Origin of the sequence: Kribbella italica (genome assembly GCF_014205135.1) — a bacterium.
Taxonomy (GTDB): domain Bacteria; phylum Actinomycetota; class Actinomycetes; order Propionibacteriales; family Kribbellaceae; genus Kribbella; species Kribbella italica.
This window is the reverse complement of sequence record NZ_JACHMY010000001.1, coordinates 7,714,733-7,769,552: the sequence shown is the minus strand read 5'-3', so window position 1 is coordinate 7,769,552 and position 54,820 is coordinate 7,714,733. Positions and strand designations below refer to the sequence as shown.

General features: G+C 67.4%; 63 protein-coding genes (2 of these 63 cut by a window edge). 22 read left to right on the top strand and 41 right to left on the bottom strand.

Annotated features, from left to right (window positions below; genetic code table 11):
- From HDA39_RS36370 to HDA39_RS36345, 6 genes are all read right to left on the bottom strand, one after another.
- Positions 1-4, bottom strand: the beginning of a protein-coding gene (locus tag HDA39_RS36370; RefSeq protein ID WP_184803058.1) for a DUF5753 domain-containing protein. It extends 854 nt beyond the left edge of the window; only the first 4 of its 858 coding nucleotides appear in the window; the start codon lies at positions 2-4; the stop codon falls past the left edge of the window.
- Positions 5-35: 31 nt separating this feature from the next.
- A complete protein-coding gene (locus tag HDA39_RS36365) occupies positions 36-548 on the bottom strand; it encodes a DUF6879 family protein (RefSeq protein WP_184803056.1) in 513 nt (170 codons plus the stop codon).
- Positions 526-765 (bottom strand): hypothetical protein, encoded by a 240-nt coding sequence (locus tag HDA39_RS36360; protein ID WP_184803054.1) that lies wholly within the window; start codon positions 763-765, stop codon positions 526-528. Before HDA39_RS36360 ends, HDA39_RS36365 begins: the two co-directional genes overlap by 23 nt.
- Before the next feature lie 376 nt (positions 766-1,141).
- Positions 1,142-1,489 (bottom strand): hypothetical protein, encoded by a 348-nt coding sequence (locus tag HDA39_RS36355; protein WP_184803052.1) that lies wholly within the window; start codon positions 1,487-1,489, stop codon positions 1,142-1,144.
- 82 nt (positions 1,490-1,571) lie between these two features.
- Positions 1,572-1,772 carry a hypothetical protein gene (locus tag HDA39_RS36350; RefSeq protein ID WP_184803050.1) on the bottom strand — a complete coding sequence of 67 codons (201 nt, stop codon included), beginning with the start codon at positions 1,770-1,772 and terminating at the stop codon, positions 1,572-1,574.
- Positions 1,769-1,912: a hypothetical protein gene (locus HDA39_RS36345; protein ID WP_184803048.1), complete on the bottom strand. Its 144-nt coding sequence runs from the start codon at positions 1,910-1,912 to the stop codon at positions 1,769-1,771. Before HDA39_RS36345 ends, HDA39_RS36350 begins: the two co-directional genes overlap by 4 nt.
- A gap of 270 nt (positions 1,913-2,182) precedes the next feature.
- Here HDA39_RS36345 and HDA39_RS36340 point away from each other — a divergent pair, with 270 nt between their 5' ends.
- Both HDA39_RS36340 and HDA39_RS36335 read left to right on the top strand, forming a co-directional pair.
- The gene (locus HDA39_RS36340; RefSeq protein WP_337926044.1) at positions 2,183-3,487 is read left to right on the top strand and encodes an NsdA family TPR-like regulatory protein; all 1,305 of its coding nucleotides are present in this window, start codon (positions 2,183-2,185) and stop codon (positions 3,485-3,487) included.
- Positions 3,484-4,005 (top strand): GNAT family N-acetyltransferase, encoded by a 522-nt coding sequence (locus HDA39_RS36335; RefSeq protein ID WP_202893226.1) that lies wholly within the window; start codon positions 3,484-3,486, stop codon positions 4,003-4,005. Before HDA39_RS36340 ends, HDA39_RS36335 begins: the two co-directional genes overlap by 4 nt.
- A gap of 35 nt (positions 4,006-4,040) precedes the next feature.
- Here the strand turns inward: HDA39_RS36335 and HDA39_RS36330 are convergent, their stop codons facing one another.
- Both HDA39_RS36330 and HDA39_RS36325 read right to left on the bottom strand, forming a co-directional pair.
- Complete coding sequence (locus HDA39_RS36330; RefSeq protein WP_238356234.1) at positions 4,041-5,279, bottom strand: hypothetical protein; 1,239 nt, start codon at positions 5,277-5,279, stop codon at positions 4,041-4,043.
- A 115-nt stretch (positions 5,280-5,394) separates the two neighbouring features.
- On the bottom strand, positions 5,395-5,745 hold the full coding sequence (locus HDA39_RS36325) for a hypothetical protein (protein ID WP_184803043.1): 351 nt from the start codon (positions 5,743-5,745) through the stop codon (positions 5,395-5,397).
- 734 nt (positions 5,746-6,479) lie between these two features.
- On the opposite strand from HDA39_RS36325, the gene mobF reads away from it, so the two are divergent.
- Positions 6,480-10,088, top strand: a complete 3,609-nt coding sequence (gene mobF / locus HDA39_RS36320; protein WP_184803041.1) for a MobF family relaxase — start codon at positions 6,480-6,482, stop codon at positions 10,086-10,088.
- A 381-nt stretch (positions 10,089-10,469) separates the two neighbouring features.
- Positions 10,470-10,616, top strand: a complete 147-nt coding sequence (locus HDA39_RS36315; protein WP_184803039.1) for a hypothetical protein — start codon at positions 10,470-10,472, stop codon at positions 10,614-10,616.
- Positions 10,617-10,637: 21 nt separating this feature from the next.
- Here the strand turns inward: HDA39_RS36315 and HDA39_RS36310 are convergent, their stop codons facing one another.
- The 5 genes from HDA39_RS36310 to HDA39_RS36290 form a co-directional block, all read right to left on the bottom strand.
- Positions 10,638-11,330, bottom strand: coding sequence for a TSUP family transporter (locus tag HDA39_RS36310; RefSeq protein WP_184803037.1), 693 nt, complete (start codon positions 11,328-11,330; stop codon positions 10,638-10,640).
- A 28-nt stretch (positions 11,331-11,358) separates the two neighbouring features.
- Complete coding sequence (locus HDA39_RS36305; protein ID WP_202893225.1) at positions 11,359-12,732, bottom strand: MBL fold metallo-hydrolase; 1,374 nt, start codon at positions 12,730-12,732, stop codon at positions 11,359-11,361.
- 1 nt (position 12,733) lies between these two features.
- Positions 12,734-13,057: a rhodanese-like domain-containing protein gene (locus HDA39_RS36300; protein WP_184803035.1), complete on the bottom strand. Its 324-nt coding sequence runs from the start codon at positions 13,055-13,057 to the stop codon at positions 12,734-12,736.
- 96 nt (positions 13,058-13,153) lie between these two features.
- On the bottom strand, positions 13,154-13,417 hold the full coding sequence (locus HDA39_RS36295) for a metal-sensitive transcriptional regulator (protein ID WP_202894415.1): 264 nt from the start codon (positions 13,415-13,417) through the stop codon (positions 13,154-13,156).
- Positions 13,418-13,481: 64 nt separating this feature from the next.
- The gene (locus tag HDA39_RS36290; protein ID WP_184803031.1) at positions 13,482-13,646 is read right to left on the bottom strand and encodes a hypothetical protein; all 165 of its coding nucleotides are present in this window, start codon (positions 13,644-13,646) and stop codon (positions 13,482-13,484) included.
- Between the two features lie 373 nt (positions 13,647-14,019).
- On the opposite strand from HDA39_RS36290, the gene HDA39_RS36285 reads away from it, so the two are divergent.
- Positions 14,020-14,637 carry a class I SAM-dependent methyltransferase gene (locus tag HDA39_RS36285; protein WP_184803029.1) on the top strand — a complete coding sequence of 206 codons (618 nt, stop codon included), beginning with the start codon at positions 14,020-14,022 and terminating at the stop codon, positions 14,635-14,637.
- A gap of 143 nt (positions 14,638-14,780) precedes the next feature.
- Here HDA39_RS36285 and HDA39_RS36280 read toward each other — a convergent pair whose 3' ends face one another.
- Positions 14,781-14,930 (bottom strand): hypothetical protein, encoded by a 150-nt coding sequence (locus tag HDA39_RS36280; protein WP_184803027.1) that lies wholly within the window; start codon positions 14,928-14,930, stop codon positions 14,781-14,783.
- A 422-nt stretch (positions 14,931-15,352) separates the two neighbouring features.
- Positions 15,353-15,817 (bottom strand): MerR family transcriptional regulator, encoded by a 465-nt coding sequence (locus HDA39_RS36275; RefSeq protein ID WP_202893224.1) that lies wholly within the window; start codon positions 15,815-15,817, stop codon positions 15,353-15,355.
- 213 nt (positions 15,818-16,030) lie between these two features.
- On the opposite strand from HDA39_RS36275, the gene HDA39_RS36270 reads away from it, so the two are divergent.
- A complete protein-coding gene (locus HDA39_RS36270; protein ID WP_184803024.1) occupies positions 16,031-17,563 on the top strand; it encodes a SulP family inorganic anion transporter in 1,533 nt (510 codons plus the stop codon).
- Positions 17,564-17,596: 33 nt separating this feature from the next.
- Here the strand turns inward: HDA39_RS36270 and HDA39_RS36265 are convergent, their stop codons facing one another.
- On the bottom strand, positions 17,597-18,187 hold the full coding sequence (locus HDA39_RS36265; RefSeq protein ID WP_184803022.1) for a TetR/AcrR family transcriptional regulator: 591 nt from the start codon (positions 18,185-18,187) through the stop codon (positions 17,597-17,599).
- Positions 18,188-18,295: 108 nt separating this feature from the next.
- On the opposite strand from HDA39_RS36265, the gene HDA39_RS36260 reads away from it, so the two are divergent.
- The 3 genes from HDA39_RS36260 to crcB (HDA39_RS36250) all read left to right on the top strand — a co-directional run bounded on the left by HDA39_RS36260 (position 18,296) and on the right by crcB (HDA39_RS36250) (position 20,796).
- Positions 18,296-19,705 (top strand): MFS transporter, encoded by a 1,410-nt coding sequence (locus tag HDA39_RS36260; RefSeq protein ID WP_184803020.1) that lies wholly within the window; start codon positions 18,296-18,298, stop codon positions 19,703-19,705.
- A 327-nt stretch (positions 19,706-20,032) separates the two neighbouring features.
- Positions 20,033-20,422 (top strand): fluoride efflux transporter CrcB, encoded by a 390-nt coding sequence (gene crcB / locus HDA39_RS36255; protein WP_202893223.1) that lies wholly within the window; start codon positions 20,033-20,035, stop codon positions 20,420-20,422.
- Positions 20,419-20,796 carry a fluoride efflux transporter CrcB gene (gene crcB / locus HDA39_RS36250; protein WP_184803016.1) on the top strand — a complete coding sequence of 126 codons (378 nt, stop codon included), beginning with the start codon at positions 20,419-20,421 and terminating at the stop codon, positions 20,794-20,796. The genes crcB (HDA39_RS36255) and crcB (HDA39_RS36250) overlap by 4 nt, the downstream gene beginning before the upstream one ends.
- A gap of 10 nt (positions 20,797-20,806) precedes the next feature.
- Here the strand turns inward: crcB (HDA39_RS36250) and nhaA are convergent, their stop codons facing one another.
- The 15 genes from nhaA to HDA39_RS36175 form a co-directional block, all read right to left on the bottom strand.
- Positions 20,807-22,006: a Na+/H+ antiporter NhaA gene (gene nhaA, locus HDA39_RS36245; RefSeq protein WP_202893222.1), complete on the bottom strand. Its 1,200-nt coding sequence runs from the start codon at positions 22,004-22,006 to the stop codon at positions 20,807-20,809.
- 441 nt (positions 22,007-22,447) lie between these two features.
- On the bottom strand, positions 22,448-22,816 hold the full coding sequence (locus tag HDA39_RS36240) for a hypothetical protein (RefSeq protein ID WP_184803014.1): 369 nt from the start codon (positions 22,814-22,816) through the stop codon (positions 22,448-22,450).
- Complete coding sequence (locus HDA39_RS36235; protein ID WP_184803012.1) at positions 22,813-24,576, bottom strand: type IV secretory system conjugative DNA transfer family protein; 1,764 nt, start codon at positions 24,574-24,576, stop codon at positions 22,813-22,815. The genes HDA39_RS36240 and HDA39_RS36235 overlap by 4 nt, the downstream gene beginning before the upstream one ends.
- A 6-nt stretch (positions 24,577-24,582) precedes the next feature.
- Entirely contained in the window at positions 24,583-26,028 is a 1,446-nt protein-coding gene (locus tag HDA39_RS36230) for an ATP-binding protein (protein ID WP_238356233.1), read from the bottom strand.
- Positions 26,025-27,458 carry an SCO6880 family protein gene (locus HDA39_RS36225; protein ID WP_184803010.1) on the bottom strand — a complete coding sequence of 478 codons (1,434 nt, stop codon included), beginning with the start codon at positions 27,456-27,458 and terminating at the stop codon, positions 26,025-26,027. Before HDA39_RS36225 ends, HDA39_RS36230 begins: the two co-directional genes overlap by 4 nt.
- Positions 27,455-28,735: a TrbL/VirB6 family protein gene (locus HDA39_RS36220; RefSeq protein WP_184803008.1), complete on the bottom strand. Its 1,281-nt coding sequence runs from the start codon at positions 28,733-28,735 to the stop codon at positions 27,455-27,457. Before HDA39_RS36220 ends, HDA39_RS36225 begins: the two co-directional genes overlap by 4 nt.
- Before the next feature lie 10 nt (positions 28,736-28,745).
- Positions 28,746-29,093 (bottom strand): DUF6112 family protein, encoded by a 348-nt coding sequence (locus HDA39_RS36215; RefSeq protein WP_238356232.1) that lies wholly within the window; start codon positions 29,091-29,093, stop codon positions 28,746-28,748.
- A complete protein-coding gene (locus HDA39_RS43955; protein ID WP_184803006.1) occupies positions 29,090-30,034 on the bottom strand; it encodes a CHAP domain-containing protein in 945 nt (314 codons plus the stop codon). Before HDA39_RS43955 ends, HDA39_RS36215 begins: the two co-directional genes overlap by 4 nt.
- Positions 30,031-30,627 (bottom strand): hypothetical protein, encoded by a 597-nt coding sequence (locus tag HDA39_RS36205; RefSeq protein WP_184803004.1) that lies wholly within the window; start codon positions 30,625-30,627, stop codon positions 30,031-30,033. Before HDA39_RS36205 ends, HDA39_RS43955 begins: the two co-directional genes overlap by 4 nt.
- 1 nt (position 30,628) lies before the next feature.
- A complete protein-coding gene (locus HDA39_RS36200; RefSeq protein ID WP_184803002.1) occupies positions 30,629-30,790 on the bottom strand; it encodes a hypothetical protein in 162 nt (53 codons plus the stop codon).
- Between the two features lie 36 nt (positions 30,791-30,826).
- Positions 30,827-31,573, bottom strand: coding sequence for a hypothetical protein (locus tag HDA39_RS36195; RefSeq protein WP_184803000.1), 747 nt, complete (start codon positions 31,571-31,573; stop codon positions 30,827-30,829).
- Positions 31,574-31,678: 105 nt separating this feature from the next.
- Positions 31,679-32,716 (bottom strand): toprim domain-containing protein, encoded by a 1,038-nt coding sequence (locus tag HDA39_RS36190; RefSeq protein ID WP_184802998.1) that lies wholly within the window; start codon positions 32,714-32,716, stop codon positions 31,679-31,681.
- A gap of 218 nt (positions 32,717-32,934) precedes the next feature.
- The gene (locus HDA39_RS44160; RefSeq protein WP_184802996.1) at positions 32,935-33,180 is read right to left on the bottom strand and encodes a DUF2180 family protein; all 246 of its coding nucleotides are present in this window, start codon (positions 33,178-33,180) and stop codon (positions 32,935-32,937) included.
- Positions 33,180-34,280 carry an ACR3 family arsenite efflux transporter gene (gene arsB / locus HDA39_RS36180; RefSeq protein ID WP_184802994.1) on the bottom strand — a complete coding sequence of 367 codons (1,101 nt, stop codon included), beginning with the start codon at positions 34,278-34,280 and terminating at the stop codon, positions 33,180-33,182. Before arsB ends, HDA39_RS44160 begins: the two co-directional genes overlap by 1 nt.
- Positions 34,280-34,591, bottom strand: coding sequence for an ArsR/SmtB family transcription factor (locus HDA39_RS36175; protein ID WP_184802992.1), 312 nt, complete (start codon positions 34,589-34,591; stop codon positions 34,280-34,282). Before HDA39_RS36175 ends, arsB begins: the two co-directional genes overlap by 1 nt.
- A 60-nt stretch (positions 34,592-34,651) precedes the next feature.
- Here HDA39_RS36175 and HDA39_RS36170 point away from each other — a divergent pair, with 60 nt between their 5' ends.
- Genes HDA39_RS36170 through HDA39_RS36150 form a run of 5 tightly spaced genes read left to right on the top strand, consistent with a single transcriptional unit; the run spans position 34,652 to position 38,242 of the window.
- The gene (locus tag HDA39_RS36170; RefSeq protein ID WP_238356231.1) at positions 34,652-35,392 is read left to right on the top strand and encodes an arsenate reductase/protein-tyrosine-phosphatase family protein; all 741 of its coding nucleotides are present in this window, start codon (positions 34,652-34,654) and stop codon (positions 35,390-35,392) included.
- The gene (locus HDA39_RS36165; RefSeq protein ID WP_184802990.1) at positions 35,389-36,060 is read left to right on the top strand and encodes an arsenate reductase ArsC; all 672 of its coding nucleotides are present in this window, start codon (positions 35,389-35,391) and stop codon (positions 36,058-36,060) included. Before HDA39_RS36170 ends, HDA39_RS36165 begins: the two co-directional genes overlap by 4 nt.
- On the top strand, positions 36,057-36,806 hold the full coding sequence (locus tag HDA39_RS36160) for an aquaporin (RefSeq protein WP_184802988.1): 750 nt from the start codon (positions 36,057-36,059) through the stop codon (positions 36,804-36,806). Before HDA39_RS36165 ends, HDA39_RS36160 begins: the two co-directional genes overlap by 4 nt.
- Positions 36,803-37,204, top strand: a complete 402-nt coding sequence (locus HDA39_RS36155) for an arsenate reductase ArsC (RefSeq protein WP_184802986.1) — start codon at positions 36,803-36,805, stop codon at positions 37,202-37,204. The genes HDA39_RS36160 and HDA39_RS36155 overlap by 4 nt, the downstream gene beginning before the upstream one ends.
- A 54-nt stretch (positions 37,205-37,258) precedes the next feature.
- The gene (locus HDA39_RS36150; protein WP_184802984.1) at positions 37,259-38,242 is read left to right on the top strand and encodes an arsenate reductase/protein-tyrosine-phosphatase family protein; all 984 of its coding nucleotides are present in this window, start codon (positions 37,259-37,261) and stop codon (positions 38,240-38,242) included.
- Here HDA39_RS36150 and HDA39_RS36145 read toward each other — a convergent pair whose 3' ends face one another.
- Both HDA39_RS36145 and HDA39_RS36140 read right to left on the bottom strand, forming a co-directional pair.
- Positions 38,243-39,301 (bottom strand): ArsO family NAD(P)H-dependent flavin-containing monooxygenase, encoded by a 1,059-nt coding sequence (locus HDA39_RS36145; RefSeq protein WP_184802983.1) that lies wholly within the window; start codon positions 39,299-39,301, stop codon positions 38,243-38,245.
- Positions 39,302-39,320: 19 nt separating this feature from the next.
- On the bottom strand, positions 39,321-39,680 hold the full coding sequence (locus HDA39_RS36140; RefSeq protein ID WP_184802981.1) for an ArsR/SmtB family transcription factor: 360 nt from the start codon (positions 39,678-39,680) through the stop codon (positions 39,321-39,323).
- Positions 39,681-39,772: 92 nt separating this feature from the next.
- Here HDA39_RS36140 and HDA39_RS36135 point away from each other — a divergent pair, with 92 nt between their 5' ends.
- Complete coding sequence (locus HDA39_RS36135; protein ID WP_184802979.1) at positions 39,773-41,179, top strand: FAD-dependent oxidoreductase; 1,407 nt, start codon at positions 39,773-39,775, stop codon at positions 41,177-41,179.
- 56 nt (positions 41,180-41,235) lie between these two features.
- On the top strand, positions 41,236-42,408 hold the full coding sequence (locus HDA39_RS36130; protein WP_238356230.1) for an MFS transporter: 1,173 nt from the start codon (positions 41,236-41,238) through the stop codon (positions 42,406-42,408).
- Here HDA39_RS36130 and phoU read toward each other — a convergent pair.
- From phoU to HDA39_RS36095, 7 genes are all read right to left on the bottom strand, one after another.
- Positions 42,380-43,030 (bottom strand): phosphate signaling complex protein PhoU, encoded by a 651-nt coding sequence (gene phoU / locus HDA39_RS36125; RefSeq protein ID WP_184802975.1) that lies wholly within the window; start codon positions 43,028-43,030, stop codon positions 42,380-42,382. The two genes, HDA39_RS36130 and phoU, sit on opposite strands and share 29 nt — an antisense overlap.
- Positions 43,031-43,050: 20 nt before the next feature.
- Positions 43,051-44,406 carry an FAD-dependent oxidoreductase gene (locus HDA39_RS36120; RefSeq protein WP_184802973.1) on the bottom strand — a complete coding sequence of 452 codons (1,356 nt, stop codon included), beginning with the start codon at positions 44,404-44,406 and terminating at the stop codon, positions 43,051-43,053.
- 81 nt (positions 44,407-44,487) lie between these two features.
- Entirely contained in the window at positions 44,488-45,306 is an 819-nt protein-coding gene (locus HDA39_RS36115) for a winged helix-turn-helix transcriptional regulator (RefSeq protein ID WP_184802971.1), read from the bottom strand.
- A 17-nt stretch (positions 45,307-45,323) separates the two neighbouring features.
- Positions 45,324-46,223 (bottom strand): phosphate ABC transporter ATP-binding protein PstB, encoded by a 900-nt coding sequence (gene pstB, locus HDA39_RS36110; RefSeq protein ID WP_184802969.1) that lies wholly within the window; start codon positions 46,221-46,223, stop codon positions 45,324-45,326.
- Between the two features lie 26 nt (positions 46,224-46,249).
- Complete coding sequence (pstA, locus tag HDA39_RS36105; protein WP_184802967.1) at positions 46,250-47,146, bottom strand: phosphate ABC transporter permease PstA; 897 nt, start codon at positions 47,144-47,146, stop codon at positions 46,250-46,252.
- Positions 47,146-48,075: a phosphate ABC transporter permease subunit PstC gene (gene pstC, locus HDA39_RS36100; RefSeq protein WP_337926043.1), complete on the bottom strand. Its 930-nt coding sequence runs from the start codon at positions 48,073-48,075 to the stop codon at positions 47,146-47,148. The genes pstA and pstC overlap by 1 nt, the downstream gene beginning before the upstream one ends.
- A 65-nt stretch (positions 48,076-48,140) precedes the next feature.
- Positions 48,141-49,115, bottom strand: a complete 975-nt coding sequence (locus tag HDA39_RS36095; protein ID WP_184802965.1) for a phosphate ABC transporter substrate-binding protein PstS family protein — start codon at positions 49,113-49,115, stop codon at positions 48,141-48,143.
- 290 nt (positions 49,116-49,405) lie between these two features.
- Between HDA39_RS36095 and HDA39_RS36090 the strand changes: the two genes are divergently transcribed.
- Positions 49,406-51,514, top strand: a complete 2,109-nt coding sequence (locus HDA39_RS36090) for a PhoX family protein (protein ID WP_184802963.1) — start codon at positions 49,406-49,408, stop codon at positions 51,512-51,514.
- 109 nt (positions 51,515-51,623) lie between these two features.
- Positions 51,624-51,992: a metalloregulator ArsR/SmtB family transcription factor gene (locus HDA39_RS36085; RefSeq protein ID WP_184802961.1), complete on the top strand. Its 369-nt coding sequence runs from the start codon at positions 51,624-51,626 to the stop codon at positions 51,990-51,992.
- On the opposite strand, the gene HDA39_RS36080 is transcribed toward HDA39_RS36085, so the two are convergent.
- The gene (locus HDA39_RS36080) at positions 51,976-53,019 is read right to left on the bottom strand and encodes a flavin-containing monooxygenase (protein ID WP_184802960.1); all 1,044 of its coding nucleotides are present in this window, start codon (positions 53,017-53,019) and stop codon (positions 51,976-51,978) included. The two genes, HDA39_RS36085 and HDA39_RS36080, sit on opposite strands and share 17 nt — an antisense overlap.
- 62 nt (positions 53,020-53,081) lie before the next feature.
- On the opposite strand from HDA39_RS36080, the gene HDA39_RS36075 reads away from it, so the two are divergent.
- From HDA39_RS36075 to HDA39_RS36060, 4 genes are all read left to right on the top strand, one after another.
- The gene (locus HDA39_RS36075; RefSeq protein WP_184802958.1) at positions 53,082-53,411 is read left to right on the top strand and encodes an ArsR/SmtB family transcription factor; all 330 of its coding nucleotides are present in this window, start codon (positions 53,082-53,084) and stop codon (positions 53,409-53,411) included.
- Between the two features lie 232 nt (positions 53,412-53,643).
- Positions 53,644-54,015: a hypothetical protein gene (locus HDA39_RS36070; RefSeq protein WP_184802956.1), complete on the top strand. Its 372-nt coding sequence runs from the start codon at positions 53,644-53,646 to the stop codon at positions 54,013-54,015.
- A 1-nt stretch (position 54,016) separates the two neighbouring features.
- Positions 54,017-54,511, top strand: a complete 495-nt coding sequence (locus tag HDA39_RS36065; protein ID WP_184802954.1) for a MerR family transcriptional regulator — start codon at positions 54,017-54,019, stop codon at positions 54,509-54,511.
- Positions 54,498-54,820 carry the 5' portion of a hypothetical protein gene (locus tag HDA39_RS36060; protein ID WP_202893221.1) on the top strand. It continues 16 nt past the right edge of the window, so the window shows 323 of its 339 coding nt (coding positions 1-323); the start codon lies at positions 54,498-54,500; its stop codon lies beyond the right edge, outside the window. Before HDA39_RS36065 ends, HDA39_RS36060 begins: the two co-directional genes overlap by 14 nt.

Sequence of the window (54,820 nt, the reverse complement as noted above, 5' to 3'; positions counted from 1 at the left end):
GCATCCAGATCGATCACGACGAAGTGGCAGGTCACCTACAGGGTAATGGAATAGAGCTCATGATCGATGCCGAGTTCCCATGCCGCCGCGAACGCCAAGAGACACAGCTCCACCGTCTCCGGGCCGGCACTCACCTCGTTACCGACGAACCGCCCGTCACCCGCGAAGAGGCAGAACTGCACCGTAGCCTCGTCGAAGATCCAGGCGTCGTTGCCAGGCAACGCGATCGCTGAAACACGCGAGCGTGGCACCCAGCGAACCATCTCGCCTCCGGCGACATTGACCGCGGCAGTCACCGCGTGCTCGAAGGCGATGTAGTCGGACATTGGCTCACTGACGACCCTGATCCGCTTGATCTCGACACCGCGGGCCGTGGCCGAGCTGGCCGTCTCGGTCCAGCCGGCGTACTCACGGATCGCCTGGTCCACGTTGCCTGCCCGCCACGCAAGGTAGGCGGGGTCGTCAGTCATGTACTGGTCGCGGAACTCCAGCTTCAACGCGGTCTTGGTGCTGCTGGCAAGCAGCTCATCGAACGACGGCTCCGGCACGGCATGCCTCCAAAATCATCGCGACCATCCTGGCGGGCAACTGCACCACAGACTCGGTATCAGCGAGTCCGCTGTCTTCTGAGAGACGAGCCAGGATGGCCGGATCGCTCACCGTCTCACCCTGGAAGTAGAAGTCGCCAGTCTCCTCATCGCGGAAGACCGCCGGACAGTTGTTCCCCGGGCATCCAGGGTCCTTGCCGTAGAACTCTATCGTCATGATGACCTCCCGTATCGAGTACAGCGTCGTGGGTGGTGCTGGCCAATCATCGGGTGGACTTCGCCCGTGGCCAAGCCTTTGCAGGCACCAGAGCAAGTCTGCGCAAGTTGCTTGCGCAGAGATCAGCCGATGCCCTCCTGCCATTCCCGGAGTGCGTCAACCCCTCCGGTGGGAGGTTGGAACGGCTGGCGCGGGCGGCCTCGCTCTCCACGTCGCGCCAGCCGGCCTTGAAGGTTCCTGCCTGAGTTCGGGGCCCGGTTTGGGGGAACTGGGGCTAACTCAGACAGGAACCGTAGAGCGGCGGAACCGGTGGGTGTGCAGCGATCTTCTGCACGTGAGGGGCTGAGGACGACGACTCCCCACCGATTCCGCCAGTTCATGGGGTGTGGGTGATGTTCGAAAGCGGCGGCAGGATGATCCGAGCCCCCGTCTCCTGTTCGAACCTGCGCTTCACCTGCTGGGTGTCACCGAGGAGTCCCAGATGCCGAAGGCATGGCAGAACGATCGCGGTGACCTCGTACCGGTTCACCGATGCCACCAGTGCTTCGTAGGCCGCGGGTGCGCTGTCGGCTTCCTCGACGTACACCGTGCCGCGGGTGAAGCCCTCGAGTTGCGCGAACTGGCGCAGCTCCTCCTTCATCGTCTCTACCTGGTCGTCGGTGATGTAGAGGTCGCGACGGGCGTAGCCGAGCATCAACGGCCTGGTGTAATCAACACCGCTCACCGCTCCTCGTCCATCCACCGGCGAAATCTGGCGAGCAGCCGTTCCCAGGACCGGGACCACCAGCCCCGTCGGTGCTGGCCGATCACGTGTGGACAGCATCTTCATCCACCGCCGGGACGGCCGGCTCGATCGTCACACGGAGGCTGTAGAAGCGCCGCGTCATGGCCGCCTGATAGCGAACAGCCTCTGCCGGCTCGGCGGTGTAGTCCGCGATGACGTGCTCACCGAACCACACGCGCACGCGACGATCGCTCGGGTGCGGCGTCTCCGTGAGAGCGCTCATTCGCCGCGCACCTCCTCGACGATCTCGCGAAGCATGCAGGCGTAGAGCATGGTTGCCACGGCGTACCCGGTGATGACCGGCCACGGACTCTCCAGCAGCTGCATCATGGTCGCCTCCTCCATCTCGTTGTCGTGTTTCATCGAGTGGATCACTCAGCGTCAGCGCTTGGTAACCTGATGAAGTGGTGAACGGTGCGAAGTCCACCGAAGGAGGCGTGAAGGTCGTGAAGGCAGCTCCGAGCGACCGGGTGCGGGCGGATCCGGCCATCCCAGCGCCCCATCACGGCCTACGGTGGAATCGTGAGGAGCGGAACGAAGGCACCCCAGGTGGCTGATGCTCGTATCCCCCCGAAGTCCCTCGTCGAGGCGTTAGGCCTGGTTAGCTGGGGTCCACGGGATCTCGCCCGCGCCGTGAACCAGTGGTTGACCCGGCGAGGGCGGTCGGCTGAGCGCATCGACATCACGGCGGCATACCCGTGGGTTCGCTCGAACTACTGTCCGCACGGATCCATCCCGGAGGTTGTCGCCACGGTCCTCACCGATCAACTCGGTAGCTACGTATCAGCCGAAGATCTGTGGCCGGGTAACGCGCGAGCTCGGCGTACGACTGCCCGCGCTGCTGAGCTGGGGGCCGAACAGAATCTCGACGGTCTCGTGCGCTCCCTCGAGCAGCTCGCCAGCGGATCGCGCCTGCTGCCAACAAGTGGTCCGGACTTGGTGGCAGCCGTCCTTGACGGCATTCAAACGACGATTGAATCGATCCCGGCACAGTCCAAGCCAGATCGGGTGATGACGCCGCAGACGGAGCTGATCGCCGCCCACGTCACCGCGCTTCGCCACTTGGACGATCGCCAAGGCGGCGGAGCGTTGAGCCTGCGCTACGTCACCCATGAACTTGCCGGCGTACTCGATCTCGTGCGTAGCGCCAGCTACGAGCCCGAGGTCGGCCGTGACCTGCTGACCATCGTGGCCGACCTGGCGCAGCTCGCAGGCTGGATGCAGTTCGACGCCGGCGAGACGACCATCGCGCAGCGATATCTCCTGCTCGCCATCCGCGTGGCCCGGGCTGCCGGAGACGACGGACGGATGGTGAACAACGTCGGCATGCTGACCTACATCGCTGCTCACACCAGCCAAGGCGCGGACGCGCTCCGGATCATCGACGCCGCGAACCGCGTACCGACGTCGAGTGACTTGCTCCGCGCTCGCACAACCGGCCGCGCAGCAACAGCTCACGCCAGCATTGGCGATCTGGGGGCATTCCGAGCAGCGGCCGATCGGTCACAAGAACTGTTGGCCTCGGCCACAACCGACGAACTGTCGCCGTACCTGTACTACCTGAGTCCCGACCAGTTGTCGGCCGAAGCGGGATACGGCCTGCTGACCATTGCCATGCGCACGGAGCTGTACCGGCAGCCACTGCTCAAGCAGGCGGTCGAGCTGCTGACGCCGCTATCGAGCATCGGCGACGATCCGGCATATCAGCGATCTGCGCTCCTGCACGGCTGCCAACTGGCCCGCGCCTACCTGCATCGACGCGATCTGGAGGCCACCGTCGAGACGGCGCGCGTAGCACTTGGCCGGCTGTCCGAGGTGCAGTCAGGTCGTTGCGTCGCATCGCTGCGCGAGCTGCGGCGGAGTCTGGCGCAGCGCCGACGTGCTGCCGTCGTCGCAGACTTCCTGCCCGAACTGGATGCGGCTTTGGAGGGCCGGTGACAACAACTCCGCCAGCCAGCGGCGACCGACCGCCCGACGGCAAAAGCGCTAGCGCACCAATCGACCTGCAAGTGCGGAACTACGACGATCCCGACGCTCAACTCCTCGTAAAAGCGCTCTACGCGGAACAGCTCGACACCTACGGCTTTGCCGACTCACCCGACTCGGAGATCGTCGACGACTATGGCCAACCGTCGGGAGTGCTTCTCGTGGCCTACTCACCATCCGGCCAGCCTGTTGGGTGTGGTGGCTACCGCACCTACGACCAGGTGGCCCGTGTGGCGGAGGTGCGCAAGATGTTTGTTGCACCCGAGTACCGCGGGCATGGGTTGGGGTGGCAGATCCTGCGCGAGTTGGAGCACCGAGCCGTCAGCCACGGCGCTCGTCGGATCTTGCTGGAAACCGGGGCGCTGAACTACGCAGCCATTCGCTTGTACCTGGCATCCGGCTACCAAGCCATCCCGCCGTACGTACCTGGGCGCCGAGAGACCAATCGGGCGTTCGTCAAGACGCTGTGATCGAGCCGCCAGGCCGACCGTCGTGGGTGCAACGTTCATGGCAGCTCAACCGCCGGACTTGTGTCAGGTTGATCATGGCGCGGCCGTACAACTCGACGACGCGCGCGGATCGGTTCCGGCCGGGCGACCTTCATGGGGACCTCAGACCGCATCGGCCGGCATTCCTCGTCGGTGCCTGCCAGACTCCGACACACCTGTGCTGCCTCTGCGAGTAGCTCCGTGACCGAGGTCAATGGTTCGGTCAGCCTGGTCATGAAGGCAATGCGCTCGGCCACCAACCACGTTCGCTGGCGCCTCCCCAGCGGCACGGCCGTCGGCAGCTCGTACGCCGGATCAACGCGGATCGCCTGGATTCGGGGGACGAACAGCCGTCGTGCAACAACGAGCTCGAACACCGCCCGCTTCTGCATCGCGGCTACCCGGTGGGCAGCGTGAACGAGTTCATCAGTCGCCCTGAGGACAGCAATCGCAGTCCATCGATCCGGGACCAACTCCGCAGGCGGTCGCAGCGCGCCCCCGGGAAGACCGACGGTACGCCGGATAGCGCTGTGTAGCTCTGTGAAGGCGAACTCCCCGGGCAGCGACGTGATACCGCCCAGGTCTGAAACGTGGCGGTTCCACGCAGCAGCGGTTCGCATCGAGGCCTCATCGCTTCGGTGCAAGGCGGTGGTCGCTGTTCGCAGTTTCGCGACGGCCGCATCTCCGAGGCCCACGTGAGGTGCACACGTGCCCACAGCTCTGATGAGATAGCGAGCATGGCTGGCCGCCGTACGGACCTGGGCCGTCATCGATCGAAGGTCCCGGGTCAGCATGTCCTGCACGGGGATCTCCTCGTGCAGGCGCTGCCATTGCGCCGCCGCATACGCGATCTGCTCGAATGTATCGGCACCGATGGCCGGCATTCCGGTCGTCAGGCCGCCAAGAGCTCCCAAGCCCTGAGTGTCCCTCTGCGCTGCGACGGGCTCGAGCACATTGAGCGTCGACTCCAGCTGCGCTGCCAGCGAGCGCTGCTCGACCGCACGACGCCCCTTGCCGGCGGACGTCATCACGGCCAGCGCAGCACGAGCGGCGATCGATGCGACGTCCGCTACCAGGCCACGAGCTGCGGTCAGCGAATCACGGTCGCGGAGCACAGCGGCGGTGACTGTGTCCGAGCCCACGAGCAGGTCCGAGGCGGCCCCTAGCGTTTGAGCTACAGCCATCAGTGCGGGATCTCCGTGAGATGTCGGTTGCCCGATGTCCTGGATCTTGAGCTCGTGCTGAAGCTGTGCCATCTGCCGCCGAGTCGCCGCCAGCACCGCGGACCACCCCACAGCACATTGCCGCGGATCCGGGCTGACACGGCCGCCGGCGTCTTCGGCCCGGCGACGGGCAACCGTCAAAAGTCCCTCATACGTCGCGCGCATCCGCAACCATCCGGATGTCCTTCGCCGCAGACCTCAGCGCGTCAGCCAGCGCCAACCGCCAGCTGAGACCCTCGACCGATACTTCGAACCCATCGACCAGCCCGGCCGCCTCGTCGAACAGGCCAGCAGGGTCATCAGCCAGCTCTCCGACGTACGACTCGTACGGCGTCACGCCCAGCAGCTCGCAGACGCGGTAACGGCCGAAGGCGGTCATCGCCCAGAACCCATTCGGCGCTCCCCTCTCCAGAGCCTCGACGCTCGCCTCGGCGCGAGTCACGAGCTCGACGACCTCCGAACGCTCCTGGTCGTTGCTACCCGGCATCGTGTTGTTCAAGGTGCTCCCACTTTCGTCACCAACAGGATTGGCCGATTCGTGGGCAGAACGGGCGACGATCTAGAAATCTGTGGATAACTAGCCGCCGACACCTCGCCGCGCGGGGTGCTGCCCGCGCGGCGGGCCGCACCCCGCGCGGCCCCAGAACCGAATTCCCTTGCTCAACGGTTGTCGACAGGGCCGGCTGCACGGACGACATCCAGGGACTCGTTCGGAAGGCCATCCAGATCGTCCGTCGACAAAGTCGCGGGAGCCCGTCCCGTCGGGAGGGGAGGGTCACCGACACACTTCTTGCATTCAAGGCGTTTCAGCTGCCGAAACGGCGGGCCGGCGGTCTGCTCCCGGGCCGTTGAACCCGACATGCGCGACCGCAACTCCTCCCCAGCCCGCCGCGTTGCCCAGCTGACAGGGGCATGCGCTGACTGCGGCGCCCCGTTCTCCAGGCACAGATCCGACCACCGGTTCTGCTCAGATCCGTGCCGCCTTCGCGCGTGGCGTCGACGGAAATCCATCGAGTCCCTTGGCGAGCAGAGGGCTGATTCTCTTCAACGCGACCTCAGCAATCTCCGCCGGACAGTCCACTCTCTCAAACCCGAAAGCCCGACCTCGGCTGTCGCAGATCAAGCTTCCTTGCTCAAGGCAATTGACTCGATCACAGCACAGGTCGATCGCCTGAAACTGGAGAACTTGCTACTCCATCAGGAGCTGCGCCATCGGCCTTCTCGGTCGTCAGCGTGTTGAGCATCCACCGCTTGAGTGCAGGCGACGGCTACAAGTACCTCATCAAACACATCGCCTCCGCCGACGTCGACCGCCGGATGGCAACCCCCCTCACTGCGTACTACGTCGCCGACGGCTACCCACCAGGCCGGTGGGCCGGACGCGGTCTCCCCGGTCTCGGCAAAGGGCAGATCAAGGCCGGCGACGAAGTCACCGAAGAGCAGATGGCCGCCCTGTTCGGACGCGCACAAGACCCGGTCGACGGCAAACAACTGGGCCGGCCATTCCGCGTCTATCGCTCTCTGGACGAGAGGATCCAGGCACGCATAGCTGATCTCCCAGCAGACCTCTCGGAGGAAGACCGAACGGTCGCGATCGCCGAAGTACGACGTACTGAATCTCGTGTGCGAGCGCGACAAGCCGTGGCCGGTTTCGACCTCACCTTCTCCCCCGTCAAGTCCGTCTCGGCGCTGTGGGCAACCGCCAACGTCGGGGTCAAGGAGCAGGTCGCCGCCGCACACTACGACGCCGTCAACGACATCCTCGACCTGATCCAAGACCAAGCCGTCTTCACCCGGACCGGCGACGGCGGCATCGCCCAGATCGACACCCGAGGCGCCATCGCGACCGCCTTCGACCACTGGGACACCCGAAGCGGCGATCCCCAACTCCACACCCACCTCGTCATCGCCAACCGCGTCCAAAGCAAAGACGGCCAATGGAAGACCCTGGACGGCCGCGTCCTGTTCAGGTCAGCGGTCGCCATGTCAGAGATCCACAACGTCCTCCTCGCAGATGGCCTGACCCGCCGCCTCGGAGTCGACTGGGACCTTCGAGACCGCGGCGAGCAGCGCAATCCGGCGTTCGAGATCACCGGTGTCCCCGATGAACTCTTGCGCGAGTTCTCCTCGCGAACCGAACAGATCGAGTCGAACCTCGAGCATCTCCTCTCGCAACGCCCGAGCACTCCTTCACGGCAGGAGATGTACGCACTCAGGCAGCAGGCGACCTTGATGAATCGCCCTCCCAAGCACCTGGCCAAACCTCTCGCCGACCTCATGGTCGACTGGCGACGCCGCGCAGATCTCACCCTCGGCATCAACGCCAGAAGAGCGCTTGCCGACTGCCTGAGTGACGTCCCTGATCGGCTCCTCGCACATTCAGACCTGAGCCCACAGACGTTGGAAGCCTACGGCGCAACAGTCGTTCTCGCCCTCCAGGCCAAACGCGCCACCTGGACCCGCTGGAACATCCTCGCCGAGGCCGCACGACAGACCCGTCTCCTACGCCTGGCCACCACCAAAGACCGCGTTGCCGCGCTGGAAGCCATCGCCACCACAGCCGAGCACCACTCCATCAACCTCACCCCCGGCGATCTCGTCGACCTGCCCGGCGAACGCCTCCACGGCGAGAGCATCTACCGAGTCCACAACGGCGCGATCTTCACCTCACCCGTCGTCCTCGGCGCCGAACGCCTGCTGCTGGACCTGGCCCAAGACCGCACAGGCCCGACCGCCGCGTTGAAGCTCGATGACCTGAGCGGATTGACCGCTGACCGCCGAGAAGCGCTCACCCGGCTCCTCGACAGCGGCCAGCGCCTCGAAGCCCTCGTCGGACCTGCCGGGACCGGTAAAACCAGCCTCCTCGCAAGCCTCCGCCAAGCCTGGCAGACGACCCACGGCCCAGGGTCGGTCATCGGTATCGCGCCCTCGAGCACCGCCGCCGACGTACTGTCCGGCAGCCTCGGCATCCCGACCGACAATCTCGCCAAATGGATCCACGAAGCCGTCGGCCTCGGCGCCGAACAACGCAACCAACGCATCGCCAACCTCGAACGCGCGGCCAGAATCGCCGAACACCTTCGACGCAAACGGCGCCAGCAAAGGATCCTGACCGGCGTCGCCGCCCTGCGCGCCGAGGCCGACCACTGGCGATTCCACCCCAACCAACTCGTCATCGTCGACGAAGCCTCCATGGCCGGCACCATGGAATTAGCCACCCTCGCCCGCGAAACCTCCAAGACAGGCGCCAAACTCCTCCTGGTCGGCGACGACGCCCAACTCGGCGCCGTCGACACCGCAGGCGCCTTCCGCCTCATCGCCAAAGAGACCGAAGCCGCAAGCCTCCACGAAGTCTGGCGCTTCACCCACGACTGGGAACGCGACGCCAGCCTCGCCCTTCGCGCAGGCGAACTCGGCGTCATCGACGTCTACGAAGATCACGAACGCCTCACTGCCGGCACTCCTGACGACTGCGAAATCAACGCCTACTCCGCCTGGCTCGCCGACACCCGCCGAAACCTCACCAGCCTCCTGATCGCCGCCGACAACGCCACAGTGATCCGTCTCAACGCCCGCGCCCGCCTGGACCGCATCACCACCGGCGAAGTCGAACCCAACGGCGTCCCGCTCCACGACGGCAACGAGGCCGGCGTCGGCGACCGCATCGTCACCCGCCTCAACAACCGCCACCTCACCTACGGCCACAACCAGTTCGTCCGCAACGGCAGCACCTTCAACGTCGTCCGCCACTGGAACGACGGCTCCCTCACCGTCGAAGACACCAACCACCAAACCATCACCCTCCCCGCCGGCTACGTCGCCAACTCCGTCGAACTCGCCTACGCCACCACCGTCCACCGAGCCCAAGGCATCACCGTCGACACCGCCCACCTAGTCGTCACAGAACGCATGACCCGCCCACTCCTGTACGTCGGAATGACCCGCGGCCGCCAGGCGAACCGCGCCTACATCGCCACCCACGAGCCAGCCGGCGACCTCCACGAACCCCAAACCGCCGAAAGCATGTACGAGGTCCTCGCCACCGTCCTTGAACAAGAAGGCATCGAAAAATCCGCCCACGAGACCATGCAAAGCGAACTCGACAACGCCACCAACCTCAGCCAACTCGTCCCCATCCACGAACATCTCTGCCAAATCGCCGCCGGCCAGCGCTACCGCGCCACCATCGACACCTCCACCCTCGACCCCAGCGCCCGCGCAGAACTTCGATCTTCTGCCGCCTACGGCCCCTTGCTCGCCGCCCTACGCCGCGCCGAAGCCGCCGGCCTCGACCCAACCACCACTTTTCACAAGGCTGTCAATCAGGCCAACCTCGACGATGCCCGCGACCTAGCAGCCGTCCTTCATGCCCGCGTCGAACGCATCGTGGCTCACTCCGATCGGCGCCGACGGCAACCACAGCAACTCGTCGCCGGGCTCGTCCGACCAACCAGAACCATCACCGATCCGGCGTTCACCGCGCCCCTCAGAGAACTCGAAGCTCTCATATCCCAACGCGCCGACTGGCTGGCCGAGCAGGCAGAGCAGGGTCCAGAGCCTTGGTACGAGGCCCTGAAGGTACGGCTGACCGAGCAGACGCCCGACGAGGCCCGCGTCCTCGTCCGGGAGATCGCTGCCTACCGCGAGCGGTACGGCGTGCGCGGTGCTGAGCCGCTCGGCTCTGTCCCGCCCGCCCGCGAGCTGGAGCAATCGCTCGTCAGATCGCGCCTGTCCAACATGCTGCGGACGGCCCCTGAGCAGACAGAACACGTTGCCCTCGGACGGTTGACGCCAACCGACCAAGGACACTCATCCAGAGTCCCGAAGATCCCCGGGCGGTGAGCCCAGAAAGTGTAGGCAAGATCGATTGCGTCGAACGGGCTCAAGGTGATTATCCGCTCCCCCACTCTTGATGGCTTCAACCGCCAGCGCCGCCACCTGCCGTTCTTCTCGGCCACCATCCAATGGGGACGCCTTCGGCGCGCTTGATGCAGGTCAGGGTCGTCGTACGGTCGAGCCGTCAGCGCGACGAATCGGCGGTCAGACGTCAGGTGCCTCGGGTTGTGTCAATGGGGATCGTGTGGACGCGGGAAGCGTCCTGCTGCGCATCGTCGACCACGGCGCCTCAGCGCCGCCCGCATCTGGCCGCGGTGCTCCCGACGAGGTGATCGCCCCGCACCAACTCTTCACCGAGCACAGGCATGGCCTGCGTCCGTTCGGGAGATGACCTGCAACGCCGAGGAGCACCTGACGGAGGCGCAGGACCGGGCGTGGCTTGGTGAGGTCCCGGCCTTGGAGGAGTCGCTGATGCACCTGCGGCATCGGCGCGCTGAGGCGTTGTCGCAACTCTCGTCGGCGCGGCCTGTGTGACCTTCGCAGCCGACGACGCGGTCAGATCGTAGTGAGCAGGGTTTGGATGGTGACCAGGGCGGCGATGGCCGCGCCGGTGAAGGCGATGGTGACACCTGGGTCGAGGTGGAGGCCGCCGGTGTGGGCGTGGGCTGCGACGCCGGCGGTGGAGTTGATGACGATGATGACCAGTGAGGTGCCGACGGCGGTGGCCATGGACAGGCCGAGGAGCAGGGTGAGGGCGGGGATGATGAGGAAGCCGCCGCCGACTCCGAACAGGCCGGTGAGGAACCCGACGACGGCGCCGGAGGCGATGGCTTTGGGCAGGCAACTGCGCCAGTTCACGCCGCCGCCGGGCAGCGCGCAGGATCCGCCGGTGGTGCCTGATCCGCGCAGCATCTGGATCGCGGCGGCGATCATCAGCGCGGCGAATCCGAGCAGCACGACGCTCGGCGGCAGGAGCTTGTTGACGGTTGTTCCAGCGAAAGCCGTTGCAGTGCCTGCGGCTCCGAACACCCCCGCGATCCGCCACGCAATCTGGCCCCGCTGACGTAACCGTGGCAGGACGGCGGTGGTCGATGACAACCCGACCACGATCAGCGAGGTCGGCACAGCTGCGGACAAGGGCTGCCCGACGGCGTAAACCAGCGCCGGGACGGCGAGGATTGATCCGCCGCCCCCGAGCAGCCCGAGCAGGGCGCCGATGACGACACCGAGCCCGAGCGCGACGATCACGCCCTGACCTCGTACTGGCCGGGGCCGTTCACGACTGGGGCAGGTCGGCGTCCTCGGCGTGGTCGTAGGCGTCGTTGATGAGTACGACGGGATGGCCGTGCCGGTCGAGGACGGAGGCGGCGATGGAGGCCCGGTAGCCGGAGCCGCAGTACACCCAGACCTCGCCGTCGGGAACCTCGCCGAGACGGTCGGCGAGTTCGTGCAGCGGGATGTGGATGGAGTCGGTGACGCTGCTCTTGGCGCGTTCGTCGTTGCGGCGGGCATCGATCACCTGCACGTCGCGTTCCTTGCGGGCTTCGGCCAGGCCGGCGAAGTCGGTGACCGGATAGGACCGCAACGGCCGTCCTCCGGACAGGGCGGTGATGTCACCGACCGCCGCGCCTGACAGGGCATCGATGCCGATCCGGACGAGTTCGCGGCGCGCGTCGGCGACCTGGTCTTCGGTGTCCCCGATCAGGGTCAGCGGGGTGCCGTAGGTGTAGAGCCAGCCGAGGTAGGTGACGAAGTTGGTGGACAGCTCGAAGGCCAGCGATCCGGCCAGGTGCCCGGCGGCGAACGCGGTCCGTTCGCGCAGGTCGACCACCCATTCGCCTGCCTCCAAACGGCGGCGCAGCTCGTCGGCGTCAACCGGCTCGGGCAACGACAGGTCGACCGGTTCCGGGCCGCGCGTGTTGATGACGCCCATGTGCGCGTAGTACGCCGGGTAGACGTCCAGGCCCGCAAGCAGCGTGTCGACGTAGTCCTGTTCGGCCAGCGTGAGGGCCGGGTTGGTGGCCTGTTGTTCGGCCACGGTCGAGGAGTCGCCGCTGGTCGGGGTCGCTGAGCAGAAGCTCCCAAACCCGTGCGTCGGCAGCACATCGGCGGTCCCGGGCAGTTCCGCGGCCAGGCGCCGTACCGAGTGGAACTGCGCGTGGGTCAGGTCGTCGGTGTGCTCGGGCCCGAGCAGGTCTGTGCGGCCGGTCGCCCCGAACAGCATCGACCCGCCGGTGAACACGGCCTGTATCTCGCCGTCGCCGTCACCGTCGCCGTTGCTGCCGCGCAGTGCGTAGGCGACGTGGTGGTGAGTGTGCCCGGGGGTGTGGATCACCTGCAGCCGGATCGATCCGGTGCTGATCCGATCACCGTCGCTGACCGCGAGCCGCTCGAAGCCGACCTCGTCTCCTGCACCGACGACGTAGGTCGCGCCGGTTACTCGCGCCAACTCCAGGCCGCCGGTGACATAGTCGTTGTGGATATGGGTTTCCAGCACATGAGTGATCCGCACGCCTTTGCGTTCGGCGAGGCTCAGGATCCGGTCGATGTCGCGTTGCGGGTCGACCACGACCGCGACCTCACCATCGCTGGCCAGATAGCTGCGATCGCCCAGGGACGAAGTCTCGATCACCTCGATGTCGATGCCCATCTCAGCTCCCCGTCTCGTCGCCGGTATGGACCGGGTGGCCGGCCTCGATCCACCCGCCGGTACCACCCGCGACCGAGGTCGCATCGACACCGGCCTGGTTGAGGATTTCGGCGCCTTGCTGGCTGCGGCGTCCTGACTGGCACACCACATAGACCGGTCCAGCGCCGGACAGTTCGCCGACCCGGCCGGGCAGGTCGTCGAGCGGGATGTTCACCGCTCCCGGCACGTGCCCACCGGCGTACTCGTCGGCCGACCGCACATCGACCACCTGCCCGGCGGTCTCACGTACGGCGAACTCCTGAACCTCGATCTCGCGAACAGTCATCTCAACTCCTTACCCACACACCCCCGGGGGTATGCGTTCGACGGACCTCCGCGCAGGTCTCGACCGAGACGGACGCGGGGTTGCTGCTGGCCGGTGTCAGGCCAGGGCGAGGAACAGTTTCTCGAGCTGCTCCTCGGTCAGCGGCGGCTCCTCGCCCCGCTCGCGCAGCGCCTGGCAGTGCCGCATCCCGGTGGAAATGATCTTGAACCCGGCCCGGTCCAGCGCGCTCGACACAGCGGCAAGCTGAGTCAGCACCCGCTCACACTCGTCGCCTTCCTCGATCATCGCAATCACCGCGCCGAGCTGCCCCTGCGCGCGCTTGAGCCGCGTCAACGGGTCCTTCATCAACTGGCTGTCCATCTGCACCGCCACCACCTCCACGCCGTACCCGGATTCCGGAAACCACCTAGCCCCGCACAACTGATCAGCGACCGAACAACCGGGCGAAGAACCCGCCGCCACCCTCACCCTTCGGATGACCACCACACCACTGCTCGGCCGGCACTGCCTGCTTGACCTGCGCGACGTGCTGGCCACAGCCCGCCCACGTCGTCTTGCCGCAGCTACGGCACTTCACTGCTCGGCACATCTTGAACTCCTCCGGATCGGCAACCACCCTCAGGGTACCCCCGGGGGTATGCTGGGCAAACTGGGGTCGCCGTGACCCCGGCAACACCCATCAGCGCGGGATCCCCGGCACTGCGCTCCTGACGGAAGGCTCTGCCCATGAATCTCGTAGGTTTCCTCAGCTCACCGGCCGGCCGTGTCGTCCGGGCCATCCTCGGCCTGGCCATGATCGCCATCGGCGTTGTCCTGGGCGGCGGCTGGTACATCCTCGCCGCCGTCGGACTGCTCCCGCTCGCAGCCGGGGGCTTTCGACTTCTGCCTGATCGCGCCGCTGCTGCGCCGCCCGATGGCCGGCAAGAAGTTCCGCGCACACACCACCCAGCCGTGACCCAGCCATGACAGGCAACAACCTGCAACACCCACGTTTCGCGCGCGCGTTCGCCCGGCTGGTCTGCTCCATGGACCGCCGCGGCGGCACCGCGCACCGCCGCGAACTCCTCACCGGGCTGTCCGGCCGCGTGATCGAGGTCGGCGCCGGAACCGGCGCGAACTTCGCCCACTACCCCGCCACAGTCACCGAAGTCGTCGCCGTCGAACCCGACGACCACCTCCGCAGCCTCGCACTCCAAGCCGCCCACAACGCCGACGTGACCGTGCACGTCGTCGCCGGCGACGCCGAACACCTCCCCACCGACGGCGGAGACTTCGACGCCGCCGTGATGAGCCTGGTGCTGTGCAGCGTCCCCGACCAGACCACCGCACTGGCCGAAGCCCACCGCGCACTACGCCCCGGCGGGCAACTGCGCTACTACGAACACGTCCGCTCCACCAATCACCTGATCGCAGCCCTCGAAGACGCCATCACGCCCCTGTGGTCACGAGCCGCGGGCGGCTGCCACCCCAACCGCGACACCACCGCAGCAATCCAGGCCGCCGGGCTCGACATCGAAGACCACCGCAGATTCGGATTCACCGGACTCGCACACGTCCTCGGCAAAGCCACGCGACAGTAACCCGGCCCAGATTCTGCAAACGAGATGCTGGGTACCGGCACTGGCATGAGACAGCACCGGCGCACCACGTCCGCAGCCGCAGCATTGGCGGTCGGCTTGTTCGTTGCCGCAGTCTCAGTACTCGCCCTCACGGCGACTACAGCTCAGGCTGGATCGTCCGCGCTGCAGCAGATCCAGCCGGCCGCAGCGACACCCAGCCCGACCCTCGGCTCGAATACATCGGCCCCGCCGAACCCACCCGGATCCGGCGACGGCGACGCGAACGACTGGTCCGGAATGAAGCTGCTCCCCATCGGCCTCCTCATCCCGATCCTCTTCGCCGGCGGGGTCATCCTCGCCAAACGTCGAGACCGAAAACGCGATGACAGCTCGCCCAACCCACCCTCACCACGCGTCAACTGAATCCGCATCGCCGCTGGCCCCTGCGCCTGACGACCGACCAATGAGGAACACATGGTGCGGGGCCGAAGAGTCCGCCACCTAGCCTGGTCAGATTGACAAGTTCAGTGAAGAAACCTGTCCCAGTTCAGCTCGAATCTTGGACCGCCGGGCATGCCGTGCGACCCCGGGGAGTTGTTCTTCTGCCCGGGCGAGCTCCAGTGCGACCGGCCCGAGGAGATCGAGCGCCAGCCTGCCCATGCAACCAGTGTTGCCCTAGGCAAGCGCTTTGCGCCACCCCACGCAGCGTTGTAGTACTCAGATCGGGCCGAGTCGGCTACTGCTCGGTCCGAATCCGTCTTGAGGAGTGTAGATCGAGGTGCTCCTGCAGCTTGTCGGCGAAGTTGACGGCGACGTCGAGCTGTTCGCGCAGCGCGTCGATGCGCTGGCCGGCGGCCTCGCGGTACATCGTCAGCCGGTCCAGGAGGGCGTCCCGGTCGGCCGGCGTGGCGTCGGCGGACAGGCCGTCGAGCAGGTCGAGGACGTCGGCCATCTCCTCGAGGGTGAACCCAAGCGGTTTCATCCTGCGGATCAGCAGCAGACGCTGCACGTCGGCCTCGGTGTAGAGGCGGAAGCCGCCTTTGGTGCGTGCCGATGGCGGGACGAGTCCGACTTCTTCGTAGTGGCGGATCGTGCGCAGGCTGAGCTTGACCCGGTCGGCGACCTCGCCGATCTGCATGTGCTCACCCATCGCGCTGTCCCCTGCCTCCCTGGCCCTGACGGTTTCCGGCCAGGTGACCACGGTAGGTGCCGTGGGTCCGGGAAGGATAACGGACCTCGCTTCAACTCTACCCTTACGTTCGGGTAGAGTTGGGGTCGTGAGGCGTTCCGGTGCTCCTCACCGCCTCACCCATCTTTCCTGTGACGCGACCTCCTCGTGCTGCCGCCGGCGCAATGACGCGCTGTGCTTGCCCGCCGCGAGGCGTGCCGCCCGTTCTGCTTGTCTGGAGACCGCATGACCTCGCTGGCGCCCGAGTCAGCCACGCCCGAACCCGCCCAGTTCCCCAACGAGGCCGACATCACGTCGGTCCGCGCCGCGTTGCGTTCCCCGCGCCGGCTGCGGATCGAGGTGCTCGGCGGCCTGGTCGTCGCACTCGCGCTGATCCCGGAGGCGATCAGCTTCTCGATCATCGCCGGCGTCGACCCCCGCGTCGGACTGTTCGCCTCGTTCACGATGGCCGTCTCGATCGCGTTCCTCGGCGGCCGACCCGCGATGATCTCGGCCGCCACCGGCGCGGTCGCGCTGGTGATCGCGCCGGTGATGCGCGACCACGGCTTCGAGTACTTCATCGCCACCGTCATCCTGGCCGGGATCCTGCAGGTGGTCCTCGGCGTGCTCGGCGTGGCCCGGCTGATGCGGTTCATCCCGCGCTCGGTGATGGTCGGCTTCGTCAACGCCCTCGCGATCCTCATCTTCCTCGCGCAGATCCCACACCTGACCCACGTCCCCTGGCTGGTCTACCCGCTGGTCGCGGCCGGGATCGTCGTCATGGTGTTCCTGCCACGCATCACCAAGGCCGTTCCCGCGCCGCTGGTCGCGATCCTGGCCGTCACGATCTTCGTCGCGATCACGTCGGTGACCGTGCCGACCGTCGGCGACGAAGGACAGCTCCCCGATAGCCTCCCGTCGCTGTTCTGGCCCGACGTGCCGTGGAACCTCGACACGCTGCGCATCATCGCGCCGTACGCCGTGGCGATGGCGCTGGTCGGGCTGCTGGAGTCGCTGATGACCGCCAAGCTCGTCGACGACGTCACCGACACCCACTCACCCAAGACCCGCGAAGCCTGGGGACAGGGCGTCTCGAACGTCATCACCGGCTTCTTCGGCGGCATGGGCGGCTGCGCGATGATCGGCCAGACGATGATCAACGTGAAGGCCTCCGGCGCCCGAACCCGGATCTCGACCTTCCTGGCCGGCGTCTTCTTGCTGATCCTCGTCGTCGGCCTCGGCGACCTGGTCGGCGACATCCCCATGGCCGCGCTCGTCGCCGTCATGGTCATGGTGTCGGTCGGCACTCTGGACTGGCACAGCATCCACCCCAAGACCCTGCGCCGGATGCCGCGCAGCGAAACCCTCGTCATGCTCTCGACCGTGATCGTGGTGGTCATCACCCACAACCTCGCCATCGGCGTGATCGTCGGGGTCATCGTCGCGATGATCCTGTTCGCCCGCCGCGTCGCCCACTTCACCACCGTCAAGGACGTCGCGCACCCCGACGAGGACACCAAGGTCTACGCGGTCACCGGCGAGCTGTTCTTTGCTTCCAGCAATGATCTGGTCTACCAGTTCGACTACCGCGGCGATCCGGTCAACGTCATCATCGACATGACCGACTCCCACATCTGGGACGCCTCCACCGTCGCCACCCTGGACGCGATCACCACCAAGTACGCCCGCTACGGCAAAACCGTGCAGATCGTCGGCCTCAACGCCTCCAGCGCCGAACGCCACGAGCGCCTCGCCGGCAAACTCGGCGGCGGGCACTGACCCTTGGGGTGAGCGACCCGGCGCCCGGGTCGCTCACCCCAGCACGTCGGCCAACTCGGCCTGCAGTCGCGCGCGGGCATCGGTTGCGCTGTAGGCATCGATCAGCACGTAGTACGCAAGTCCCTCCGTCAGCGCGGCCAACCGGACCGCGACATCACGGGCGCGGCCGGCCAACTCAGGCGCGGCCCGCTCGACCAGGGCCGCTAGATCACGGTGGAACGCCGCGTACAACCGCTGAGTACGCTCGGCGATCGCCGGATCGGCCAGCGCCTGGGCGTTGAAGAACTGCCGCACCCGCAGATGCACCCGCGTCACCTCGTCGTACGGCAGCAACTCCCCCAGCACCGTCGCCAGCACCAACCGCGGATCGGCAGCGCCAAGATCCTGGACCCCGACCAGGTCGCGGATCCGCGCCCCGCTCAACGCGTTGCCCCGCTCGAACGCCGCCTCGATCAGCCTGTCCTTCGACGGGAAATAGTGCTGCACCCGTCCCGCCGACACCCCCGCACGCGCGGCCACCTCGGTCAGCGACACCGCCGCCAGACCACCATCAGCGACCACCCCAAGCACCGCGTCGGCGATCTCTCGCCGACGGTCGTCATGATGTGCTCCAGGACCCCGCAACTCGACCCACCTTTCCAATGTGTCCGCATTGAATTGACCGTTCGAAGTCTACGCGCCTACCGTGAACCAGCAAACCGATGCGACCACATCGATTACGGAGGCGACCGCATGGACCCCGACGAACCCCGCCGATCGCGGTGGATCCTGGCACTGGTCTGCGCCGCACAATTCGTCGTTGTGCTCGACCTGTCGGTCGTAAACGTCGCACTCCCGACCATCGCCACCGACCTGCAGTTCCGCGCCGGCGACGTCTCCTGGGTCGCCAACGGCTACGCCCTCACCTTCGGCGGACTGCTCCTGCTCGGCGGCCGACTGGCCGACCTCTACGGCCACCGCACCGTCTTCATCGCCGGCCTCGCCGTCTTCATGACCGCCAGCCTGCTCGGCGGCCTGGCCACCACCCCAGCACTCCTCGTCGGTGCCCGCGCCGTCCAGGGCATCGGCGCCGCGATCCTCGCACCGGCAACGCTCACGATCTTGACCACGACCTTCACCGAAGGGCCGCCCCGCACCCGGGCGCTGGTCGTGTACGGCGCGGTCGGCTCGATCGGCGGCGCCGCCGGCAACGTCCTCGGCGGCCTCATCACCGAAACCATTTCGTGGCGCTGGATCCTGCTCATCAACGTCCCGATCGGCGCCGGCGCACTGCTCCTCGCAACGAAGGTTCTCCCGGCCGGCATCCGAGGACCCTCAGTGCGCCCTCGGCTCGACGTTCCTGGGGCCTGCCTGGCCACCATCGGAGTCGCCGCGCTGACCTGGGGCGTCACCCAGGCGGAAGCCACATCCTGGAACCACCCCAGCAGCTACCTCAGCCTCATCATCGGCGCGGTGGCGGTCGCCGCCTTCGTCCTGGTCGAGACCAGATTCGCGGCCGCTCCGCTGATCCCGTTCCGGCTTTTCCGCACCCGGACCGTGGCCCTCGGCAACTTCATCGTCCTGCTCGCCGGCGCCTGTTTCCAGATACCGATGTGGTACTTCCTCAGCTTCTACTTCCAAGAAGTCCTCAACTACAACGCACTTCAGACCGGCCTCGCGTTCCTGCCCCACACCCTGCTCGGCATCGGCCTAGGGCTGCGCCTGACACCGATCCTCATGCGGCGCTTCGAACCGCGCACCCTCGTCGCCATCGGAGCACTCATCGACTCCGCCGCGTTCGTCTGGCAGAGCCGGATCACCGCTGACAGCACCTACCTGTCCGGCGTTCTCGGACCAGCCGTAGTCCTCAGCATCGGTGGAGCCTTCTTTTTCACCCCCATCACCTCCGTCGTCATGGCCCGCGTTCCCCGCCACGACACCGGAGCCGTCTCAGGAATCATGAACACCGCCAAACAGGTCGGCGGCGCACTCGGCCTTGCCCTCATCCTCCTGCTCGTCCACCACCAAGGCGCGGCGATCTCCAACTACGGCCGCGCCTTCCTGGCGATCGCCGGTCTCTTGGCTGCCATCGCGGCACTCGCTGCCCTCCTGCCATCGACTCGAGACACCGACAGTGCGACGCCAAGCACGAGCCGCCCGTAGCGAGTGGGTACGGCCGAGCTATCCTGACCGAGTAGCTGTCGCTGTCTCGACAGCTGTCCGGCGGTGGGGCCCGCCGGTACCAACCGCGAGTTACCAAGTTCTCGCCAACGGTCCCTACCTGACCTTCGTCGTGCCTGCGCACGGCGTGATTCCCGATCAGGTAGGAGCCCGATCGCCATGACTGCCAGAGCCTCCCAGCCCTCTGACACCCAGCGTGACCCCGGGGCGACGCAGTGGCACACCGAGCCAACTGACCCCGACACCGCGGTAGGTCCATGGCCACAACCGGTTCCCCGGCAGCGCCAGCGCGACGGCGAGGTTCTCGCGATGATCGCGTTGGGCGGAGCCGCCGGTGCTTGCGCCCGCTACGGCGCAACCGTGTTGTGGCCAGTCGTCCCGGGCACGTTTCCGTGGACAACGTTCTGGATCAACGTGATCGGAAGCGCCACGCTCGGCGTACTGATGGTCGTCCTGACCGAACGCGCGGCCGCACCTCACCCACTGGTGCGGCCGTTCCTCGGCACCGGCGTCCTCGGCGGGTTCACCACCTTCTCGACCTTCGCGGTGGACGCGCAGCAACTTCTGAGCCACCGGCATCTCGCGACCGCACTGCTCTACGTCGTCACCACACTGGTCGCCGGCGGCATCGCGGTGTGGATTGCTGCAGGAATCGCCCGCCGATCTGTCCGGGGCGGATCGCGCAGGAGTCACACGTGACCTGGCTGATGGTCATCGCCGGCGCCGTGATCGGAGCACCTTTGCGGTACCTGATCGACCGCGGCATCCAGACCCGCCACCGCACGCCGTTCCCGTGGGGAACGCTCGCGGTGAATCTGATCGCCTGCGCCGGCCTCGGTTTTCTGACCGGCGCCGCGACCGTCGCCGCGGTACCGCCAGGTCTGCAGCACCTGGTCGGGCCGGGCCTGTGCGCGACGCTCAGTACTTACTCCACGTTCTCCTACGAAACTGTCCGGCTCGTCGAGACAGGGCACAGAGTGACCGCCATCGCCAACGCGATCGGCAGCACGCTGGCCGGGATCGGGTTCGCCCTCCTGGGCTCGCTTCTTGCTGGCGCGGTCCTCGCCCGCTGACCCCGGCAGATCACTCGGCATCTTCGCGTCGTCGTACGGCCATCGCCTTGTAGTGACGGCTCCGTTGCCCAAGCACCAACGCGGCCAGGATCGCGGCGGTCGTCGAGGCGAGCAGCACTGCGGCCTTGGCGTCGGTGAGGTGTGCCGGGTCGGTGTAGGACAGTTCGGCGATCAGCAGCGACACGGTGAAGCCGACGCCGCCCAGGACTCCGACACCGGCGATGTCGATCCAGGCCAGCCCCGGATTGAGGTGCGCCGAGGTGAACCGTGCGGTCAGCCAGGACGCTCCGAAGATCCCGACGATCTTCCCCACCACAAGACCGGCAACGACACCCCAGGTGATCGTGCTGGTCCAGAACCCGTCAGCACCACCCAGAGCGACCCCAGCCGCCATCAGCGCGAACACCGGCAGGGCGACCACTTGCGAGAACGGCCGCAAGACGTGCTCGACATGATGCGACGGCGACACCGCCTGTCCAGCCCTCGGCGTCGTCCGCATCAACATCCCCATCGCGACACCAGCGATCGTGGTGTGCACACCACTGGCGTGCATGGCCGTCCAGATTCCCACCGCTAGCACACCGAACAACAACCAACCAGGCACCACCCGCCGCACCGCCACCGCGGCACCGTCGTCACCGTTCTGCAGCCACCAGAACACCAACAACCCCGTCGCCGCGTAACCCAACGCGGGCAGGCTCAGGTGCGAGGTGTAGGCCACGGCGATGACCAGTACCGCGCACAGGTCGTCGACCGTGGCCAAGGTCAGCAAGAACGTACGCAGAGCGACCGGCAAGTGCCTGCCGACCACAGCCAGGACCGCCACCGCGAACGCGATATCGGTCGCCATCGGCACGCCCCAACCAGACGCCTCCTCGCCGGCGGCGGTCGCGTTGACCACCAGGAAGATCCCGGCCGGCACCACCACGCCGCCCAGCGCCGCGACGATCGGGAGCAACGCTCGACGGGGATCACGCAGTTCGCCGTGAACGAACTCCTGCTTCAGTTCGTTGCCGACGATGAAGAAGAACACGGCCAGCAGCCCGTCTGCCGCCCAGGTTTCCACCGACAGGTGCAGGTGTAGCTTCGACGGCCCGAAGGTCGCCGATCGCAGCGACTCGTAGGCATCAGCCCACGGCGAGTTCGCCCACACGAGCGCCAAGACAGCCGCACCGATCAGCAAGGCACCGCCGGCGACATCGGAGCGCACGGCAGCACGGATTGGTTTGAGGTCGAACAGGAAGGATCTCCAGACAACGAAGGTTCACCGCGAACAGCAACAAGACGCCGATGCGCCTCGCTGCAAGCCTCCGCCCGGAGACGGTCGGCTCAGCGGCCCTTCGGTGGACAGATACCGGTGATCGCACCCCACGTACTCACATACCCGTTCGTGCCGATCGAGCGAAACTCCAACGTCACCCACACGCGAGGCTGAGGCAGACCGCAACACACGGAGACGGGACAGCCGGCAGAACCAGACATCAGCGCCTCCTTTCAGGCCAAGAACGGCGTTTCCGACCTTACCAGCGGCCAGTAGCCTCCCGGCTAAGTCTGAGCGCTGCGATCCTCTGCATAGCAGGGCGACAGGGCGTGACTGGACTGGCAGCTTCGCGCGATGAAGCTCTTCGGCTAGGCGTTCGACCGGCCGCGATCAGACCTGCTGGTCAGCGCGGTGGCTGGTTCGCGAGCAGCCGAGACGGGATGACCACTCCCTCAGCCGGCGGAGGGCCAGGTCCAGTTCGCGGTGGAAGGTGATGGGCTCGGAGGGGGACGCGTCTTCTTGAAAGCAGGCTTCCCACAGGGAACGCAAGGCGGAGAGCTCCTCGACCAGATTCCCGTGCTCCGCCCAGCATGGGAGGACGACTTTGTGGTCGAGTTGGTATCGCTCGACCGCCCAGGTGACCCAATCCTGCAGGGCCGCAAGCTCCTCGGTGACCGCAGCCGGGTCGAGTGATTTCCAGCAGACGACCTGAGGCTCGAAGAACTGTTCGAGGTTGCTGACGAGGTCATCGTGGTTCATGATCGCTGCCCGTTGGCCTGGATGCTTCGCCGGATGGCCGGAGCGTCGGGCCGATCGCTCCAGGCTCTCAGCCTCAGAAGGATCGGCGGGGCGGTGCGGGCCAGGAGAATCCCGGTACCGAAGGGCAGGGTTCGTAAGGCGTCGGGGGGCAGGATCGGCATGCGGCGAGTGGTGGTGGACCAAGTTCGGCCGCCGTCGGGGGCGCGGCTCCAGTTGCGGAGTTCTTCGTCTCGGTCGCCACAGACGGCGGAGAGGTCTTGGAGGTCTCGGGGTTGGGCCGACCCGCCGAGGATGAGGCGGAGGGTGGCGGCGTCCCACATGGCCGCGGCGGCTTGTTCGCCCCAGCGGTCTCTGGCCTGGGCCAAGGACTGGATGACGACGAGCGTGGAGATGCCGTTCCCGCCCCCGTCAGCCATGAGAGAGGGCAGCGAGGGCACAGCGCAGAGATTGGCGATTTCGTCGAGGACCAGCGCCAGCGGGGGTTCCATTCGGCCTCCTTCTTGGTGGGCAGCGATCTGGCGCGCTGTTTCAGTGATGTCCTCGAGCAGGGCGGCGATGAACGCCGAGGTGGCGCTGGCGCCAGCTCCGGTGCCGAGGAGATAGATGGTGCCTTTGTCGGCGAGGAAGGTCTTGGGGTCGAGGCCTTCGCCGGGTGGTGGGTCGAAGGCTCGGCGTACGGCGGGGTCGGCGAGGGCTGAGAGTGCGGAGCGGACGCCGGCCCAGATGGCGTCGCGGGTGCGGCCGTCCATGCGGACGATGCCGTCGAGGGTGTCGCCCCAGCCTTCGGCGGCGTCGCCTGAGTGGTTGAGGATGGTGACGGCTTCGATGGCGGAGGCTGGTTCGAGGCCCCAGCGGTAGAGGCGGTCGATGCCGGTGTCGTCGATGGCGGCGGCGTGGAGGAGTCCGCGCAGCGCCATTTCGGTTTGGCCGTGCCAGAAGGCGCCGTCGGTGACGCCGCCTTTGGCGAAGCCGGCGCCTGCGGCGAGGCCGGAGGCGCGGACGATGGCGGTGGTCGGGTTCTCGCAGCCGCGGACGGGTGACCAGCGGATGCCCTCGGCCTTGCTGAGGCCTTGGGGGTCGAAGACCGCGACCGGGCCGGCCGCTCTGCGCGGGCCGAGAGTTGCGACGAGGTTGTCGGGTCGGGTGGAGGTGGTGACCACTGCGCCGGGGGCGTCGAGGATGGCGTTGATGACGATGTGCAGGCCTTTGCCGGACCGGGGTGGGCCGACGAGGATCTCGGAGTCTTCGACCGAGGACCAGCACTCGCGGCCTCGGGAGTAACCGCGGAGAACGCCGACGTCCTCGGGTCGTGGGTTCTTGAGGCATGGTCTGGCTGAGCGGCCGCGGCGCAGTACCTGGCGACGGCCGACGGCGTGCTCGACGTCGGCGCGGGTGGCCAGACCGGGGCGGGACGTGAGATGCCCAGTCCTGCCGCGCGTACTTGCCCGACGGTGCTGCCAGATCCGCGACGCGGCGGCGCCAACGCCAACGGGTGTGGCGATGAACAACGCCACGACCGCCCAGTACAACGTGGGTCCGAACGGTTCGGCCTGGAGATCGAAGGCTCGGGCTGGGTGTGCCGGGTCGATCAGAACTCTGAGGCTCGAGGGCAAGGGGGTGCTGATCCACTCTCCGGTCGTGATCAGGCTGCTCAGTCCGCCGGCCGTCCTGAGCATCATCGCGCTGGCGGCGACGACTACGAGCGCGATGATTGCGAGATCGATGTTGCTGCCGCCTTGGGTGGGGTTTCTGTTGAGCATCGATGCCTACATCCGGGCGTCGGTGTCGAAGAGTTCAACTTCACGGGCGTGCCGTACGAGCTGTACGACGAACGAGCGGTCCGGCAGGCGCCACAGGGCGCGGCCTTTGGGGAGCTTGGCGATGGTGGCGATCTCGACGTCGGTGAGGCCGAGCAGGGTCGCGGTCCGGGCGAGCTGGTCGGGTTCTTGGCGAAGCATGATCCGGGTCGAGCAGTCGGCGAGGAGGCCTTCGGCCAGGGCGCGGGCTTCGGAGCCGAGGTCGCCGACGGCGGCCAGGTCGGACAGGCGGTGGATGATGAGGACGTTGGAGACTCCCCAGGCTCGGGACAGCTTCCATTGCTCCTGCATCCTGCGTAGCAGGGCGGGGTCGCGCATCACGCGCCAGCCTTCGTCGTACACGATGAAACGTTGCCCTCCTGACGGGTCGGCCACGGCAGCTTCCATCCAGGAGGAAGCGCACGCCAGTGCCAGGCGCAGGGCGTGGTCGTTGCCGCCGGAGCCGATGCGGGACGAGTCGAGGGAGACCATCGGGAGCGTGGCGTCGAACTCGGTGGTGGATGGGCCGTCGAACATGCCGGACAGGTCGCCGTGGACGAGTCGACGGATGGCGTGGGCGACTTCGCGGCCGTCTTCGAGCACCGAGTTGGTCTGGAGGCCGACCCTGCGTGCGTGGTCGTCGTCGGGAGCGAACAGTGCGGTGACCACGTCGGGAATGGTTGGCGCCGGACGGTCGGTGGAGGCGGTCTCGAGGGCGAGGTCGAGTGCGGTGTGCTCCACGGCGGTCATCGGGCGGCCGAGGGTGGATTCGGCGAGGGTGCCGAGGAGTGCGCGGCGTCGGGACCAGACGATCTTGTGCCATTCGTCGGGCAGTACGGCGGTGGGCCGGGTGCCGGCGTCGAGTGGGTTGAGGCGCGTCGGCAGGCCGGGGCCGAGTTGGATGGCGACTCCGCCGACTGCTTCGGCGACGGCGGTCCACTCGCCTTTCGGGTCGCACGGGACGTAGGCGCGGTGGCCGAGGGCGATCGAGCGGGTGATGAAGGCCTTGGCGGTTGAGGATTTGCCGCTGCCGATGACGCCGGCCAGGAGCAGGTTCGGGTTGGTGATGACCTTCGCCTGGTAGAGGACCCAGGGGTCGTAGACGAACGATCCACCGCTGAAGATGTCGGATCCGATGTAGGTGCCGTCGGCACCGAGTCCTCCTTCGGCGAGGAAGGGGTAGGCGGCGCGCAGTATCCGCGTCGTGGCTCGGTGAGAATCCACGAGCAGCGGAATGGCATGCCGGGCGTCGTACGGAGCTCTCGCCGGTTCGACGAATGCCTCGAAGGTCCCGCGTTCGCGGACCGTGCTGGTAGGTGAGTCTGCTCGGAGGAGCTCGGTGTTCTTACGGCTTGCGCGCCGAGCGGCTCTGTCCAGGCCGCTCGGCTCGTACGAAGCGACGTCTCTTCTGTTCATCGCAGCCCCGTTCCGAACGGCAGGGTGGTCGCGAGAAACCCGTCGAGCTGCTGGCCGACCAGGCGTCGCAGGTCGATCAGCGCTCGGGCAGCGGCGATTTCCATCTCGGTGCAGGCTTCGTCGAGCTTCTCCTCGTCGTCCGCAGAGACCGCAAGCAAACCGATCCATCGAACATCGCCGTGCCCGGCGGCCAGGTCTTTCTCGCGCTGGGCTACATCGGCATCGAGCTGGCGATCTTCCTCGGTCTCCAGTTGGCCGATCTTGCGTCGGGTGGCCCGCTCGGTGGCGCGGTCGACCTGGTGGCGGCGGGCGTCGCGCAGCGCCTTCCCGACCGGGATCGGCTGAAGGACAAGGGAGAAGGTCCGACGTACGCCGGGCTTCAAAAGGAGTGGCCCGAGGAAGGCCGGGGTCGCTTTCACGCGCGGCCACTCAGTCACGATGTAGACGCGGTGGACGGACGAGTCTGTCCGCAGTTGATCCCAGCCGGCATCGATCGCCAACGGACCGGCGCCCGAAGGGTCCAGCGCCTCGAGGCTGGGGATCGTGCGGGTCGCCGAGGGATCGAACGCGACGCGCAGGCTCATCGCCAGCTCGGGGGCGTTCAGCCAGCATCCGGCGACTCCTGCCGCGGCGAGGCTGATTTCGAAGCCACGGGCTTCGGCTTCCAGCACCGTCATGGCGCCGGCGGCTCCCCCGCCGTGCTTGCGGACCTCCTTCGACACTGCGTCCAGATTCAGCGTGAACGCGAACAGCGTCTCGTGCCGTGCCGGCGCGGGGGCCGCGTGCTTGAGGAGATCGCGGTAGATCGCTCCGGCGGGCTGGGTCGGGTCGAGCCGTCGTTGCTGCGCCCACCGGCTCAGCCCATCGCCGGGGTCGGGGAGCGTGCGTTCGAGGATTTGCGCGCGGACGATCCGGCTGCTCTGGCACAGGCCGGCGATCAGTTGTCCGTACGCCGTGACGCGGCGGTCCTGCTCGTCGCTGTTCTGCAGCAGGTGCGCCGGTCCCTCGATGCGGGCCACCGCGGTGAGCCGCCGGCGGCGGGGGTCGTGGACGGCGGCGATGGTGGCGGTTGTGTCGAGGATCTTCAGGGCGCTCTCGGTGCCGGGCAGGTGCAGCGATCCGTGCGCGCGTGGACGGGTGAAGGAGGCTCGGTAGGACTGCTGCTTCTTCGCGATCCGGAGTACGTGCAGCGCGCGGAGCAGGATCCAGCGGTACGACGGAAGATCCTCGATGCGAGCCAAGGCCGCGACCGCGCAACCGGTGGAGACCGCGATACAGGCCATCCGCCCTGCCGGGCTCGAATCGGCGATGAGTGACAGCACGAGCAGGAGGATCGCGAGCGCCAGCAGTGCGACCTGGATCGGTCGCAGGCCGAGCAGCACGGTGTTGCGTTCAGGTCTGGGGAAGCGGGCCGCCATCGTGGTCGTCATCCGCGGTCCTCTCCGATATCGGTGGTCGATTCGTCGCCTGGCGCACTCGAAGCACGGTTGTCCGCGGCCGGTGCGTCGACGGAGACTTCGCTCGAGGCGACGGCGATAGCTGTCGAGCCTTCCGCGCCGTCAGCGGCTGATGCTGTTGGCGCCGGTGCGGGCGGTGCGTCGCTGCTGGTGGCCCGCTCGGCAGCGCTGCTTGAGTCGCCTGAAGACGAGCCTCCAGAATCACCGGACTTCGTGGCGTCGGCTTCTGCCCGGTCGATGATCGCGTCGTCGGTGTCGACCCCGTCGGTGCCGTCGCCGACGACGGGCGACTCGTCCTTGTCGAGCGAGGTGCCCAGGTGTTCTGCACCCCAGTGCTGGGCCTTCTCGACACTGTCCCGCGCCGCCGCGGCACCGACCGAACCTTGCTGGATCGCGCGGGCAGCGGTATGTCCTTGGTCGCCGGCCCAGTGGATGAACGAGAACGTCGCCGCGGGTGCGAAGGCAGCCATGGCGACCAGGAGAACGCCGGCCAGGAACGTGCTCAGGTTCGCGGGGTTGTTGCCCTGGTCCGCGGCGCCGGTGGCCGACAGACCGAGCGCGAAGACGACCGCCATCGCGATCTTCGAGAACAGCAGCGCACCGATGACTTCGATCCAGCGGCGCAGCCAGTGCCGAGTCGCCGACCAGGTCCAACTCGCCAACGCGATCGGAGCGAACACGACGAAAGCGACAAGCGCCACTTCTCGAAAGAGGAGCACGAAGTAGAGGGCGAACAGGGCAACGAGCGCGAGCAGGACGGCCAGCAGGAGGAACCCTCCGAGTGACGCCGTGGTCAGCAACGTGCTGATGTCGGTGAGCCGCTTCATCCCATCCGCAGTCGCACGGTTGCCCAGGATGGCCAGCGATATCTCGTCGGCGATCGCCCCGCAGGAGCTGATCACCGCGACGGCGAGCGGCACCCCCGCCGTACCGACCACAGCGCCGACCAAGGCGCGGCCGACCTTGCGTGGTTCGCGTTGGACTACGGCCGATATGCATTGCAAGACGAACAGGGCAACCAGGATCGGCAGCGAGATCGTGACGATGAGGGCGAGGTTGGTCTGCCACCAGTCCTGGTCGAATCGTGGGGTGGTGCCGGTGCTGAAGGTCTGGAAGACCGTGGCGGCAAGGTCCCCGAGGCCGCTCGCGGTCCACTTGAGGAACGACTCCCAGACCGAGTTCGCGGCCGAGTTGCCGACGTCGGATACGACGCAGCTGACGGGGTTGATGAGGCAGTCGGACCAGCTCATCGCGGCCACCTCAGCTGATGCTGATGCCGCTGGCCCAGCGGACGATGGTGTTGGCCGAGCCGATGAGGATCGCGCAGCCTGCGGCGACCAGGCAGCCCGTCTTTCCGTTGCCTGCGTAGTGCGAATTGCCCTTGAAGCTGCCCAGCGCCCAGGCAGCGGCCGAGATGACGAAGCCGGCCACGCAGATCACCAGACCGAAGGTGACCAGGGCGCCGGCCATCTGCTTCAGCGCTGACAACCCCGGCAGGCCGTTGGAGTTCGGGGTGACGCCAGGGTCTTGGGTGGCGATCGTGATGAGGAGTCTGTCGCGAACGGGCGCGAGGAATGTGGACATCGTCCAGCCCTTCTCGTTGGTCATGTTGAGGTGCTTTGGTAGATCGGCGGCGCCCAGCCGAGGTATGTGGCGTTCCACTCGGTCTCGATGGTGGTGAGGTCGACGAGGTAGACGCCGCCTTCACCCGGGACCTGGTCGTTGATGTCGTTGGAGACGATGCGGCCGTCGCCGACGTACACGGCGACGTGGCCGTAGAGTCCGCCGGTGTCCCAGAAGACAAGGGCGCCGACCGGGGGTTGCCGGTCGACGTGGGCGTTGCCGGACGCAACCATCTGCGACCACTGCTCAGCAGCTGAGGCATAGCCGGCGCGCGGGCGGCCCCAGATGTTCGCGGCTAGCCGGGCGCAGAGTTGGTAGTAGCCGCGCTGCCCCACCAACTCCAGCGCCCGCGTGACGGCAGCCTGCGCGCCTGGCAGTTCACCGTCGTCGACCGCCGGGGTCGCTGGCCCACAAGGCGAATCAGCCGACGATCCGGACAGGCGTTGGGCGCGGGCGTAGTTGGCCTTGTAGTTGGAGCCGTCGCTGAACGCCGACCGCTGGACCTCTTGGGCCGCGAGCCACGGGTCCATTTCCAGCCACCCGGGCACGTTGAGCAAGGCGGTGTAGAACAGGACCGAGGCCCCTTCGGGATCCATCCGTACGGCGAGTGGTCCCCAGCCGTTGCGCTGCTGGAACAGCCCGCGCGAGTCCGGGCCGGCCGTGTCGCCGTGGCCCAGGTTTCGCAGCGCCGACTCGGTCAGAGCGGTCATCACCGCGATGACCTTGCCTTCCGGGCTGACGCGCAGCTGATCACCGGTCGCCAACACGACCGAGAGGTTCGACTGCTGCTCAGCGTCGAGGCTGACCTCGCCCGCACCCGGAACAGCCACGCAGGCACTCGACCCGCCCCTGGCTGCCGCGATCGGCGGGACCAGCGCGACCCCGAGGACGAAGCACACACCGGCCAGAGCTGCTTTGACGATCACAACGGTCCCTCGGCCGTCGCGGACCAGAATCGGCACTGCGGCGTACAGACCACGGCCACAGTTACCGACCGCGAGGTGATCCGGGGTTCGCCGTCGATCACGTTGGTCTGCTGGCCCCGTACGGCGAAGCCGTGCCAGCCCTCGGGAGTGCCAGGTCTCTTCCCGAGGCGGACCAGCTCCGGCGGGGTCTCCGCCGACACATCGCTCACGGAGGCTTTCGCGTTGTGCAGGTCCAGTTGCTCCCACTGCCCGAAGTCCGGCAGCATGCTGCCGGCCACCCGCGGCCCGCCCTCATCCATCGGGTCGGCGAACATTTTGGCCGCGTTCTGCCAATCGAAGTAGCCGTGCACCGTGGTGTCGTAGGTCCAGATCGCCGTCGCGTACGCCGAGGCGTACACCTTCGGATCGGTGGTCTCCGGGCGCTGCCACGCGTCGAGCCATGGCTTGCCCGCGTCGCCGCTCTGAGTCGCCGTGACTTGCGGCTGTTCTTTCGATGGCCGCTGCCAACGGGCGACGGTCACGGCGATCAGTGTGAGGAGCACCAGGCCGGCGGCTGCCAGGACAACCAGCTTGGATCGCAGGATTCCTGCCATGTCAGCTTCCACCTCCAGGTCGGCGCGCCAGGCGCTTCTGGATCGAGGCCTCGACCGGCGCCGGGATGATCCAGACAGCGCGCAGGATGCGCAGGTACAGGCGGGCTTGCCAGCGGTAGTAGCGGACAAGCCAGTGGGTACGTCGGGGACTGTTCGTCGTCATGCCGGACTCAACGGCTGGGCGTCCGGCGGTTTGCACCTACGCCGTCCTGGCCAGACCAGGGCTCGACGATTCGGCAGACGGCGGGACCGCGGAAGCGCGACAGGTGCCCCGCCTGCCTCCGCTGAAGGTGGCGTCCATGCCGGCGGCCGCGGCCAGCCATCGGCGGACCAGCGGATCGCTGAACACCTCAGCGCGGTGCTGGCCTGTCGCCAGCCGGGCCACCGCCGACCGGTTGGCCGCACCTCCGCGCAGCAGCCAGGCGATGCCCTCGGCCTGACTTGTCGCGATGCCGGTGCTCACCAGACGGCTTCGGATGGCCGAGCGCTCGAGCCGAGGGCCCTCAGTGGCGACCATCAGAATCCGCCGGGCGGTCCACTCAGGTAGACCCATCCGGGTCAGTTCGACAGCGACCGCTTCGAGCAACGGGCCGAGCTCCGTCATGACTCGGACATCCGCCCGATCGGGCAGCACCTGCATCAGAGGATGACGCTGGCGCCGTAGCGCCTCAGCACGGACGGAGTCAGCCAGCCGCCACCGCACGGTGTTGGCCAAGTAGCCCCACGACGCTGTCACCTCTGGCCGGGCGGCCAGGATCTTGCACCGCTCCCACGCGATGACCCGAGCACGCTGCGCCGCTTCCTCTGCCCCGAGGGCCGCCTTGGCCCGGCTCGGGAGGAAGGCGATGATTCGTTCCTCGATGCCTCGGGCCAGTTCCTCCGAGATCTCGGGCTCCCACTTCGATGCCGCCGCATCAGCGAGCAGCTCCTGCAATTCGATCGTCATTGCTTGCTCCCCACATTCACCGTTTGTGATCTGTGGGGAAAATCTGGTGCTTGAAGCAACGACTCAGAACCCGGATTCAGAGGTCCAGGAGTCCTGAACCGGCACTCACATCTGGATCACATTCGCCGGCGGATCAGGCTCCGAACGCAGCGGTTCGAGGCGCCGCGTCTGACGTTTCGAGGCAGTCTTGCCATGGGCAGCGAGAACCTCCCTCGACACTGTTTGCGGATCGAGGTTCAGCACCCGGGAGAGCCGCTGCACCTCGTCCGCAATCAGGCTGGTTGGCAACCGCGGCACCAGACCGGCCACCGCACGAAGCGCACCGACCCGGCCGCTCACGTGGTCGAGGACCCGGTCCCAGCGACCGAGCTCCAGCTCGATCACCAGACTCACGAGTGGCCGCGTGTTCTCGAGCTGGCCCCGAAGTCGCCTCTGCCCATCTTCGGAGCTGTAGATCTCCGACGGGTCTTCGCCATCAGGCAGATCTGCGACCAGGACATTCCGGAAGCTCCGGCTCAGCAGATCTAAATGCCGTACGGCGGCCAGCCTGCCACTGCTGTCTCCATCCAGGGCGACAATGACGGAGTCGGTTCCCGCGTAGCACTGAATGATCCGAACCTGAGCCTCGCTCAGCGCGAGGCCGCACAGCCCGATACCCGCCCATCGGGAACTGGTACCGCTTGCAGAACCCACCGCAAGGGCATCGAACGGGGCCTCGACCAGGACCGGAACAGCACCGTTCTCCAGCAGGCGCCTCTGCTGCGCGACACCGAACAACGCCTCCGCCTTGCGGTAAATCGCGGTGGTCGGCGAATTGAGATGCTTCGCAATCCCTCCACGGCCACGGCTGGCGAACCCCACCAGCCGCAGATCGATGTCGTGCACCGGAAACACGATCCGGTCCCGAAACCGATCGATCAGGTAGCCCTTGCGAGTGGCAACGACCAACCCAGCCGCCACCATCGTCTGCTCGTCGAATCCCCCGCTCCGCAAGTGATCAACCAGATGGGCCCACGCGTCCGGCGCATACCCCACCGCCCACCGCGACCCCGGCTCCCGCACATGATCAAGCCGGCGCGACTGCAGATGGCGCCGCGCCCACCCTTTGGGTCGCAGTCTCAGTTCCGTGCGGAAAAACTCCATGGCCGCAACCTGCGCCTGGACCAATCGCTCGTGTGCAACCTCCACAGATCGCGCCTTCCCGTAGTCCGGCACGCCCTCGAACCAGAACCCGACGTACTTCGTCGGGTCCAGCCTTGGGAAGCAACGGACCTCACGGAACCGCGATCACCACATCCAGGAGTACCGGGATTCGGCGTCATGCGGGGACAGCGGAACGCTCAGCGACGGAAGGCGGGAAGTCAGCGCCCTGCGGGGACGGCCTGGGAGCAGCAGGTGGAGAACGCCTGTCGTGCCAGCGCACACACCGGGCACAGGAGGCGACGGGCCGGCGGAGTGACGGTGATTTGCTGGGCGATCGGCCGGGTGCACGTCAGGCTCTCGGAGATCGCCACCGTGTGGTCCGCACACACGGCAGCGCCGCAATGGCTGCAGATGGCGCTGGCGGGGCTCACTTGCTGCGCGGCCTGGCACTCATGACACTCCATCAGCTCTCCCGGGATGTAGGGGTGGCCTGCCGATCGCCGCGGAACGAGCGGCGGAGAGCGAGGGAGACGTAAACCAGGGCCACAAGTACCGGCACCTCGATGAGCGGACCCACCACCCCCGACAATGCCTGACCGGACGTCACGCCAAAGGTTGCGATCGCGACGGCGATGGCCAGCTCGAAGTTGTTGCCGGCGGCAGTGAAGGCGAGCGTGGCGGTGCGGTCGTAGGCGAGGCCGGCTGCCTTACCGATGGCGAAGCTGCCGAACCACATCACCGCGAAGTACACGAGCAACGGCAGGGCGATCCGGGCGACGTCCAGTGGCTGCGAGGTGATCGTCCTGCCCTGCAACGCAAAGAGGATCACGATCGTGAACAGCAGGCCGTAGAGGGCCCAGGGGCCGATCCGCGGCAGGAACTTCTGCTCGTAGCCGGTGCGGCCGAGCCGCGCCTCGCCGACCCGGCGGGTCAGGTAGCCGCCCGCGAGCGGGATGCCGAGAAACACGACGACATTGAGGGCGATGTGCCAGACCGGAACGTCCAGGCCCTGGCCGTCGCCGAGGCCGAGCCACTGCGGCAGCAGATCGAGATAGAACCACCCGAGCAGGCCGAAGGCCACCACCTGGAACACCGAGTTAAGGGCCACCAGGACAGCAGCGGCTTCGCGGTCGCCGCACGCGAGGTCGTTCCAGATGATGACCATGGCGATGCACCGCGCCAGACCGACGATGATCAGACCGGTGCGGTACTCGGGCAGATCGGCAAGGAAGATCCAGGCCAGAGCGAACATGACGGCCGGACCGAGGACCCAGTTGATCACCAGCGACAGGATCATCAGTCGCCTGTCGGCCGTGACGGCGTCGAGCTTGTCGTAGCGGACCTTGGCCAGCACCGGGTACATCATCAGCAACAACCCGAGGGCGATCGGTAACGAGATCCCACCGACCTCGAGCTTCGCGAGAGCGTCGTTCAACCCGCCGACGACGCGGCCCAACGTCAAGCCGACGGCCATCGCCGCCAAGATCCACACAGCCAGAAAGCGATCGAGCGTCGACAGTTTCGCAACGACCTTCGCGTCCGCTGTGTTGAGGGTCTGCGTCACTAGCACGCTCTCTTTCGATCGTCGGCGATGGTCTTCCGGGCGGTCTCGGCCAGGCCGCCGAACAGCGATGCGAGGCTGTCGAGCACCTCGGGGCGCAGCTTGTAATAGGTGAAGCGGCCGCACGGTTCGGTCTCCACCACTCCGGCCTCGCGGAGCAGCCGCAGGTGATTGGACAGGTTCGTCTGTCGCGCACCCGTCTCGGTCATCAGGTGCGTCGTGCAGAGCGTCTCCTGCGCGAGCAGGCCGACGATCCGAAGTCGCAGCGGATCGGCCAGTACTCGAATCAGATCAGCTTCGGCTGATATCAGCATGCACTGATGCTTGCATGTCAGTACTCACTGATGCAACTTCCGGCCCACCGAGTCCTCAGATTGACAGCGACGGATAGCTCAGTGACTATTGAGGCAATGAACATTGAGGAGAAGTCCAGGATCAAGCGGGCGCGGGTACATGCCGCCCTCGGGGATCCCGCACGGCTGGCCGTCGTCGACACGTTGATGGTGGGAGACGCGGCCCCCAGTGAGCTGGGCGCGCTTCTCGAGATGCCGACCAATCTCGTCGCCCACCACCTGAAGGTCCTGGAAGAAGCCGACCTGGTGGTACGCACGCGATCCGAGGGAGACCACCGGCGCACCTACGTTCGGCTGGTCCCCGAGACGCTGGCGATCGTCACGAGCCCTTCACTGACCGAGGTGCCACGCGTGGTGTTCGTGTGTACGCACAACTCGGCGCGGTCGCAGTTGGCCGCGGCGATCTGGGCGCGGCGCAGTCATGTACCGGTGGCATCTGCCGGCACTCGGCCGGCAGAGCGGGTGCATCCGCGGGCGCTGAAGGTTGCTCGACGCCACGGTCTCGACACCGACGCGTGGCGGACGGCTCAGGTGGACGACGTCGTGAGCAGCGACGATCTGGTCATCGCCGTGTGCGACATCGCCTACGAGGACCTGCCGGTCGAGGCGCGGCCACGAGTGCACTGGTCGGTGCCCGATCCCGCACCGACCGACACCGATGCGGCCTTCGAGGCCGCCTACAGCGAACTCGCCGGCCGCATCGATCGGCTGGCGCCACTGGTCTCGTCCACCGAGGCGAAACGCCCGAGGAGCAAGTCATGACCGAAGTCCCCGGCTACAAACGCGAAGACCTCTCCATCGACCAGCACCTTGCCTTGCGTACGGCGGCCTCCCGGCTGGGGGAACAGTTCACCGGGATCTACGGACCGGAGACGATCGAGCGGTTCCTGCACTCCAGCTACGACCAGTTCGCGACCGGCAGCACCGTCCCGAACTTCCTTCCCCTGCTGGCCGAACGATTCGCCCGCCAGCGGCTGACCGCGCTGGCCAGAGTGGAAGGCCACCATGACGACGGCCGTCCGGTGGTGCTGTTCCTCTGCGTCCACAACGCCGGCCGGTCCCAGATGGCTCTCGGCTTCTTCGAGCACCTGGTCGGTGACCGTGCGATCGCCTGGTCGGGTGGCTCGGAGCCAGGGATCGAGGTGAACGACGCCGCCGTCGCATCGATGGCCGAGCGCGGGATCGACATCTCCACCGAGTACCCCAAGCCCTGGACCGACGAAGTAGTGCGCGCCGCGGACGTCGTGATCAGCATGGGATGCGGCGATGCCTGCCCGATCTTCCCCGGCAAGCGGTACGAGGACTGGGTACTCGACGACCCAGCCGGACTCGACGTCGCCGCCATCCGGCCGATCCGCGACGAGATCGAACGCCGGGTCCGTCAGTTGCTCAACGAGATCAACGTCCCGGCCGCGGCGGGTCGCGAGTGAACACCATCCCCTTGTGGCGACGCTCGGTCGCCGAAGGAGTCGGGACCGGACTGCTGGTGACCGTCGTGGTCGGGTCCGGCATCGCCGCCGCCAAGCTGTCGCCCAACGACATCGGGCTGCAACTCCTGGAGAACGCCTTCGCCACCGCACTGGGCCTCGCCGTCCTCATCCTGATGATCGGACCGGTGTCCGGCGCGCACTTCAACCCGGTCGTCTCGGCGGTCGACTGGTGGATCGGACGACGCAGCGGCGCCGGCCTCACACCGCGCGACCTGGCCGCCTACATCCCTGCGCAGATCATCGGCGCAGCACTCGGCGCCGTACTGGCCAATCTCATGTACGCCGAAGCGGCAGTGTCCTGGTCGACCACAGATCGCAGCGCGGGCCATCTTTGGCTCGGCGAGGTGGTTGCGACCGCGGGCCTGATCGTCTTGATCTTCGCCCTCGCGGCATCCGGGCGAGCCTCGGTCGCGCCCGCGGCCGTCGGCGCGTACATCGGCTCGGCGTACTGGTTCACCTCCTCGACCTCCTTCGCCAACCCGGCCGTCTCGATCGGCCGCGCCTTCAGCGACACCTTCGCCGGAATCGCACCGGGATCGCTGCCAGGCTTCGTGATCGCACAGGTGATCGGAGCCGCCGCCGGCGTAGCACTTCTCAGACTGCTCTACCCCACGGCCGGACGAGCGGCCGATGATGTTGTCACACCCCACACCGAAAACCCTGCGAGTACTGGAGTATCTCCGTGAGCAAGCCAAGCGTTCTGTTCGTCTGCGTCCACAACGCCGGCCGGTCCCAGATGGCCGCCGGATGGTTGCGGCACCTCGCCGGCGACACGGTCGAGGTACGGTCAGCCGGATCCGCGCCCCGCGACCAGATCAACCCGATCGCGGTCCAGGCGATGCAGGAGGTCGGAATCGACATCACCGGCGCGGTCCCCCAGCGCCTCGAGACCGAGACCGTGCGCGAGAGCGACATCATCGTCACCATGGGCTGCGGCGACGCCTGCCCGATCTTCCCGGGCAAGCGGTACGAGGACTGGGAGCTCACCGATCCGGCCGGGCAGCCGATCGAGGTCGTCCGTCAGGTGCGCGACGAGATCCGCGCCCGGATCGAGAAGCTCGTCGGCGAACTGCAGGCCGCATGACGCCGTCCACCCCGGCACATTGACCACTACATAGACGACTGTGAATATAAAGCCATGTCGAATCCGTCTCTGCGGCCATCGGTGATGATGCCGTTGTCGCGGGAAGACGCAGAGCGGCGTGCGGCCCAGCTCGGTGTCGTCGCGGATCCGACCCGGCTACGGCTGATGAGTCTCGTCCTGACCCACCCGGCCGGCGAGGCGAGCGTTGGCCAGCTCGCCGCGGAGTTCACCCAGTCACCGACCGCCATCAGCCAGCAGCTGCGATTGCTGTGTGAAGCGGACCTGCTGACACGGGAGCGACGGCAGTCGTCGAACTACTACCGGCCGACCCATCACGCGGTGGAGCAGTTGGCGACCTTGCTCGGGGTGGAGACACCCGAGCAAGGTCCGGCCCGCGAGTCGACGGTCGACCTGAGCGCGGCTGTTGTCGACCGTCAGCTCGAGCGCATCTCCGACCAGCTGGCAACCCGCTTCACCGGCGTCTTCTCACCAGCGACGGTACGGCGGTACGTCGGCGAGAGTTACACCATGCTGGCCGACCGATCCCGCGTACGAAGGTTCCTGCCGTCCCTGACCGCGAGCTTCGCCGCCGAGCGGCTGGCCGCACTGGCGAAGGCACAAGGCAAGGCCCGTGGCTCGGTCCCCGAGGTGCTGTTCGTCTGCGTTCGCAACGCCGGCCGGTCACAGATGGCGGCCGGCTTCCTGAACCAGCTGGCCGGCGACCGCGTCCTCGTCAGATCGGCCGGATCGTTGCCTGTGGCACTCGTCGACGCCAACGTCGTCACCGCCATGGACGAAGTCGGCGTACATCTGGGCGGCGCCTATCCGAAACCACTGTCCGACGAGATCGTCCGCGCGGCCGACGTCGTCGTGACGATGGGCTGCGGCGACGCTTGTCCGGTCTACCCGGGCAAGCGATACCTCGACTGGCCGGTCGAGGATCCCGAGAACCGGCCGCTTCCCGTCGTACGGCGGATCCGCGACGAGATCGATCAGCAGGTCAGAGACCTCGCGGCCGAGCTGCTTACGCCTGCGTGATCAGAGGTCGGCGACCAGGTCGCGGGCCGTGCGGCCTGCTCCGATGAGCGTGGCCGAGGCCGGTCCCGTCCAGTCGCCGTAGCCGATCAGGTGCAGGCGAGGCTCCTTGATCGCGTGGGTTCCGTCCGTGGGGATGGTGCCGTCCGCTCCGCGCAGGCCGAGGGGTGCGAGGTGACCGAGCGCCGGCCGGAAGCCGGTGCACCAAATGATCGCGTCGTACGGCGACTCGGTGCCGTCGCGCCATCGAACACCGTGCTCGACCAGCCTGGCGAACGGTTCGCGAGCCTGCAGTACGCCGCGATCACGGGCCTTGCGAACGCTCTCGACCATCACGATGTCGCCGAGCCCGGAGACGCCACCGCTGTCGGCTTCGCCGAGCTGCCGCGCACGATGCCTCCTGGTCGCGATCTCGAACAACGCCCGGCCGTCGACGTCGTCGGGAAGGAACTGCGGCGGGCGCAGGGTCACCCAGGTCGTGTCGGCAACCTCGGAGACCTCGGCGAGGATCTGTGCGGCCGAGTTGCCGCCGCCGACGATCAGGACGCGCTGACCGGCGAAGCCGACTGCGTCCCGATACGAAGCAGTGTGCAACTGCCGCCCGGCGAACGATCCTGGGTACGTCGGGATGAAGGGTCTCGACCACGTGCCGGTCGCCGAGATCACCTGCTCGGCCAGCCACTCACCAGCGGTACTGCGGACCGCGAGGCGCTCGCCCTCGCGGCTCACGGAGTCGACCGCGGCGGAGCGACGTACATCGAGCTCGTAGCGCTTCTCGTACCGCGTCAGGTAGTCGACGACGTGCGCCGCTAGCGGGTAGCCGGAATCACCGGTCCACCGCGGCATCATCCAGCCGGGCAGCGACGAGTACTGCGTGGGAGAGAACGTCCGCAAGGTCGGCCACATCCGCGCCCAAGCGCCGCCGGGCTGCTCGACTGCGTCGAGGATGACGAAGTCCTCGCCGGGCACCAGCCCGGAGCGACGCAGGGAGAAGCCGGTGGCCAGTCCCGCTTGACCGCCACCGATCACGACGACGCGGATCTCGCGTGGAGGCGACGTCACGCCGGTTCTGTACCGAGCATCAGCCCGCGGCCGGGGCCGGAACCGACAGCAACGTCGACATCCAGGTCAGGCGCTCGGGCAGCACCCAGTAGTACACCCAGGTGCCGCGGCGCTCGCAGTCGACCAGTCCGGCTTCGCGCAACACCTTCAGGTGATGGGAGATCGTCGGGCCCGAAACGTTGAACAGCGGGGTGACGTCACAAACACAGACCTCCCCGGGAGCCGACGCGATGATCGACATCAGCCGCAGCCGGATCGGGTCGGAGAGCGCCTTGAACACCGACGCACCTTCGACCGCGGCGGCACTGTCGAGGGCCGCGTCCATGATCGGGACGCAGCACCCGCCGACGGGTTCGAGCGAGAGCTGCTGTTTTGACATGTGTCTATCTTGACTTATGTCTAATCAAGAGGCAAGGTGGGGCTCGTTGATTAGATGATCATCAACTCAGGACAGTCTTTGGAGACAGACCCATGAGCGTTTCATCGAAGGACCTGCCGGTAGTCGTCATCGGCGCCGGACCGGTGGGGCTGGCGGCCGCGGCCCACCTCGCCGACCGCGGGCTGCAGTTCGTCGTACTGGAGTCCGGCCCGGGCGTGGCCGCGGCGATCGACGAGTGGCGGCACGTGAAGCTGTTCAGCCCGTGGCGCTACGACATCGACGGCGCCGCCCGCCGCCTGCTCGAGCAGACCTCCTGGATCGAGCCGAACCTGGACGACCTGCCGACCGGCGGCGACCTCATCGACGCCTACCTGGCGCCGCTGGCCAAGACCCCGCAACTGGCCGACCGGATCCAGTACGGCGCCCAGGTGACCGCCGTGACCCGAGTCGGCTTCGACCGCATCCGTACGGCAGGTCGCGAGCAAGCTCCCTTCCTGGTGCGCCTGGCCGACGGCGAGGAACTGCTCGCTTCCGCGGTGATCGACGCCGCCGGCACCTGGCGCCGGCCGAACGTCCTCGGCGGCTCGGGCATCCCCGCCCGCGGCGAGGCCGAACTCGCTGACGCCGTCTCGACCGCACTCCCGGACGTCTTCGGGCGTGACCGCGAGCGCTTCGCCGGCCGCCGTACGGCGGTCGTCGGAGCGGGCCACTCAGCCTCCACCACACTGCTCGAACTCGGCGAACTGGCCGACAACGAGCCGGGCACCGAGGTGCTCTGGGTGGTCCGAGGCGAGGACCAGGCCCGGACGTACGGCGGCGGCGACGCCGACGAGCTCCCGGCCCGCGGCGCGCTCGGCGCCCGGCTGAAGAAGCTCGTCCGGTCAGGCCGGGTCGAACTGGTGAGCAGCTTCCGCATCGAGTCGATCTCCCGTACGGCGGACGGCCGGGCCGAGCTGGCCGCGGGCGAGCGCCGCGTGGTGGTAGACACGATCGTGAACTCCACCGGCTTCCGCCCCGACCACGACATGGTCGGCGAGCTGCAGCTCGACCTGGACCCGATCCTGGGCTCGACCCGGGACCTGGCCCCGCTGATCGACCCCAACCAGCACTCCTGCGGCACCGTGCCGCCGCACGGCGTCGACGAGCTCCAGCACCCGGAACCGGGCTACTACGCCGTCGGGGCGAAGTCGTACGGCCGGGCACCGACCTTCCTGCTGGCGACCGGCTACGAGCAGGCCCGCTCGGTGGTCGCCGCACTAGCCGGAGACTGGGAAGCCGCCCGCGACGTACAGCTCAATCTCCCCGAGACCGGCGTCTGCTCGTCGAACCTCGCCTTCGGCGGCTCGGCCGACGAGGCCGCCGGCGGCTGCTGCGGACCGGCCCCGGAGGCGGTCACGATCAGCGCACCGGCCGGCCGCGGGTTGGCCACCGGCATCAGCGGTGGCCTGCTGACCGTCGTCGAGTCCAAGCCCACCACACAGTCGGGCTGCTGCGGCTGATGTCCTCCGGTCCAGGTCTGGCGGTGGAGACCGACGTCAGACCTGGACCAAGGCGCTTGATCAGCGCACTCGCCGCGACGCAGACCGTCGGGTACGGCGTTCTCTACTACGCCTTCAGCGTCATCCTCGGCCCGATGAGCGACGAGCTGGGCATCTCGACCGCGACGGCGGCCGGTGCACTCACCGTCGCGGTTCTCGTGTCCGGCCTGCTGTCGATCCCGGTAGGACGGTGGCTCGATGCCCGGGGCGGTCATGGGTTGATGACCGTCGGTTCGGCAGTCGGCGCACTGGCCGTCCTGGGGTGGTCGCAGGTCCGGACCGTCGGAGGGCTCTATGCGGTCTTCATCCTGATCGGTGTTGCCTCGGCCATGGTGCTGTACGAGCCGGCGTTCGCCGTGATCGTGGCCGTCACCAGTCCCGCACGGCGAGCGAAGGCTTTGCTCGCCGTGACCTTGGTCGCCGGGTTCGCCAGCTCGATCTTCATCCCGCTCACCGGGCAACTGGTGGCGAGACTGGAATGGCGCTCCGCCCTGGTCCTGCTGGCCGTTCTCCTGGCAGCCGTCACTGTGCCTTCGCACGGGCTGGCGTTGCGCCGGACCCGTACGAGCGCCGACCGAGTTGCACCCCACGGCCGCCCGGCGCCCAGCCGGGCGCTCCGCGATCCCGCGTTCTGGTTGCTCGCAGCAACCTTCGTGCTGCACGGCGCCGCCCTCGCCGTCATCGCCGTCCACCTCGTGCTGTACCTGATCAGCCTCGGTCATCCGGCCGCCTTGGCCGCGACGCTCGCGGGTCTCCTCGGGCTGCTGTCGGTCACCGGGCGCGTGGTCACCACGGTGTCGACACGCTGGTTGCCGATGGCCACCATTGCCGGGGTGATCTTCGTCGTCCAAGGCGCAGCACTGTCGATGCTCCCGGTCGTCGGCCGGCACGTGCTCGGAGCCGTCGGCTGCCTCGTCCTGTTCGGCCTCGGCTTCGGCGTTGCCTCGATCGCGACGCCCGCCATCCTGCTCGACCGGTACGGCGCCAGCGGGTACGGCACGATCGCCGGCACCCTGGCCGCGCCCGTGCTGGTGGCCCGAGCATCGGCGCCGCTCGGCGGCGCCCTGATCGCGGCAGCCGCCGGCTACCGGATCCTCGTCGTCATGGTTGCCGGCGCCTGCGTCGTGGCGGGCCTTCTGCTCCTCCTGGTGTCGCGCCTGCCTACTGCGAGGCAGGCATCTCACCCGTGACGAGGAAGATGATGCGCTGCGCCATCGAGACCGCGTGGTCGGCGATGCGCTCGTAGTACCGGCCGAGCAGAGCAAGGTCGACGGCGACCTCCACGCCGTACGGCCAGGCGGCGTCCATCATCTGCCGGAACTGACTGCTGCGGAGCGTGTCCATCTCGTCGTCGGTCGACTCGATCCGCTGCGCGACCGAGACGTCGCGGGTCTTGATGACCTCGCCCGCCTGGTCGACCATCCGCTGAGCGACCCGGCCCATGTCCTCGATCAGGCCGTGCAGCTCGACCGGGATGGCCGCGGCGGGATAGCGCATCCGGGTGATCTTGGCGACGTGGGCCGCGAGGTCACCCATCCGCTCGAGGTCCGCCACCATGCGCAGGGCCGCGACGAGCATCCGCAGCTCCACAGCGACCGGCGCTTGCAGGGCCATCAGGTCGAAGATTTTCTCCTCGACCACCTCGCCAGCCAGGTCGAGCTGGGAGTCGGCGGCGATCACTTCTTCGGCTGTGCCGAGATCAGCGGTGAGCAGCGCGCTGGTCGAGCGCCGTACGGCGGTCGAGACGATCCCGGTCATGCGTTCGAGCTCGGTCAGGACCTCGTCGAGCTGCTGGTGGTACTGGTCGCGCATGTCTGCCTCCATGGTGCCGGTTACCGCGCCGCTAGCCAGTTCTGCGCGGCAACCTGGATGGCGTCCCAGGGGCTTCCCAGGGGCGGTGTGTAAGCGAGGTCAAGGTCGAGAAGCTGTTCGACGCTGAGCCCGTGCTGCAGCGCGACCGCGTAGGTGTCGACCCGCTTGGCGATCTCGGCTCCGTGCGTGCCGACAAGCTGTGCACCGAGCAAGCGGCCGGTCTCCCGGTCCCCGGTCAACCTGACCTGGATCGGCGTCGCCCCGGGGTAGTAACGCTTGTGGTCGTCGGCGGTGGTCTGCACGGTGAAGGGCACGTATCCGGCCGCCGACGCCTCCTGGTCACGCAGGCCGGTGGCGGCGACCACCCGCTCGAAGACCCTGACGACCTGGGTGCCGACGATCCCGGCGAACTCTTTGGAGCCACCGGCCGCGTTCTCACCAGCGATCCGGCCCTGCTTGTGCGCAGTGGTGCCGAGCGGGACGTAACTGGGTTCGGTGAGCAGAGCGTGATGGGTGTGGACGCAGTCCCCCGCGGCCCACACATCGGGAACGTTGGTCCGCATCTGCCGGTCGACGACGATCGCGCCCCGATTGTCCAGCTCTACGCCGGACGCCGCGGCCAGCGCGGTAGCAGGCTTGACCCCGCTGACGACGAGGACGGCGTCAGCGCTGCGTTCGCCGTCCGCGGCAACGACGGTCAACCCGTCGCCCTCGCGTCGCAACTCCGTCACGGTCGTGCCGCACCGGACCTCGACCCCGTGTGCTTCGAGCTCGGCAGTGATCTCGGCAGCAAGCTGCTGGTCGAGCGTGCGAGGCAGGACGTTGTCGAGGCGCTCCAGGACAGCGACGGCGACGCCGCGGTTGGTGAGCGCTTCGGCCATCTCGATCCCGATGTAGCCCGCGCCGATGATCACGACCCGTCGTACGCCGCGGCTCTCGAGATCGGCGTCGAGGCGTCGCGCCTCACCCATGGTGTGGAGCAGGTGGACACCGTCGGCCGGACCGAGAGAGTCCAGGCCGGCGATCGGCGGGCGCAGCGGATCGGCGCCCGTACCGATGACCAGCCGATCGAAGGTCAGCTCGACCGGGCAGTCGGGCGTGGTCGCGGTGACGCTCTTGGCGGTCGGGTCGACAGCGGTGACCGTGTGGTTGATCCGCACGTCGATACCGCTCGCTGCGATGTCCGCCGCCGTACGGTGGGCCAGATCGCGCCAGTCGGGCACCTCGCCGGACAGGTGGTAAGGGATCCCGCAGATCGAGAAGTTCGGGTACTCGTCGGCGAGCAGCATCGTCACGGTGCTGTCCGGTGCGTACTCGCGAGCCCGCAACGCCGCACTGATCCCCGCGTCGGAACCTCCCACGATCAGAATCCGCATCTGTTCCCAGCTCCCATCGCCGTCCAGTGAGTTTGCCTCAGGCAATCAAAGCAGGGAGGCGCAGAGCTTCCGTGCCGGTCATCATTGGGCGAACTCCTGACCGACATCAGGTGCCACGCCACCGTGGCGTGGCACGGGCGGAACCTTGAACTGGTAGCCGATCCCGCGGACCACCTTGATCCACTCCGGCCCGTGATCGTCACCGCTCAGCCTCTTCCGCAAGCGCATCACGTGGACGTTGAGCGTGTTGCTGCGGACCGTGGCCTGTTGTCCCCAGACCGCGTCGAGCACCTCCTGCCGGGTCACCAGGGCACCCGGGCGTTCAGCGAAGAACCTCAGCAGGAGGAACTCCATCGGCGGCAACTCGACCTGCCGGCCGTCGAGCCACATCTGCGGAACCGCGCCGTCGACCCGAAGCCTGCCCAGATCGACGGCCAAGGGCCGCAGGTCGACCTGATTCGGCACCGGCGCGAGGGAGCTGATCAGCGCGAGCAACTCCCGGATCCGGTACGGCCGGGGAATGACGGCACTGGCGCCGGCGTCGCTGGCGCGACTGGTGAACTCGTTGCCGCCCAGATCCGCGCCAACGATGATCGGCTGCAGCGGGTCGTCGGTGCGGACGATGGTGAGGAACTCGATCGGGTCCAGAAGCCCCGCGCACGGCCCGAGCAGGATCACGTCGGGGCACAACCTGCCGACGTGCAGCAGAGCCTCGGCCGCGTCGCTGCAGACATGGACGTCCAGCGGCTGGTCGGCCGCGACCGCCAGCAACTCGTTCACCTCGTCGCCGTGGTCGACGACCAGCACCGAGACCCGGAAGTGCACGTTCCGGTGGGCCGGATGACCAGATCGGCGACGGGCGCGGATGGGCTGGGCATGAGGCTCTCGGGCATCCGTCATCGGGGTCGCCATGCCGATCAGCCGAACCGGCCGGTGATATAGGCCTCCGTGCGCTGGTCGGACGGGTTGCCGAAGATCTTGCTCGTGTTGTCGAACTCGACCAGGCGGCCGGTGCGCTGCCCGTGCTCGTCGGCGGCGGCGGTGAAGAAGGCCGTGCGATGAGAGACGCGGGCGGCCTGCTGCATGTTGTGCGTGACGATGATGATCGTGTACGTCTTGGCCAGCTCGACCATCAGGTCCTCGATCTTCGCAGTCGCGATCGGGTCCAGCGCCGAACACGGCTCGTCCATCAAGATCACCTCGGGACTGGTCGCGATCGTCCGCGCGATGCACAGCCGCTGCTGCTGACCGCCGGACAGCCCGTACGCACTCTGCTTCAGCTTGTCCTTCACCTCGTCCCACAAGGCCGCACCGTGCAAAGCCTTCTCGACCACCTCGTCCATGTTCTTGGTCTTCATCCCGGTGACCCGCGGACCGTAGGCGACGTTGTCGTAGATCGACTTCGGGAACGGGTTGGGCTTTTGGAACACCATGCCGATCCGGCGGCGGACCTCGATGACGTCGACGCCCGGCGCGTACATGTCCACGCCGTGGAACCTCACGTCCCCCATCACGTGGGCACCGGGAACCAGGTCGTTCATCCGGTTCAGGCACCGCAGCACGGTCGACTTGCCGCAGCCGGAGGGACCGATCAGCGCCGTGATCTCCTTGCTGCCGAAGACCATGTCGACCCCCGACACCGCGAGGAACTTCTCGTAGTACACCTCGAGGTCGTGCAGTTCGATCACGCCGTCGGGTTCGGCCGAGGGCGATCGGTGGTTGGCGCGGTCACCGAGTTCGACATGGATCTCGTGCGGTGCACCGACCGCGCCGACCGTCTCGGGAACGGTGGCGAGGTCCGGTTCGACGTTCGTCATGGAGCGGTCTCCCGGGGTGTTCATGGTCACCAGCGACGCTGGTAGCGGTTGCGGAGCCAGATCGCGACTGCGTTCATGGCCAGCAGGACGACGATCAGCAGCAGGATCGCCGCGTACGCGAGATCACGGAACGCGTCACGGTCCTGCGGGACGAGGTTGTAGATCTGCACCGGCAACGTCGTGTACCTCGACAGCACGCCGTCCGGGTTGAACGTCACGAAGGTGGTCGCGCCGACCAGGATCAGCGGCGCCGCCTCGCCGATCGCCCGCGACATGGCCAGGATCGAGCCGGTCGCGATACCCGGCACGGCGGCCGGCAGGACCTGGCGCCAAGTGGTCTGCCACTGCGTCGCGCCGAGCGCGAGCGAGCCGTCCCGGATCTCCCTCGGTACCGACCGCAACGCCTCCCTGGTCGTGATGATGATGACCGGAAGGATCAGCAGCGCGAGCGCGACACCACCGGCCATCACGACGGCACCGATCGACACCGGGCCGCGGACGACGAACCCGAGGGTGAGGATGCCGTAGATGACCGCGGGGACTGCGGCGAGGTTCTGGATGTTCAGCTCGATCGCGCGGTTCCACCACTTGGCGGGGTTGGCGTACTCCTCCAGGTAGACCGCGGCGGCGATGCCCAGCGGCAGCGCGATCACCGCCGTGATCCCGCCGACCCACAGCGTGCCGAGCAACGCGGACTGCACACCCGCGGTCTCCGGACGAATTTTGGACGGCTGGTGGGTCACCAGGTTCGCGTCGAAACGGGCCAGGCCCTTCTGGACGATCACCGCGAGAACGAAGAACAAGAAGATGCAGATCAACGCCAGGCACAGCCACAGCAACGCGGCGAAAACGGCCGACGTGATGCCGTCGCGGTTCCGCGTGCGCGTCAGCATGTTTGCCCTGGGCACTGTTGTGGTGGTCATCAGTAAACCTGCCTGTACTTGCGCACCAAACGGATGCTGGCCAGGTTGATCAGCAGTGTGATCGCGAACAGCAGCGCGCCGACGGCGAACAGCGAGTAGTAGACCGGCGAGCCCTGCGGCGCGTCACCGCTGGCGATCTGGGCGATGAACCCGGTCATGGTCTGGGCACCTTCGCGGGGATCGAACGTGAGCTGGGCCCGGCTGCCGGCCGCGATCGTGACGATCATCGTCTCGCCGACCGCTCGCGAGATGCCGAGCACGATCGCGGCGACGATGCCGGACAACGCGGCCGGGAAGACGACCCGCAGCGTGGTCTTCATCCGGTTGGCGCCGAGCGCGTACGACCCCTGCCGCAGCGCCAGCGGCACCGCGGACATCGCGTCCTCACCCAGTGAGGCGATCGTCGGGACGATCATGAACCCCATCACGATGCCCGGCGACAGCATGTTGTGGATCGTGTCGAACCGCACCACGTGAGCGAAGATCGGCGTGAAGATCGTCAGCGCCAGAAAGCCGTACACGACGGTCGGAACACCGGCCAGCACTTCGAGGATCGGCTTGAGCACCTTGCGGACCCGCTCGGACGCGTACTCGCTGAGATAGATCGCGGCACCGAGTCCCAGCGGCACCGCGACAGCCAGCGCGATCACGGTGACGATCGCGGTCGCCACGACCAGTGGCAGTACGCCCCAGGCCTTGTCGGTCCAGCTGAACTTGTTGCCGAACCCCGCGGTCCACTCGGTACCGAACAGGAAGTCCACGATCCCGACGTGGGTGAAGAAGGTGACCGTCGGGGCGAGCAGCGACACCACGATGCCGATCGTCACCGCGACCGACAACCAGGCCGCCCCGACCAGAACGACCTTGATCACTCGTTCGCCGTGCCGGGGATGCTGCTGTCCCAGGTCGATGCTGGGTCCGCGCCACACGCCGGGGTGCCCCCTCCTCACGGAGGAGGCACCCGTCGACGGAACCGCCGTCGTGTCCGGCATCGTCACTGAGCCTTCAGCTTGTCCAGCTCGGTCTTCGCCGTCGTCTTCTGGGCGTCGGTCAGGGGCACGAACTTGGCCGCCTCGACGATCTCCTGGTTCTTCTCCAGGTAGAACTCGACGAAGGACAGCACCTGCTTCTTGGCCAGGCCCTTGTCGGAGGGGTAGATGAACAGCGGACGCGCCAGCGGCGTGTAGCTGCCGTCCTGCGCGGTGGCGACCGAGGGCTCGACGCATCCCTTGCCGCCGTCGATCTTGACCGCCTTCAGCTTGTCCGCGTTCTCCTCGAAGTACGAGAAGCCGAAGTACCCGAGCGCACCCTTGGCGCCGGAGACACCCTGGACGGTGACGTTGTCGTCCTCGGTCGGGTTGTAGTCGGTGCGGCTCTTGCCTTCCTCACCGTTGATCTCACCGGTGAAGTAGTCGAAGGTGCCGGAGTCCGACCCCGCGCCGTACAGCGGGAGCGCCTCGTTCGGGAACTTCGGGTCGACCTGGTTCCAGGTCTTCACCTTCGACCCCGGCTCCCAGATCTTCTTCAGCTGGGCCACAGTCAGGCAATCGACCCAGTCGTTGTCCTTGTTGACGACGACCGTCAGCGCGTCGTTGGCGACCTGGAGCTCAGAGAACTTGACGCCGTTCTTGTCACACAGCGCCTTCTCCTCGTCCTTGATCGGCCGGGACGCGTTCGAGATGTCGGTCTCGCCGGCGCAGAACTTCTTGAAGCCGCCGCCGGTACCGGAGGTGCCGACCGCGACGTCGACGCCTTTCTGCTCTTCCTTGAAGAGCTCGCCCGCGGCCGCGGTCAGTGGCTCGACCGTGCTGGAGCCGTCGACGACGACCTGGCCCGACAGCGCTTCACCGCTGCCTCCACCGCTGCCGGCCGGCGTCTCGTTGTTGTTCCCACCGCACGCCGACAGGGCGAGCAGGGCCGCCGCCGTGACGGCGACGTATCGCAAGTGCTTGACCGGGCGGATGACCACCGGGCACCCCTCCTGAGTTAGGTCCCGTGTCCGGGACACCGCGAGCTGCCACGCGTTTCACGTAACAACTAGATCGAAGAAGTTCGATGTAAACGGCAGGTGAACGGGCGGTGATCTCCAGGCTCTATATAGACGAATCTCGATGTACAGGCGCTCCGACTGTGACGAGTCGACCTCGATCGGCGGTCGTTCACCTGATGGTCACGGACTGGCCACCAACAACTACATAGATGAACGCCTATCCAGTTGTTAGCGTCGCCGCGACTGCTTCGAATCTCTGGAGGGGACGCATGACGCTCGCAGACGAGCCACGCCGGCTGCTGCCGCTGGCCGACGGCCACGGAGGCCGCAGCTCGATGACCTGTCTTTACCGGTGCGGCAACGCCTGCGCGCACCCGGCGCCGAACTCGTCCGGCAACGAGTACTTCGCCGACGGCGTCAAGGCGGAGGTCTCGCGGCGAGGCATCTTCAAGGCGGGCGCCGTCGGCGCGCTCGTGATCGGCGCCGGTGCTGCCGGCGCCGTACCGGCAGCTGCTGCGCCGTCGGGCGGTTCCGCCGCATCGTCGGCGGGCAGCCGATCAGGCGCCGGGCTGACCTTCAAGGCGATCCCGCCGAACACCCTCGACACTGTGATCGTGCCCAACGGGTACGACGAGAAGGTCCTGATTCGCTGGGGCGACCCGATCCTGCCGGGCGCTCCGGCCTTCGACATCGACAGGCAGAGCCCGACGGCCCAGGCAGGTCAGTTCGGGTACAACAACGACTTCCTGGTCATCGTGCCGCTCGACCGTCACTTCACGCGGGGCCTGCTGGTGGTCAACCACGAGTACACCAACGAGGAACTGATGTTCCGCGGCTACGCCGGCGGCGCGACGGCCACCACGCAACAGATGCGGATCGCCCTCGCCGCGCACGGCATGAGCGTCGTCGAGGTCGAACGGGTCGAGCGCACCGGCGAGTGGCGCGTGGTCAGCCAAGGCCGACGCCGCTACAACCGGCGGCTGACCGCCTCGACGCCGATGAAGTTCACCGGCCCGGCGGCCGGATCGCAGCTGCTGCGGACCACCGCCGATCCTCGCGGCGTACGAGTGCTCGGATCGCTGAACAACTGCTCCGGTGGACTGACGCCGTGGGGCACGATCCTGTCCGGCGAGGAGAACTTCAACCAGTACTTCGTCGGCGCCGACGGTGCACCGGCGGACGCCAAGCCCGCACTCGCGCGGTACGGCATCGACATCACCAAGCGCTACCCGTCCGGCAGCCGCTACTGGGACAAGGCCGACAGCCGCTTCGACGTGACGAAGAACCCGCACGAGCCCAACCGGTTCGGCTGGATCATGGAGGTCGATCCTTACGACCCGCAGTCGACTCCTCGCAAGCACACCGCTCTCGGCCGTTTCAAGCACGAGGGTGCTGCTGTCGTGGTCGCGAAGTCCGGCTACGTCGTCGCGTACATGGGAGACGACGAGCGCTTCGACTACATCTACAAGTTCGTCTCCGACCGCAAGCTCCGCACCGGAGACTCCAAGGCCGATCGCGAGAGCAACAGCCGTCTGCTGGAGTCGGGCAGCCTGTACGTCGCCAAGCTCGGCTTCACCAGCGCCTCCGAGATCGACGGGTCCGGCAAGCTGCCGAGCGACGGAGCGTTCAACGGAACCGGTACGTGGATCCCGCTGACCCGTGGTGGCAAGTCACTCGTGCCCGGGATGGCGATCGACGAGGTGCTCGTGCACACCCGCCTCGCGGCGGACAAGGTCGGCGCGACCAAGATGGACCGGCCCGAGGACATCGAGGTCAGTAAGCTGACCGGCAAGGTGTACGTCGCGCTGACGAACAACAGCAACCGCGGCGCCGCGGGTCAGGCGGCAGCGGACGAGGCCAACCCGCGCAAGAGCAACAAGCACGGCCAGGTCTTCGAGCTCGTCGAGATCGGCGGCAACCACGCGAGCGAGACTTTCACCTGGTCACTGCCGATCGTCTGCGGCGATCCGGCCGACCCGTCGACGTACTTCGCGGGTTACGACAAGACGGAGGTCTCGCCGATCTCGTGCCCGGACAATCTCGATTTCGATGCCCACGGCAACTTGTGGATCTCGACCGACGGCAACGCGCTGGTCGACCACGCGGGCACGAACTTCCACGACGGACTGTTCGCGGTGGCGGTCGAGGGGCCGGACCGGGGGAAGGCGAAGCAGTTCCTGTCGGTTCCGCGGGGCGCGGAGCAGGCGTCGGCGTACGTCGTACCGGACAACAAGTCGGTCGTGGTCTCGGTCCAGCATCCCGGTGAGATCACCGGCGCCTCGGTCGACAACCCGGCCAGCACCTGGCCCGACGGCGACTTCGCCCGGCCCGCGGTGATCGTCACCTGGCGGCCCGACGGAAGCGAGATCGGCTCCTGATCGCGGCCGGCCGCCTCGGCGACGGGGCGGCCGGCCCAGTTCGTGTCTGGCGGGTGAACATATTCGTGGCCGATAGGTTTCTGCGGTGGCAGCGATCTAGACTGTTGACGTGAGTACACGTCGAGGCGCCGAGCGGGTCGGTGCGCCGAGCAGCGGCGACTCGCATCAGGTGACCGGTGTCGCGATCGGCCGCGACGAGGCCGAGCGGCTGGCCGTCGTACTGAAGGCCCTCTCGGATCCCACCCGCCTGCAGCTCCTGGCGATGATCGAGGCGAGCCCCGACGGCGAGGCGTGCGTGAACGACCTGACCGAGCCGCTCGAGCTCAGTCAGCCGACGATCAGCCACCACCTCAAGATCCTTGTGACGGCCGGAATCCTGGCGCGCGACAAGCGCGGTCTGTGGTCCTGGTACTCGATCGTGCCGGATCAGCTGCAGACTCTTCGCGCTCTTCTGCCCGGCCCTACCTTCCTGCGCTAGCGAGCGCCTTGGCGACGTACTGGGCGTCCCGGGAGACTCCACGCAGCGTGTTCGACGAGAAGGAGCGCTGGAACTCGAGTCCGAGGTAGGCCAGGCCCGGGTGCGTGAGCGAGATGCCGCGCTTGTGCAGGGGCAGGCCTGTGTCGTCGAGTGCGCCCAGACCCTCCAGGTACGGGAGGTTCGGTCGATAGCCGGTCGCCATGATGACGGTGTCGACGTGTTCGTGGCTGCCGTCGGCCCAGACCACCTGATCACCGTCGAACCGACTGAACATCGGCCGCTGGTCGAGCAGCCCCGACTTGAGCGCGTCGCCGTAGATACCGGTGTCGAAGACCAGGGTCCCGCGGACAAGCCTGCTCAGGATCGAAGGTGGCAGAAGATCCAGGCGTAGGGCGTGCAGCCAGTAGTGCATGTCGCGGCCGCCGCGGATCTGGGGCACGAACTGGACGGGTCGCCGTACGGCCAGGGTCACCTTGGCCAACGCGGCCAGCTCGTAGCCGACCTGGATTGCGGAGTTGCCCGCACCGACCACGACGACCCGCTGACCGGCGTACTGCTGAGGATCGCGGTACTGCGCCACATGGAGAATCTGGCCGGTGAAGTCGCCGGGGATCTGCGGCACGTACGGCCGGCTGAATGATCCGCTGGCACAGATGACACCGGCAGCCGGGAACTCCTCACCGCCAGCTGTCCGTACGACGAATCTGCGGGCGGAGCTCTCCACCGCCGTAGCGCGAGTGTTGAGGTGGACCTCGGCGTCGAGTCCCGCGGCGAGCTTGTCGAGGTAGGAGACCACCTCGTCCCGCGTGGGGTAGCGGTCCTGCTCACCAGGGAACGGCGCGCCGGGAAAGCCGCTGTACCGAGCCGGCGAGAAGAGCGTCAGGCTGTCGTAGTAGTTCGGCCAGGATCCAACGGTGCGATCGCCGGCCTCCAGCAGCACCGGACGCATCCCGGCGTCGCGAACGGCGAACGCGCCGGCAAGCCCGGACTGGCCGCCGCCGATGATCACCACAGAGTCAGAAGTCATGAACCAAACATATCCCAATATCGTTATATGACGAAACCTCAATATTGGCTACGCTGGACCCCATGGCGAAGAAGGCTGACAGCGCGACCTGCGCTCCCGCAGAACCGGCGGAGCTCCGGCCCGCCACTCACGACTTCCTGAAGGCCCTGTCGAACCCGACCCGCCAGCGCATCATGCTCCTGTTCGCCCGCGGCGCCGAGCTGTCCGTCAACGAGGTCGCCGAACAAGCCGCCATCGGCCAGTCCACCGCCTCGCAGCAACTCGACCTCCTCCGCCGCGGAGGCATCGTCACCTCCCGCCGCGAAGGCAAAGCCGTCCTCTACCGAGCCGACAAGGCCGGCGCCGCCGCAGCCCTGTCCGACCTCCAGGCATACCTCCAGAACTGCTGCTGACCTCCACCGCAACTTCAGTCGATGATCGGCCCCGGCGTCCGGATCGAAGAGATGATCAGCAACGTCGAGACGCGCCTAGTCGAAGCCAGAGGCCGCGCGTAGCTCAGGGCAGACGAGCATGGCGGCGCCGCAGCGCTCGCCGACCACAGACCTACGTGCAGAACTGCCGCTGAACCAACAGGGTGAGATCGGGGTTGCATCCGGTACTGGGGTACAGGTTTACCGTCGAGGTATGTGCACCTCAGACACCAGCCCTTCCTCGACCGGGCTCGACTGGGTTCCGGCTTCTTGCACGCTGCCGACCGTCGAGCAGCCGATCCGGGTCGCCGAGTTCGACGACCTGTTCTCCTCCTCCGTCCGCGGCGCGGAGCGTATCGACGCCACGACGCTGCGGCTAGACGTCGCCGCGGACGCCGAGGCGCGTGCGCGCGACCTGGCCAGTCGAGAGAGCACTTGCTGCTCGTTCTTCGGGTTCGACTTCGCTCCCGTCGGCGACGTGGTGGAGATGACGGTGACCGTCCCGGCCGCGCACGTCGCGGTGCTGGACGCGTTCGCCACCCGCGCCACAGCGGCGGTCGGTCATGGCGCACGGGCAGCGGGCTGACATGACCACTGTCGACGGAGGCCTGCGGTCGGGCCAGGTCGCTGACGCGGCCGGGGTGAACCTGCAAACCTTGCGCTACTACGAACGCCGAGGGCTCCTGGCCGAACCTGATCGCAGCCCCGGCGGTCATCGCCTCTACCCGCCGGAAGCGGTGACCGTGCTGCGGGTGATCAAGGCCGCGCAGCGGCTCGGGTTCACCCTGGAGGAGATCTCCGACCTGCTGGAGGCCGGCCGTCACCACCACGGCGCGAAAGCCGACGAAGGTTTGCAGGCCCGGGCCCGGGACAAGCTCGTCGACGTCGAAGCCAAGATCGCTGACCTGACCGTGATCGCCGCGTCGCTTCGGACCGCGCTCGATGCCGGCTGCGACGATCTGATCGCCTGCGCGCACAGCCCCAGCTGCCCGCTGCCCTTCGCCGACCTGGCCGCCGAGGCGCCCACCGGCACCCACCTGAAACTTGCCGACGAACCGGAGCCGCGCCGTGACTGCTGCTGACACCAATCAAGCACCGAAGACCCACCGGCCGTGGCAGGTGGCCGGTGCCGCAGCCGCCGCGGTCGGCGCCTGCGCGGCGTGCTGCGCCGGGCCGGTCCTGGCTGCGCTCGGCGGCCTGTCGATCGCCTCGCTGGCCAGTGCGGTGTGGATGCCGGTACTGGCCGTCATCGCTGTCGCACCGATGGTGGCGATGGTGCTGGTGCTGCGCAGACGACGCAACGCCACTTGCGCGGCCCCGGCCGGACCGATCGACCTCGGCATGCCGCCGACCCCGCCGCGGACCGGGGCGAGTCGCGCGGCGGACAAGTC

Excerpts from the sequence above, each read along its gene's own strand:
- HDA39_RS36150 (WP_184802984.1), top strand. The coding sequence starts at position 37,259 with ATGTCGAATCCGTCTCTGCGGCCATCGGTGATGATGCCGTTGTCGCGG.
- HDA39_RS36065 (WP_184802954.1), top strand. The coding sequence starts at position 54,017 with ATGACCACTGTCGACGGAGGCCTGCGGTCGGGCCAGGTCGCTGACGCG.
- HDA39_RS36295 (WP_202894415.1), bottom strand. The coding sequence starts at position 13,417 with ATGGACAGCCAGTTGATGAAGGACCCGTTGACGCGGCTCAAGCGCGCG.
- pstA (WP_184802967.1), bottom strand. The coding sequence starts at position 47,146 with ATGACCACCACAACAGTGCCCAGGGCAAACATGCTGACGCGCACGCGG.
- HDA39_RS36120 (WP_184802973.1), bottom strand. The coding sequence starts at position 44,406 with ATGCGGATTCTGATCGTGGGAGGTTCCGACGCGGGGATCAGTGCGGCG.
- crcB (WP_202893223.1), top strand. The coding sequence starts at position 20,033 with ATGATCGCGTTGGGCGGAGCCGCCGGTGCTTGCGCCCGCTACGGCGCA.
- HDA39_RS36220 (WP_184803008.1), bottom strand. The coding sequence starts at position 28,735 with ATGAGCTGGTCCGACTGCCTCATCAACCCCGTCAGCTGCGTCGTATCC.
- HDA39_RS36080 (WP_184802960.1), bottom strand. The coding sequence starts at position 53,019 with ATGACTTCTGACTCTGTGGTGATCATCGGCGGCGGCCAGTCCGGGCTT.
- HDA39_RS36290 (WP_184803031.1), bottom strand. The coding sequence starts at position 13,646 with ATGTGCCGAGCAGTGAAGTGCCGTAGCTGCGGCAAGACGACGTGGGCG.
- HDA39_RS36260 (WP_184803020.1), top strand. The coding sequence starts at position 18,296 with ATGGACCCCGACGAACCCCGCCGATCGCGGTGGATCCTGGCACTGGTC.
- HDA39_RS36075 (WP_184802958.1), top strand. The coding sequence starts at position 53,082 with ATGGCGAAGAAGGCTGACAGCGCGACCTGCGCTCCCGCAGAACCGGCG.
- HDA39_RS36330 (WP_238356234.1), bottom strand. The coding sequence starts at position 5,279 with ATGGCACAGCTTCAGCACGAGCTCAAGATCCAGGACATCGGGCAACCG.
- HDA39_RS36215 (WP_238356232.1), bottom strand. The coding sequence starts at position 29,093 with ATGACCAACGAGAAGGGCTGGACGATGTCCACATTCCTCGCGCCCGTT.
- HDA39_RS36300 (WP_184803035.1), bottom strand. The coding sequence starts at position 13,057 with ATGACTGTTCGCGAGATCGAGGTTCAGGAGTTCGCCGTACGTGAGACC.
- HDA39_RS36305 (WP_202893225.1), bottom strand. The coding sequence starts at position 12,732 with ATGGGCATCGACATCGAGGTGATCGAGACTTCGTCCCTGGGCGATCGC.
- HDA39_RS36230 (WP_238356233.1), bottom strand. The coding sequence starts at position 26,028 with ATGAACAGAAGAGACGTCGCTTCGTACGAGCCGAGCGGCCTGGACAGA.
- HDA39_RS36240 (WP_184803014.1), bottom strand. The coding sequence starts at position 22,816 with ATGAACCACGATGACCTCGTCAGCAACCTCGAACAGTTCTTCGAGCCT.
- HDA39_RS36165 (WP_184802990.1), top strand. The coding sequence starts at position 35,389 with ATGACCGAAGTCCCCGGCTACAAACGCGAAGACCTCTCCATCGACCAG.
- HDA39_RS36315 (WP_184803039.1), top strand. The coding sequence starts at position 10,470 with ATGACCTGCAACGCCGAGGAGCACCTGACGGAGGCGCAGGACCGGGCG.
- phoU (WP_184802975.1), bottom strand. The coding sequence starts at position 43,030 with ATGCGCGACCAGTACCACCAGCAGCTCGACGAGGTCCTGACCGAGCTC.
- HDA39_RS36350 (WP_184803050.1), bottom strand. The coding sequence starts at position 1,772 with ATGAGCGCTCTCACGGAGACGCCGCACCCGAGCGATCGTCGCGTGCGC.
- HDA39_RS36225 (WP_184803010.1), bottom strand. The coding sequence starts at position 27,458 with ATGACGACCACGATGGCGGCCCGCTTCCCCAGACCTGAACGCAACACC.
- HDA39_RS36140 (WP_184802981.1), bottom strand. The coding sequence starts at position 39,680 with ATGTCAAAACAGCAGCTCTCGCTCGAACCCGTCGGCGGGTGCTGCGTC.
- HDA39_RS36175 (WP_184802992.1), bottom strand. The coding sequence starts at position 34,591 with ATGCTGATATCAGCCGAAGCTGATCTGATTCGAGTACTGGCCGATCCG.
- HDA39_RS36280 (WP_184803027.1), bottom strand. The coding sequence starts at position 14,930 with ATGGGGAGCAGCTTCATTCCGGACCAGTCGTTCGCGTCGCCGTCGCCG.
- HDA39_RS36285 (WP_184803029.1), top strand. The coding sequence starts at position 14,020 with ATGACAGGCAACAACCTGCAACACCCACGTTTCGCGCGCGCGTTCGCC.
- HDA39_RS36070 (WP_184802956.1), top strand. The coding sequence starts at position 53,644 with ATGTGCACCTCAGACACCAGCCCTTCCTCGACCGGGCTCGACTGGGTT.
- HDA39_RS36200 (WP_184803002.1), bottom strand. The coding sequence starts at position 30,790 with ATGACGACGAACAGTCCCCGACGTACCCACTGGCTTGTCCGCTACTAC.
- HDA39_RS36345 (WP_184803048.1), bottom strand. The coding sequence starts at position 1,912 with ATGAAACACGACAACGAGATGGAGGAGGCGACCATGATGCAGCTGCTG.
- HDA39_RS44160 (WP_184802996.1), bottom strand. The coding sequence starts at position 33,180 with ATGGAGTGTCATGAGTGCCAGGCCGCGCAGCAAGTGAGCCCCGCCAGC.
- HDA39_RS36115 (WP_184802971.1), bottom strand. The coding sequence starts at position 45,306 with ATGACGGATGCCCGAGAGCCTCATGCCCAGCCCATCCGCGCCCGTCGC.
- HDA39_RS36235 (WP_184803012.1), bottom strand. The coding sequence starts at position 24,576 with ATGCTCAACAGAAACCCCACCCAAGGCGGCAGCAACATCGATCTCGCA.
- HDA39_RS36190 (WP_184802998.1), bottom strand. The coding sequence starts at position 32,716 with ATGGAGTTTTTCCGCACGGAACTGAGACTGCGACCCAAAGGGTGGGCG.
- pstB (WP_184802969.1), bottom strand. The coding sequence starts at position 46,223 with ATGACGAACGTCGAACCGGACCTCGCCACCGTTCCCGAGACGGTCGGC.
- HDA39_RS36195 (WP_184803000.1), bottom strand. The coding sequence starts at position 31,573 with ATGACGATCGAATTGCAGGAGCTGCTCGCTGATGCGGCGGCATCGAAG.
- HDA39_RS36205 (WP_184803004.1), bottom strand. The coding sequence starts at position 30,627 with ATGGCAGGAATCCTGCGATCCAAGCTGGTTGTCCTGGCAGCCGCCGGC.
- HDA39_RS36135 (WP_184802979.1), top strand. The coding sequence starts at position 39,773 with ATGAGCGTTTCATCGAAGGACCTGCCGGTAGTCGTCATCGGCGCCGGA.
- HDA39_RS36270 (WP_184803024.1), top strand. The coding sequence starts at position 16,031 with ATGACCTCGCTGGCGCCCGAGTCAGCCACGCCCGAACCCGCCCAGTTC.
- HDA39_RS36090 (WP_184802963.1), top strand. The coding sequence starts at position 49,406 with ATGACGCTCGCAGACGAGCCACGCCGGCTGCTGCCGCTGGCCGACGGC.
- HDA39_RS36360 (WP_184803054.1), bottom strand. The coding sequence starts at position 765 with ATGACGATAGAGTTCTACGGCAAGGACCCTGGATGCCCGGGGAACAAC.